Source organism: Collinsella aerofaciens ATCC 25986 (genome assembly GCF_964237925.1).
Lineage (GTDB): Bacteria > Actinomycetota > Coriobacteriia > Coriobacteriales > Coriobacteriaceae > Collinsella > Collinsella aerofaciens_BJ.
In genome coordinates this window covers 173,015-230,685 of the sequence record NZ_CAXSKI010000001.1, presented here as the reverse complement: position 1 = coordinate 230,685, position 57,671 = coordinate 173,015, and the positions used below count along the sequence as shown (strand labels likewise).

At 60.1% G+C, this 57,671-nt stretch carries 45 protein-coding genes and 1 tRNA gene (1 of these 46 cut by a window edge); 27 read left to right on the top strand and 19 right to left on the bottom strand.

Annotation, left to right across the window (positions count from 1 at the left end; all coding sequences use genetic code 11):
* A protein-coding gene (locus tag ACESWY_RS00985; protein ID WP_373093235.1) for a hypothetical protein crosses the window boundary here: on the top strand, nt 1-43 show its 3' end. The gene continues 143 nt to the left of window position 1, outside the view; the window shows 43 of its 186 coding nt (coding positions 144-186); the start codon falls outside the window, past its left edge; it ends in the stop codon at nt 41-43.
* A gap of 131 nt (nt 44-174) precedes the next feature.
* On the opposite strand, the gene ACESWY_RS00980 is transcribed toward ACESWY_RS00985, so the two are convergent.
* The 3 genes from ACESWY_RS00980 to ACESWY_RS00970 all read right to left on the bottom strand — a co-directional run bounded on the left by ACESWY_RS00980 (nt 175) and on the right by ACESWY_RS00970 (nt 3,647).
* On the bottom strand, nt 175-1,677 hold the full coding sequence (locus ACESWY_RS00980; protein ID WP_373093236.1) for a hypothetical protein: 1,503 nt from the start codon (nt 1,675-1,677) through the stop codon (nt 175-177).
* 236 nt (nt 1,678-1,913) lie between these two features.
* Complete coding sequence (locus ACESWY_RS00975) at nt 1,914-2,921, bottom strand: DUF5692 family protein (RefSeq protein WP_373093237.1); 1,008 nt, start codon at nt 2,919-2,921, stop codon at nt 1,914-1,916.
* Nucleotides 2,922-2,984: 63 nt separating this feature from the next.
* Nucleotides 2,985-3,647, bottom strand: coding sequence for a TetR/AcrR family transcriptional regulator (locus ACESWY_RS00970; protein ID WP_373093238.1), 663 nt, complete (start codon nt 3,645-3,647; stop codon nt 2,985-2,987).
* Between the two features lie 187 nt (nt 3,648-3,834).
* Here ACESWY_RS00970 and ACESWY_RS00965 point away from each other — a divergent pair, with 187 nt between their 5' ends.
* The 7 genes from ACESWY_RS00965 to ACESWY_RS00935 all read left to right on the top strand — a co-directional run bounded on the left by ACESWY_RS00965 (nt 3,835) and on the right by ACESWY_RS00935 (nt 11,063).
* Nucleotides 3,835-6,612 carry an FAD-dependent oxidoreductase gene (locus ACESWY_RS00965; RefSeq protein ID WP_373093239.1) on the top strand — a complete coding sequence of 926 codons (2,778 nt, stop codon included), beginning with the start codon at nt 3,835-3,837 and terminating at the stop codon, nt 6,610-6,612.
* Nucleotides 6,613-6,642: 30 nt separating this feature from the next.
* Complete coding sequence (locus ACESWY_RS00960; RefSeq protein WP_196022362.1) at nt 6,643-7,071, top strand: hydrogenase maturation nickel metallochaperone HypA/HybF; 429 nt, start codon at nt 6,643-6,645, stop codon at nt 7,069-7,071.
* Nucleotides 7,072-7,446: 375 nt separating this feature from the next.
* The gene (locus ACESWY_RS00955; RefSeq protein ID WP_148332486.1) at nt 7,447-8,436 is read left to right on the top strand and encodes a PTS sugar transporter subunit IIB; all 990 of its coding nucleotides are present in this window, start codon (nt 7,447-7,449) and stop codon (nt 8,434-8,436) included.
* Nucleotides 8,437-8,454: 18 nt separating this feature from the next.
* Nucleotides 8,455-9,273 carry a PTS mannose/fructose/sorbose transporter subunit IIC gene (locus ACESWY_RS00950; RefSeq protein WP_271739911.1) on the top strand — a complete coding sequence of 273 codons (819 nt, stop codon included), beginning with the start codon at nt 8,455-8,457 and terminating at the stop codon, nt 9,271-9,273.
* Nucleotides 9,274-9,289: 16 nt separating this feature from the next.
* Complete coding sequence (locus tag ACESWY_RS00945; protein WP_343006488.1) at nt 9,290-10,210, top strand: PTS system mannose/fructose/sorbose family transporter subunit IID; 921 nt, start codon at nt 9,290-9,292, stop codon at nt 10,208-10,210.
* A 120-nt stretch (nt 10,211-10,330) separates the two neighbouring features.
* Complete coding sequence (locus ACESWY_RS00940; protein ID WP_006235193.1) at nt 10,331-10,729, top strand: DUF956 family protein; 399 nt, start codon at nt 10,331-10,333, stop codon at nt 10,727-10,729.
* Nucleotides 10,730-10,987: 258 nt separating this feature from the next.
* Nucleotides 10,988-11,063 (top strand) — tRNA-Arg (locus ACESWY_RS00935).
* A 546-nt stretch (nt 11,064-11,609) separates the two neighbouring features.
* Here the strand turns inward: ACESWY_RS00935 and ACESWY_RS00930 are convergent.
* Nucleotides 11,610-11,843 (bottom strand): helix-turn-helix domain-containing protein, encoded by a 234-nt coding sequence (locus ACESWY_RS00930; protein WP_373202133.1) that lies wholly within the window; start codon nt 11,841-11,843, stop codon nt 11,610-11,612.
* Nucleotides 11,844-11,982: 139 nt separating this feature from the next.
* Here ACESWY_RS00930 and ACESWY_RS00925 point away from each other — a divergent pair, with 139 nt between their 5' ends.
* The 8 genes from ACESWY_RS00925 (at nt 11,983) to ACESWY_RS00890 (ending at nt 20,658) form a co-directional block, all read left to right on the top strand.
* A complete protein-coding gene (locus ACESWY_RS00925) occupies nt 11,983-15,333 on the top strand; it encodes a CAP domain-containing protein (RefSeq protein WP_373093241.1) in 3,351 nt (1,116 codons plus the stop codon).
* A 47-nt stretch (nt 15,334-15,380) separates the two neighbouring features.
* The gene (locus ACESWY_RS00920; protein WP_373093242.1) at nt 15,381-15,920 is read left to right on the top strand and encodes a hypothetical protein; all 540 of its coding nucleotides are present in this window, start codon (nt 15,381-15,383) and stop codon (nt 15,918-15,920) included.
* Nucleotides 15,921-16,254: 334 nt separating this feature from the next.
* Nucleotides 16,255-16,788, top strand: coding sequence for a plasmid mobilization protein (locus tag ACESWY_RS00915; protein WP_373093243.1), 534 nt, complete (start codon nt 16,255-16,257; stop codon nt 16,786-16,788).
* Nucleotides 16,785-17,984, top strand: a complete 1,200-nt coding sequence (locus ACESWY_RS00910; RefSeq protein ID WP_373093244.1) for a relaxase/mobilization nuclease domain-containing protein — start codon at nt 16,785-16,787, stop codon at nt 17,982-17,984. Before ACESWY_RS00915 ends, ACESWY_RS00910 begins: the two co-directional genes overlap by 4 nt.
* A 187-nt stretch (nt 17,985-18,171) precedes the next feature.
* The gene (locus ACESWY_RS00905; RefSeq protein WP_308616561.1) at nt 18,172-18,297 is read left to right on the top strand and encodes a hypothetical protein; all 126 of its coding nucleotides are present in this window, start codon (nt 18,172-18,174) and stop codon (nt 18,295-18,297) included.
* Between the two features lie 263 nt (nt 18,298-18,560).
* Nucleotides 18,561-19,199 carry a hypothetical protein gene (locus ACESWY_RS00900; RefSeq protein ID WP_373093245.1) on the top strand — a complete coding sequence of 213 codons (639 nt, stop codon included), beginning with the start codon at nt 18,561-18,563 and terminating at the stop codon, nt 19,197-19,199.
* The gene (locus tag ACESWY_RS00895) at nt 19,196-19,921 is read left to right on the top strand and encodes a metallophosphoesterase family protein (RefSeq protein ID WP_373093246.1); all 726 of its coding nucleotides are present in this window, start codon (nt 19,196-19,198) and stop codon (nt 19,919-19,921) included. The genes ACESWY_RS00900 and ACESWY_RS00895 overlap by 4 nt, the downstream gene beginning before the upstream one ends.
* Nucleotides 19,921-20,658 (top strand): metallophosphoesterase family protein, encoded by a 738-nt coding sequence (locus tag ACESWY_RS00890; RefSeq protein ID WP_373093247.1) that lies wholly within the window; start codon nt 19,921-19,923, stop codon nt 20,656-20,658. Before ACESWY_RS00895 ends, ACESWY_RS00890 begins: the two co-directional genes overlap by 1 nt.
* 42 nt (nt 20,659-20,700) lie before the next feature.
* Here the strand turns inward: ACESWY_RS00890 and ACESWY_RS00885 are convergent, their stop codons facing one another.
* The 4 genes from ACESWY_RS00885 to ACESWY_RS00870 form a co-directional block, all read right to left on the bottom strand.
* Complete coding sequence (locus ACESWY_RS00885; protein WP_373093248.1) at nt 20,701-21,270, bottom strand: hypothetical protein; 570 nt, start codon at nt 21,268-21,270, stop codon at nt 20,701-20,703.
* Between the two features lie 452 nt (nt 21,271-21,722).
* Entirely contained in the window at nt 21,723-22,109 is a 387-nt protein-coding gene (locus ACESWY_RS00880; RefSeq protein WP_161145443.1) for a hypothetical protein, read from the bottom strand.
* Nucleotides 22,110-22,118: 9 nt separating this feature from the next.
* Complete coding sequence (locus ACESWY_RS00875) at nt 22,119-22,364, bottom strand: hypothetical protein (protein ID WP_117640700.1); 246 nt, start codon at nt 22,362-22,364, stop codon at nt 22,119-22,121.
* A 218-nt stretch (nt 22,365-22,582) separates the two neighbouring features.
* Complete coding sequence (locus ACESWY_RS00870) at nt 22,583-23,830, bottom strand: site-specific integrase (protein WP_373093249.1); 1,248 nt, start codon at nt 23,828-23,830, stop codon at nt 22,583-22,585.
* A 600-nt stretch (nt 23,831-24,430) separates the two neighbouring features.
* Between ACESWY_RS00870 and ACESWY_RS00865 the strand changes: the two genes are divergently transcribed.
* The 3 genes from ACESWY_RS00865 to ACESWY_RS00855 are packed head-to-tail and all read left to right on the top strand — an operon-like array spanning nt 24,431 to nt 29,285.
* Nucleotides 24,431-27,259 carry a DNA methyltransferase gene (locus tag ACESWY_RS00865; RefSeq protein ID WP_373093250.1) on the top strand — a complete coding sequence of 943 codons (2,829 nt, stop codon included), beginning with the start codon at nt 24,431-24,433 and terminating at the stop codon, nt 27,257-27,259.
* The gene (locus tag ACESWY_RS00860) at nt 27,259-29,028 is read left to right on the top strand and encodes a GmrSD restriction endonuclease domain-containing protein (protein ID WP_373093251.1); all 1,770 of its coding nucleotides are present in this window, start codon (nt 27,259-27,261) and stop codon (nt 29,026-29,028) included. Before ACESWY_RS00865 ends, ACESWY_RS00860 begins: the two co-directional genes overlap by 1 nt.
* Nucleotides 29,029-29,051: 23 nt before the next feature.
* Entirely contained in the window at nt 29,052-29,285 is a 234-nt protein-coding gene (locus tag ACESWY_RS00855) for a toll/interleukin-1 receptor domain-containing protein (protein WP_373093252.1), read from the top strand.
* A 716-nt stretch (nt 29,286-30,001) separates the two neighbouring features.
* Here the strand turns inward: ACESWY_RS00855 and pknB are convergent.
* The 7 genes from pknB to ACESWY_RS00820 all read right to left on the bottom strand — a co-directional run bounded on the left by pknB (nt 30,002) and on the right by ACESWY_RS00820 (nt 40,926).
* The gene (gene pknB, locus ACESWY_RS00850) at nt 30,002-31,963 is read right to left on the bottom strand and encodes a Stk1 family PASTA domain-containing Ser/Thr kinase (RefSeq protein ID WP_373093253.1); all 1,962 of its coding nucleotides are present in this window, start codon (nt 31,961-31,963) and stop codon (nt 30,002-30,004) included.
* A gap of 132 nt (nt 31,964-32,095) precedes the next feature.
* The gene (locus ACESWY_RS00845) at nt 32,096-34,966 is read right to left on the bottom strand and encodes an FtsW/RodA/SpoVE family cell cycle protein (protein WP_373093254.1); all 2,871 of its coding nucleotides are present in this window, start codon (nt 34,964-34,966) and stop codon (nt 32,096-32,098) included.
* Between the two features lie 16 nt (nt 34,967-34,982).
* On the bottom strand, nt 34,983-36,782 hold the full coding sequence (locus ACESWY_RS00840; RefSeq protein WP_373093255.1) for a Stp1/IreP family PP2C-type Ser/Thr phosphatase: 1,800 nt from the start codon (nt 36,780-36,782) through the stop codon (nt 34,983-34,985).
* Nucleotides 36,779-37,195: an FHA domain-containing protein gene (locus ACESWY_RS00835; RefSeq protein WP_006235180.1), complete on the bottom strand. Its 417-nt coding sequence runs from the start codon at nt 37,193-37,195 to the stop codon at nt 36,779-36,781. Before ACESWY_RS00835 ends, ACESWY_RS00840 begins: the two co-directional genes overlap by 4 nt.
* Nucleotides 37,196-37,201: 6 nt before the next feature.
* The gene (locus ACESWY_RS00830; protein ID WP_195503750.1) at nt 37,202-38,215 is read right to left on the bottom strand and encodes an FhaA domain-containing protein; all 1,014 of its coding nucleotides are present in this window, start codon (nt 38,213-38,215) and stop codon (nt 37,202-37,204) included.
* Nucleotides 38,212-40,065: a serine/threonine-protein kinase gene (locus ACESWY_RS00825; protein WP_373093256.1), complete on the bottom strand. Its 1,854-nt coding sequence runs from the start codon at nt 40,063-40,065 to the stop codon at nt 38,212-38,214. Before ACESWY_RS00825 ends, ACESWY_RS00830 begins: the two co-directional genes overlap by 4 nt.
* A gap of 144 nt (nt 40,066-40,209) precedes the next feature.
* Nucleotides 40,210-40,926 carry a hypothetical protein gene (locus tag ACESWY_RS00820; RefSeq protein ID WP_271730027.1) on the bottom strand — a complete coding sequence of 239 codons (717 nt, stop codon included), beginning with the start codon at nt 40,924-40,926 and terminating at the stop codon, nt 40,210-40,212.
* Between the two features lie 115 nt (nt 40,927-41,041).
* Here ACESWY_RS00820 and dnaX point away from each other — a divergent pair, with 115 nt between their 5' ends.
* The gene (gene dnaX / locus ACESWY_RS00815) at nt 41,042-43,531 is read left to right on the top strand and encodes a DNA polymerase III subunit gamma/tau (RefSeq protein WP_373093257.1); all 2,490 of its coding nucleotides are present in this window, start codon (nt 41,042-41,044) and stop codon (nt 43,529-43,531) included.
* Nucleotides 43,532-43,552: 21 nt separating this feature from the next.
* Here the strand turns inward: dnaX and ACESWY_RS00810 are convergent, their stop codons facing one another.
* A complete protein-coding gene (locus ACESWY_RS00810) occupies nt 43,553-44,026 on the bottom strand; it encodes a hypothetical protein (RefSeq protein ID WP_006235175.1) in 474 nt (157 codons plus the stop codon).
* A gap of 339 nt (nt 44,027-44,365) precedes the next feature.
* Here ACESWY_RS00810 and ACESWY_RS00805 point away from each other — a divergent pair, with 339 nt between their 5' ends.
* From ACESWY_RS00805 to nifJ, 6 genes are all read left to right on the top strand, one after another.
* On the top strand, nt 44,366-44,686 hold the full coding sequence (locus tag ACESWY_RS00805) for a YbaB/EbfC family nucleoid-associated protein (protein WP_006235174.1): 321 nt from the start codon (nt 44,366-44,368) through the stop codon (nt 44,684-44,686).
* 13 nt (nt 44,687-44,699) lie between these two features.
* Nucleotides 44,700-45,296, top strand: a complete 597-nt coding sequence (gene recR / locus ACESWY_RS00800; RefSeq protein WP_006235173.1) for a recombination mediator RecR — start codon at nt 44,700-44,702, stop codon at nt 45,294-45,296.
* Between the two features lie 245 nt (nt 45,297-45,541).
* Nucleotides 45,542-46,447, top strand: a complete 906-nt coding sequence (locus ACESWY_RS00795; protein ID WP_055285294.1) for a hypothetical protein — start codon at nt 45,542-45,544, stop codon at nt 46,445-46,447.
* Nucleotides 46,444-48,288, top strand: a complete 1,845-nt coding sequence (locus ACESWY_RS00790) for a serine/threonine protein kinase (protein ID WP_373093258.1) — start codon at nt 46,444-46,446, stop codon at nt 48,286-48,288. Before ACESWY_RS00795 ends, ACESWY_RS00790 begins: the two co-directional genes overlap by 4 nt.
* Nucleotides 48,289-48,291: 3 nt before the next feature.
* Complete coding sequence (locus ACESWY_RS00785; RefSeq protein ID WP_349074909.1) at nt 48,292-49,230, top strand: FHA domain-containing protein; 939 nt, start codon at nt 48,292-48,294, stop codon at nt 49,228-49,230.
* A gap of 402 nt (nt 49,231-49,632) precedes the next feature.
* Nucleotides 49,633-53,172: a pyruvate:ferredoxin (flavodoxin) oxidoreductase gene (gene nifJ / locus ACESWY_RS00780; protein WP_349074911.1), complete on the top strand. Its 3,540-nt coding sequence runs from the start codon at nt 49,633-49,635 to the stop codon at nt 53,170-53,172.
* A 370-nt stretch (nt 53,173-53,542) separates the two neighbouring features.
* On the opposite strand, the gene ACESWY_RS00775 is transcribed toward nifJ, so the two are convergent.
* From ACESWY_RS00775 to ACESWY_RS00765, 3 genes are all read right to left on the bottom strand, one after another.
* Nucleotides 53,543-54,904: an ATP-binding protein gene (locus tag ACESWY_RS00775; protein WP_368143930.1), complete on the bottom strand. Its 1,362-nt coding sequence runs from the start codon at nt 54,902-54,904 to the stop codon at nt 53,543-53,545.
* A 241-nt stretch (nt 54,905-55,145) separates the two neighbouring features.
* On the bottom strand, nt 55,146-55,670 hold the full coding sequence (locus ACESWY_RS00770; RefSeq protein ID WP_349089108.1) for a hypothetical protein: 525 nt from the start codon (nt 55,668-55,670) through the stop codon (nt 55,146-55,148).
* 2 nt (nt 55,671-55,672) lie between these two features.
* Nucleotides 55,673-56,089 carry a DUF3830 family protein gene (locus ACESWY_RS00765; RefSeq protein ID WP_154518619.1) on the bottom strand — a complete coding sequence of 139 codons (417 nt, stop codon included), beginning with the start codon at nt 56,087-56,089 and terminating at the stop codon, nt 55,673-55,675.
* A 602-nt stretch (nt 56,090-56,691) separates the two neighbouring features.
* On the opposite strand from ACESWY_RS00765, the gene arcC reads away from it, so the two are divergent.
* The gene (gene arcC, locus ACESWY_RS00760) at nt 56,692-57,654 is read left to right on the top strand and encodes a carbamate kinase (protein WP_055310076.1); all 963 of its coding nucleotides are present in this window, start codon (nt 56,692-56,694) and stop codon (nt 57,652-57,654) included.
* The last annotated feature ends 17 nt before the right edge of the window (nt 57,655-57,671 follow it).

The window sequence follows — 57,671 nt, the reverse complement described above, 5'->3', positions numbered from 1 at the left end:
CCCCGAGCGCGAGCCGATGTTCGAAGCCGATCCGTGGCGCTGAGTGCCACCCAAAAGGCCACCAATAAGTTGCGGTGAAATAGGGATTGTTTTGCGGTTTGACCAGCAAAAACAGTCCCTATTTCACCGCAACTGCGTTAGGGATGGGGTGTTGGGCGGCTGCCTTCGGGTCGGCTAGTCCTGGGCTTTGATGCTCGGCAGGAGAATCTGGGCGAGGTAGTCGGTCTCGAGTTTGGTCGCGGCGTCTGCCTTGCCGTCTTTACCGACCAGGTCGTTTTTGATCTGGCTGTATGTGTAGCGGTTGCCGGTCGTGAGTTCGACAAGCTCAATCGCCGTATCCATGGGGTAGGTCGACACGGGGTCCTGCGTGCGCCCGTTGATGGTTTGAGGAATCACGTACGGATAGACAGGGCCGCTGGCGTAGACGGTGTAGCCGTTGCCTAGGCTGACCGTGCCCAAAACCGTATCGCCATCGTCGGGCGTAAAGGTCTCGCCGTCGCGCACGGCGACAAGCGTCACGATTGGCGTATTGGCGTCATCGCCCAGATAGATACACAGCGTGCTGCCGTTTTGCCAGGTAGCAACCTTACCGTACCACTCGACGGGGATATCGAGCTGATACAGATCCGTCGCCTTATGCCGAGCATCGGCATCGCGCGCGGCCTGCGCTTCGCTCGCGTTCACGGCGTTAGCGGCGGCATCACGGCGAGCGGTTGCTGCCTGCTGAAGTATCTTGGCGGCCGCGGCAGAGCTGCAACCGCCTTTCTCGGCATATTTGGCCGCGGCATCGATCTGGTCGTCGGTCACCGTGTCTGCCGAAGGTACCTTAAGCTTAAAGGATGCCTGAGCGCTCAGGTCCTGCCCGTCGCTCTTTATGCTGACCTGCGCCTTGGTGGCCGGCACGGTGTAAATGGTACCGTCGGCTGCGATGGGGGACCCAGCGATGGAGAACGTGTAATCGCCGGGCAGCAGCTTAATGCCGCGACCGTGCTCGTCAACGTAGAGCGTTTCGCTCACGGAAGAACCGTCGGAATCCTGCCCGCTCACCTGCACGGGAATCTTGGAGCCAGTTGAGCAGTCGAGGCCCGCGGCATGCACGCCAATCTGCACCGACATCATGGTATGGGCGTTTGCGGCAAGTACGGCAGCCTGCTCTTGCTGATATCCGTTCCAGGCAGCATAGCCTGCGCCGCCGGCGACGAGCGCGACGGCCACAACGCCGGCAACCATCAGGTTGCGGCGCTTGGGCGACATCTTACGATGACGAACCTCGGCTTCGCGTGCCGAAGGAACGGACGGCAGGGGAATATCGCCCATGGCGATGGTCTCGTCCACGGCAGGCGCAGAGCCTAAGCCAGGGAGCTCGCGGGTCAGCGAATCTTCGGCCGGCAAGTTGTCGAGCAAGATGGTTTCCTCGTTCGTGTCGGATTCGGGCTGGTCGTCGGCCTCGCATTCGGAATCCTCGTGCCCCGCCCCGTCTTCGGTGGGCGCGGCGCCATCGTCTTTTGCATCCTGATCATCGGGCTGTGCCTCGATTTCCGGCTCATCCTGCACATCAACGCTCGAATCGTCAAACGCAACATCGTCAAGCGAAATCCGGTCTAGGCTCTCCAGGGCCTCGGCACACGCTTCTGCATCTTGGGCCGCATCCTCTTGGCCCATCGTCTCATCTTTCATATATCCCCCAAGCTCAATATCGGGACAACACTGTACCCAAAAACGGGACCCCATAGAGCCGCCGCATGATTTGAAACCCGATTTTATATATGCGCATGTTTTTGAATAGATGAATAGAGACGCAACGACAAAAGCCCCCGAAAAGCGAGCGAAACGCTTTCCGGGGGCTCTGCGAGACATTGGATTGAAAATCTGGCGAGCGGGCCTATGCCCAGGCGCCAACAGCGACCAACATGTTACTCGGCGTGCGCGTAATCCACCTTGGCGCGGCGAGCGGTAGCCTTCTCCCAATCGCTGGTGCCCTCAAAGACATCCTGCTTGTAGGGGTTGCGGCCGAGCTTCTTGGCACGGTAGGCGATGTAGATGATTGCGGCGACGTTGGCGATCAGCGCGGCAATCGAGACCGCGGTTGCGGCGCCGGGGTCGAGCGTGGAGTGCGTCACAAAGATGGACTCCTCCTGGAAGTACGGGAACACCTGGGCAAACATGCACCAAATGGCCAGCGTGAAGGCGCGGTTCTGGATCCAGCCGCCCTTGTTCCAGATAAAGGCGGCGACGGTGGGCGCCAGCAGCAGCGCAAAGCCGCAGAACCAGGAGTGGGTGGGCAGGCAGTTGTAGGTGTAGCAGAAGTTCCAGATATCGTAGGCGATGATGTAGACCCAGGTCATGTCGGGCCACAGCATATCGGTCTGATCCTCGGAGGCGTAGACGCTCCACCAACCGGTCATGCAGAAGATGTTGATGATGCCGGCGATGCCGTTGAACACGTTGTTCCAGCCGGCCAGCTGCGTAGCACCTTCGGAGGTGACCCAGGTGGACTGGCCCAGGACAAAGAAGTGATAGGCGCTCTCGAAGTCGGACACGACGGCGATCATGATGTTGATGGCGACGATCACAAACGGCCATGCGCGGAACCAATGCGCCTTGCCGATCTTGCCCCACTGGTACTTAATGGCAATGAAGCCCCAGCAACCGGCCAGCGCCGCGTATACCTTGGCGTAGTGGAACCAGCTGTTCTGGTACACATGGGTGGGGTTGGTGAGCGCCCACTCGGCGCCCTGTGAGACGCCGATGGCGATAGCGACGCAGTAGATGGTCATGGCCAACGGAGCCACGCCAAAGATGATTGCCGCGCCCAGCTTGGTGCGGCGGCCGACCTCGTTGAGCACGATCAGGCCAATAAAGACCATGGCCCAGCCGGCCCAGTGGATAAGGGCATCGCTACCCCAAACATCGAACAGCATGCTGCTCTCCTTTCACACGCCCGCGGCCCCTCTTCTGATCGCGGGCAGTTTGGCCAAATGTCGTCAGTTCTGGGGCATGCGCTCCGGATACTTGGCGGTATAGCCCTCGATGTGGAGTGTCGAGGCGATGATTTCCTTGACCGTCTCGTCGGGCACATCGGGGTGCGTGCGGATATACATCAACAACCCCATGATGAGGGTGTAGAACGTTTCGTAGACATGGTCGATGCGCAGCTCGTGATGGGCGACAAAATCCACCACGGTGGTGTCGCAGATGTACTGAGCCACGCGCTGAACCACGTTGTGCAGAAAGCCGCCGTAGAGCGCGCCGCTGCTTGAGGTGAGTGTACTCGGCAGCTCGTGACCGCTGGCGACCAGACGCTTAAAGAGCGGGGCGACGGTGTCGAGCGCGCCCTCGATATCGCCGACGGTGCGGTTGGCATTCCACTGCTCGAGCTCGGAGATGAAACCGTCGATCGCCTCGTCCATAACAGCGGTGACAGCGGCGTCCATGTCGGCGAAGTAGTGGTAGAAGAGCGAGCGCGTGCAGCCGGCTCGTTTGGTCACGGCCGATACCGATAGATGCGACACGCCCAGCTCAGAGCTTACGGTGCGCACGGCGGCGAGGATCTCGCGACGGCGTTCGTCGCCCGTCAAGCGCTTTGCCGCGCTATCGGATGCGGGGACGGCATCGACTACAGAGGTATCTGCTGTGTTGTTGCTCATGTTTTGCCGCCTTTCATCCTCTTTTGCCTGATCGTTCGCCTAACAGTCTTGAATATTGTTGACGGTTCGTCAATACTGTTTTTGACACAATGTCAACAATAACGGGTGAACGGCGTGGGGGCATGTCGAGCCCGTAAAAAGAGGGGCGCTGCGTGCCTGCCAGGTTGCGGCAAGAGAAGGGACGACTATGATTCTCAACGGACCGGGGATTAGCTACACCGAGCCCGATATCGGTGCGGAGTTTGTGCCGCCGCTGCCGGAGCATCCGCGCGAGGCCATCGTCAAGCTGTGCGAGCACTGCACTAACCGCCTGCTGCATCGCGACGAGCTGCTGGGCTACGAGTACTGGTCGTTTGCCGAGGCCGCGACTGACGAGCAAGCCGAAGTGCTCTGCAAGATGAAGATGCGCCGTCCCTATACGCTGCCCGAGATGGTCAAGCTCACCGGCATGCCCGAGGCCGATATCGAAAAGATGCTCGACGACATGAGCTACACGGGTCTGCTCGAGTATAACTGGGAAAACCCCGAGCGCGCCAAGCAGTGGGTCCTGCCCATGCTGGTGCCGGGTTCTGCCGAGTTCCTCAACATGCGCGTGAGCCAGCTCGATGAGCATCCGGTCTACGCCAAGTTCTTTGAACAGGCATCCAAGGGTCCGCTGTCCAAGGCCACGCCGATGGTGCCGCCCGGAGGCGCCGGCATCGGCATGCACGTCATTCCGGTCGAGAAGGCCATCGATGCCGCGAGCACCTCGGTGCCTATTGAGCATATCGAGCACTGGCTCGACAAATACGAGGGTAAGTATGCCGCCAGCACCTGCAGCTGCCGCGCAAGCCGTCGCGTGATGGGCGAGGGCTGCGCCGACGACCCGGCCGATTGGTGCATCGCCGTGGGCGATATGGCCGACTACGTGGTCGAGACCGATCGTGGCCATTACGTGACCCGCGACGAGGTCTACGACATCCTGCGCCAGGCCGAGGACAACGGCTTTGTGCACCAGATCACCAACATTGACGGCGAGAACAAGATCTTCGCCATCTGCAACTGCAACGTCAACGTGTGCTACGCCCTGCGCACCTCGCAGCTGTTCAACACGCCCAACCTGTCGCGCTCGGCCTATGTCGCCAAGGTCGAGAAGGACAAGTGCGTGGCCTGCGGTCGCTGCGTTGAGGTGTGTCCGGCCGGCGCCGCCAAGCTGGGCCAGAAGCTCTGCAGCAAAAAGGCGGGCGGACGGGTGCCCGAGTATCCGCGCCAGGAGCTGCCCGATGCCACCAAGTGGGACCACACCAAGTGGTCGCCCAACTACCGCAACGACAACCGCATCGAGACGCACGAGTCCGGCACCGCGCCCTGCAAGACGGCCTGCCCCGCGCACGTTGCCGTTCAGGGCTATCTGAAGCTCGCGGCTCAGGGCCGCTATGACGAGGCCCTAGCACTCATTAAGCGCGAGAACCCGCTGCCCGCCATCTGCGGCCGTGTGTGCAACCGCCGCTGCGAGGACGCCTGCACCCGCGGCCGTGTGGACGCCGCCGTGGCTATCGACGAGGTCAAGAAGTTCATCGCCCAGCGCGATCTTGATGCCGCGACCCGCTATGTCCCGCCCGTGGTGACGCCGACGCGCGCTGGCGGCTTCGATCAGAAGATCGCCATCATCGGTGCCGGTCCCGCCGGCCTGTCCTGCGCTTTCTACCTGGCCGAGAAGGGCTACAAGCCTGTCGTGTTCGAGAAGAACGAGCGCCCGGGCGGTATGCTCACCTACGGTATTCCCAGCTTTAAGCTGGAGAAGGACGTTATCGAGGCCGAGGTCGAGATCATTCGCCTGATGGGTGCCGAGTTCCGCTATGGCGTGGAGGTCGGCCGCGATGTGACGCTCGACGAGCTGCGCGCGCAGGGCTTTAAGGCCTTCTACGTGGCCATTGGCTGCCAGGGCGGCCGCCTTGCCGGCATTCCGGGCGAGGATGCCGAGGACGTGACCGTGGCCGTCGACTTTTTGCGCGAGGTCAACAGCGGCAAGATCGACGCGCTGCCCGGCCGCACCATCGTGGTGGGCGGCGGCAACGTGGCTATCGATGTCGCGCGCAACGCCTGCCGTTTGGGTTCCGAGCACGTCGAGATGTTCTGCCTGGAGAGCGAGGCCCAGATGCCCGCCAGCGAGGAGGAGCGTCGCGAGGCCGTTGAGGACGGCGCTCACATCAGCTGCGGCTGGGGTCCCAAGGAGGTTCACCTGGACGAGGCCGGTCGTGTGTGCGGTATCACCTTCAAGCGCTGCACGCGCGTCTTTGACGACGAGGGCCGGTTTGCGCCCGAGTACGACGAGAACGATCTGCGTCGTGTCGATGCCGACCGTGTCGTCATGTCGATTGGCCAGTCCATTGTGTGGGGCGACCTGTTGGCTGGCTCCAAGGTGGAGCTTGGCCGCGGCCAGGGTGCTCTTGCCGATCTCCAGACCTATCAGACTGCCGAGCCCGACATCTTTGTGGGCGGCGACGTCTATACCGGTCCGAGCTTTGCCATCGACGCCATCGCCGCCGGTCACGAGGCCGCCGTGTCCATCCATCGCTTTGTGCAGCCGGGCTCCACGCTCACCATCGGCCGCAACCAGCGCCGCTATACCGCGCTCGACCGCGACGATGTCGTGATCGAGAGCTACGACAACGCGAGCCGCGAGGCTGCCCACGTGGACCGCGAGCGCGAGAAGGCCGCGCCGTTTAGCGAGTACGTCGAGACCTTTACCGAAGAGCAGGTGCGCGCCGAGACCGCCCGTTGCCTGGGTTGCGGTGCCTCGATCGTCGACCCCAACAAGTGCATCGGCTGCGGCCTGTGCACCACCAAGTGCGCGTTCGACGCCATCCATCTGGATCGCGACCGCCCCGAGTGCTCCACGATGGTCAAATACGAGCAAAAGCTCCCCAGTCTGGGTAAGTACGCTTTGAAACGCGCAATCAAAATCAAGTTCGGTCGCAAGTAAGTAGTCATAACGGGAACGGCGGAGGAAAAAGTGCACGAGCTCGGAATCGTTTACCACATCATTCGCGATGTTGAGAACGTGGCGCGTGCCAATGGCGTGCGTCGCGTCTCGAGCGTGACATTGCTGCTGGGCGAGGTCTCGGGCGTCGTTCCCGACTTGCTGCTCGACGCTTGGCGCTGGGCGGCAGATAAAAAGTCCATCACCGAGGGTGCGGAGCTTATTGTGGAGCCTGTCGAGGCCGTGACGCATTGCGAGGCGTGCGGCTGCGACTACGCGACGGTCGAGCACGGCAAGACCTGCCCCCATTGCGGCAGCGGCGAGACATACCTGCTGCAGGGCCAGGAGGTCATGATCAAGCAGATCGAGACCCCCGACGAGGACCCGGCAGGCGCTGCCCCCGATGGCCCTTCTGAAGCCCCCGATGCCGTCGACGCCGCCAACCCCCTCCACATCGCCTAACTTGGTCGTTGGGGACGTTCTTAAACGACTAGTCAAACAAGAACGTCCCCAATGACTACTTGCGCTAGAACATAAGTCACGATAACAGTCAAGTCATGTCTGTTTAAACAAAATAGCGGCAGTACAAGCGCATTCGCGCTTGCCAAAATCGATATTAATGAACAGCCTGCTTGTATCTGTAAAATGCACGGCTTGATGAGCGGCGCCTTGGCGGGTAATGAGTGAAAAACCAGCAACGTAATCAACTTGTAACAAACCTAGACGTTTAAACAAATAATGCAACCTTTTGCAAATTTAGCGATAATTCCACAAACTAAACAGGTATACTTCCTTAATGTCGTGTAGGGAATACGTAGACAAAAAGGAGGTTATGTGATGGTAAGTATTGTTCTTGCTAGCCACGGGGACTTGGCAGCTGGAATCAAGCAGACGGGCTCGATGGTCTTTGGCGATCAGCCGTCTGTAGCCGTGGTCTCGCTCGAGCCGAGCATGGGCCCCGACGACTTCCGTGCCAAGGTCGAGGAAGCAGTCGCTTCCTTCGAGGACCAGGAGCAGGTGCTCTTCCTCGTTGATCTGTGGGGCGGCACGCCGTTCAACCAGATCAGCGGGCTCATCGAGGGCCACGATTCCTGGGCTATCGTCACCGGTGTCAACCTGCCTATGCTCATCGAGGCATATTCGCAGCGCTTTGATGCAAAGAACACTGCACATGCGATCGCAAAACATCTCGTGACTGAGGCTAAGGCTGGCGTGCGCGTCAAGCCCGAGTCTCTGGAGCCCGAGGAGAAGAAGCCGGCTGCGGCCGCTGCTGCTCCTGCAGGCGCCATCCCTCCGGGAACGGTCATCGGCGACGGGCACATCAAGATCGCCCACGTCCGTATCGACACCCGTCTGCTGCATGGTCAGGTGGCCACCACGTGGACCAAGCAGATCAACCCCAACCGCATCATCGTGGTTTCCGACGGCGTTGCTCACGACGAGCTCCGCAAGACCATGATCGAGCAGGCTGCCCCTCCGGGAGTCCATGCCAACGTCGTGCCCATCAAGAAGATGGCCGAGGTCGTCAAGGACACGCGCTTTGGTGACACCAAGGCCATGCTGCTCTTCGAGAACCCGCAGGATCTGCTCAAGGCCATCGAGGCCGGCGTCGACATCAAGGAAGTCAACATCGGTTCCATGGCTCACTCCAAGGGCAAGGTCGTCGTCACCAACGCCGTCGCCATGGGCGATGACGACGTCAAGACTCTCGAGGCCCTCAAGGCTAAGGGCGTCAAGTTCGAGGTCCGCAAGGTTCCTTCGGATTCCTCCGAGGATCTCGACGCCATGTTGAAGAAAGCTAAGGCCGAACTGGCCGCTCAAGCATAGTAAAGGAGGGTCCGATACATGTCTGCAATCACTATTCTGCTTGTTGCGATTGTCGCGTTGCTTGCCGGTATGGAAGGCATTCTGGATGAGTTCCAGTTCCATCAGCCGCTCGTGGCATGCACGCTTATCGGTCTCGTAACCGGTCACCTTCAGGAGGGCATCCTCCTGGGCGGTTCGCTCCAGATGATGGCCCTTGGCTGGGCTAACGTCGGCGCCGCCGTCGCGCCTGACGCCGCTCTGGCCTCGGTCGCCTCTTCGATCATCATGGTGCTCGCCCTCAACGGCGGCGCTACCGATCCGTCGAAGGCCGTTACCGCCGCTATCGCCGTCGCTGTCCCGCTGTCGGTCGCTGGTCTGTTCCTGACCATGATCTGCCGTACCCTGGCTACCGCTATCGCTCACGCCATGGACGGTTGCGCCGAGAAGGGCGACTTCGCCGGCATCGAGCGTTGGCAGTACATTGCCATCCTTATGCAGGGCCTTCGTATCGCCATCCCGGCAGTACTTCTGTGCATCATCCCGGCCGAGGCAGTTACCAACGCGCTTAACGCTATGCCCGACTGGCTGTCCGGCGGCATGGCTGTCGGCGGCGGCATGGTCGCTTCCGTCGGTTACGCCATGGTCATCAACATGATGGCCACCAAGGAGACCTGGCCGTTCTTCATCCTCGGCTTTGTCCTTGCTGCGATCCCTCAGCTCACGCTGATCGCCCTTGGCCTCATCGGTATCTCCCTTGCCCTCATCTACCTTGGCCTTAAGGATCTGGCCAAGCAGGGTGGCGGCATGGGCGGTGGCTCCGGCGACCCGCTCGGCGATATTCTGAACGATTACGAGTAGGAGGGGAGTGATACATATGGCAGAGAACAAGATTCAGCTCACCAAGGCTGACCGCAAGAAGGTTTGCTTCCGTCATCAGTTCCTTCAGGGCTCGTGGAACTACGAGCGTATGCAGAACGGCGGCTGGTGCTTCGCAATGATCCCTGCGATCAAGAAGCTCTACACCAGCAAGGATGACCAGATTGCCGCTCTTAAGCGCCACCTGGAGTTCTATAACACCCACCCCTATGTTTCCGCCCCCGTCATTGGCGTTACCCTCGCCCTCGAGGAGGAGCGCGCCAACGGTGCTCCGATCGACGACGTCGCCATCCAGGGCGTCAAGGTCGGTATGATGGGCCCGCTCGCCGGCGTCGGCGACCCTGCCTTCTGGTTCACCCTTCGCCCGATTCTGGGCGCTCTGGGCGCTTCCATGGCCCTGTCCGGCAGCATCGCCGGTCCGCTGCTGTTCTTCTTCGCGTGGAACATCATCCGTTACGCCTTCCTGTGGTACACGCAGGAGTTTGGCTACAAGGTCGGCTCCTCCATCGCCAAGGACCTCTCCGGCGGTCTGATGGGCAAGGTCACCGAGGGTGCTTCCATCCTGGGTATGTTCATCATCGGCGCCCTGGTCGAGCGCTGGGTGTCCATCTCCTTCACCCCGGTCGTCTCCAAGGTCACGCAGTCTGCTGGCGCCTTTATCGACTGGGCTAATCTGCCCTCCGGTTCTGAGGGTGTCAAGGAAGCACTGACGATGTATAACTCCATCGGTGCTAACGCCCTTGATCAGGTGAAGGTCACCACGCTTCAGGCTAACCTCGATCAGCTCATCCCCGGCCTTGCCGCCGTGTGCCTGACCCTGCTGGTCTGCAAGCTCCTCAAGAAGAAGGTCAGCCCGATCGTCATCATCCTGGCTCTCTTCGCCGTCGGCATCATCGGTCGCGTCTGCGGCTTCATGTAAGCACGCTTCGGCTTAAGACCGAGAGTTGCTAGGCAAGGGCTTTTGAGCCATTGAAACGGACCGCACCCGGTGGGTACACTGGATGCGGTCCGATTGTTTTATTTGGAGGGCGAGGCGCGCATGGCGCAATCTCAGAACAGCACGGTCGATCTGGCAACGCCGGCAACCTGCCTGATGGGGCTTACCAGTCACGGTAACGTAATGGTGGGCAATAAGGCGTTCGAGTACTATAACGAGCGCAATCCCGAGGATTATATTCAAATCCCATGGGACGAGGTCGACTATATTGCCGCCGAGGTTTTACGCGGCACCAAGAAGATCACACGTTTTGCCATCTTCACCAAGGACAACGGTCACTTTACGTTTTCGACGCGCGACGACAAAGAGACGCTTCGTGCGGTTCGTAAGTACGTCGACGAGGATAAGCTCGTGCGTTCGCCCGACTTTATCGATGTGACGGCCAAGGGCGCCAAGAGCATCCCCTCCGTTATCAAAAACCTCTTCCACAAAGGCAACTAGTCGTTGGGGAAATATCATCCCGGTTTGAGCGCCTATTCTGGGATGCAGTTTCCGGAACAGGCTCAATTGGGAAACCATATCCCGTTTCGAGCTCAAATTCCGGGTCGTAGTTTCCTAGAGAGGCCCCATCCGGAAAGCCCGTCCCAGATCTCGTCTGGATAGTGGGACACGCTTTCCGGAAGGCTGTTCCACCGTAACTTCGAAGAGTGGCTATGCGCTGCATGGCAGTGGCGCAAATCTGCTACACTAGTACAACATGCCTCCGTAGCTCAGGGGATAGAGCACCGCTCTCCTAAAGCGGGTGTCGACGGTTCGAATCCGCCCGGGGGCACCAGGAAAATCGCAGGTCAGGAGTTATTTTTGCTTCTGACCTGTTCTGGTTTTGGGGTTAAGAACCGCTTCCGTTTGTAAATCTGGTAAGTAAATATTATGACTTCCCGAGTTTTCCACTGAAAACAGGAAATCACCATTTTGGGGATAAAAGTTTTCAACAGCTGTTAGTCGGTTCCATTTTGGTGACGCGCTTCCCTCTTTTGGGTAAAAAATATCACCATTTTGATGATTCGGCAGCTTTGAATTCTCTGATAAAAAGCCTGTTCAGAAGCTTGTTTCATACCCATTTTGGTGAAACCAATATATAGAGAAATAGATTATAAAGATTATAAAGAAATAGGGACGGCGATGCCGTCCCCTTCGCTCGCAAAGCTCGCTGCGCGGCCACGTACCGTGTCCTTGCCACCGGCTACGCCGTCGATAAAGAATAGGGACAGCGATGCTGCCCCACCTTCGCTCGCGGAGCTCGCTGCGCGGCCACGTACCGTGTCCTTGCCGCCGGCTACGCCGCCGATTTATTCGCTCACTTCGTTCGCTGATTGATGGACTAATCCGATTTATCGGTGACACCAGTCATAAGTGCAGCAATTGATATGTTGAATCCATTGGCAATTTTAGAGAGGTTAGAAAGACTGACATTTCTGCGTCCGACCTCTATCGAGGCGTAGTAAGACCTGTCCATGTCAATGCGGTTCGCAAATTGCTCTTGTGAGTAACCAGACTCTGATCTGAGTTCTTTGCACCGTAGACCAAAGGATTGTTGTAGCGGCGAGATATCCATGACAAAAAGGGTCATGGATTGTTGTATTTATGCCAACGGACTATATACAACAATCCCTGTTAAGGCGCATAATTACCTCTATTGGAAAGCACTCTGATGCCCAGTCGAATAGGGCACGGAAGAGGAATGGAACAGCACAATGACCCAGGGAAAGCATTTCGCTGCCGGTGGCGATCACTTCGCCGCACTGCCAAACAAAAAGATTCACACCCCGAAGGGGATCGCGCGTCTGACCGTCACCGCGGCGACCATGGCCGCCATGACCGGATCGAGCCTCATCTCACCGTTCACGGCATTCGCCCAGACCGGTGACGGGGACACGCAGCACCCCGCCGTGATGTCGCCGATCGCCGCCCACGCCGGCGCGGCATCCGGTACCGGCGCGAAATCCGCCGCACAGACCATCGCGGACCTGCAGAAGGCAGTCGACGAGGCGAAGGCGAAGGAGGACGCCGCCAAGGCAGCCTACGATGAGGCCGCCGGTCCCTACAACGAGGCGGCTTCCGCCCGCGACCAGGCCAAGGCATCCTACGATTCGGCAGTCAGCGCCGGCACGGCAGCCGACCGAGCGGCAATGGACGAGTACGCCCGTCAGGTCGCAGAGGGCAAGGACGCCGCCGATGCCGCCGGCAAGGACCTCGAGCAGGCGAAGGCGGGTCTCGCAGACGCCAAGGCGGATGCGTCCGAGAAGGGCGAGGCGTACCAGTCCGCCCTCAAGGCGGCCCAGGATGCTAAGGACGCCCTCGATAAGGCCAAGGCAGATGCCGTAAGCGCCACCCCGGAGGCAATCAGTGCCGCCGAACAGGCCGTGCGCGACGCCCAGGCTGCCGTGGAAAGGGCACAGGCCAATCTCGCCAACGCCAACGCGACGCTTGCCGATGCCCAGTCCAAGCTGGTTGCGGCCCAGTCTGCAAAGGATTCCGCCGACGCCGTCCTCGCCGCAGCCCAGCAGAACAAGGACGCGGCGGATGCGAAGGCCGCAGCCGCCAGCGCCGCCTACGAGAAGGCGAAAGCAGACCTCGCCGCAGCGGAGGCAGGCGCGAGCGGCCCGGAGTACGATGCGGCAAAACAGAAGGTCGCGGACGCGGAGGCAGCCCTCGCTGCCGCACAAGCGACACAGTCCCAGTGCGAGTCCGAGCTCGAGCAGGCGCAGTCCGCTGCAGCAACGGCACAGACCGAACTGAGTGATGCCCAGGCGTCCCTCTCCGCGAAGCAGCAGGCCGCGACCGATGCCGAATCCGGCGTGAACGCCGCCCAGTCCGCACTCGATGCCGCGAACGCCGACCTCGAGGCCGCCAAGCAGGCGAACGTCGACGCTGTCGCCAAGCTGGATGCAGCGAAGCAGGCTGTCAAGGACGCTGAGTCCGCCAAGGCAGCCGCCGATGTAGAGCTTGCGAACGCCAAGGCCGCAAAGGATACCGCAGACGCCGCCGTAACCGCCGCCCAGCAGAAGGTCGACGAGGCACAGGCGAAACTCGATTCCGCCGACGCGCAACTCAAGCAGGGAGCCATCGGCTTCTTCCGTGCCATGGGTGCCGATTCAGCCATCGAGATCATCCAGAACTGTACACACAAGGACTACACCGAGGTCGGAAACAGCCTCGATGCGACCAGTCTCGACAACATGCTCGCGGCAATCCCGTACATGAAGTCCATCAACGAGTATCGCAAGTCCGTCGGTCTCTCCGAACTCCAGGTCACCTATAAGCTCATTGCAGCGGCGATAGCCAACGCAAACTATTCCGATGTCAAGTTTGGGCATTCCATGCAGTTCGATACGACCGAAAACCTCGCATGGAATTATGGAACCGATCCGAAACCGCAGTGGGTTGACCAAGAAAAGGCTTTCTTCGATCAGGCGGTTCAGGAGCTCTATGGCGTCACCGGTCTAACCGGTAAGGATGCCGTAGATTTCTACAAGACGCATAGCGGGATTGAATCCTATGTCAACCAGCACTTCAAGGTTGCCGGATATCCCGCAACCGTCGGTCACTACCTGCATGTCATCAGCCCCGAAATCGGCTATATGGGCATGGCAGTCTGCAGCAAGGGAACCTTGAACGGCTGGCAGACCGACAGCCTCGATACCGCAAACCTTGGTTGGGCAGGTTCAGGCTGGAACATGAACCCCATCTCCGTCGACGAGTATGAGCAGAAGCTGACCTCCTATATCAACGGCCTCAAGAACGCCAAGAGCGCACTCGACGTAGCCAAGGCCGATCTCGCATCCAAGAAGCAGGCAGCCGCCGGCGCCGCCACAACCGTCCAGCAGAAGCAGGTCGCGGTGGATTCCGCACAGGCAGGTGTCGATGCCGCAAAGCAGGGTGTTGCCGATGCCCAGCGTGCCGTCGATGCCACCAAGGCTGATGTCGCCGCAAAGCAGCAGGGCGTCACGGATGCCCAGACCGAGCTTGATGCGGCGAAATCGGACCTCGATGCCGCCAACGCGGCAGTCGATACGGCAAAGTCGACCGTCCAGCAGAAGCAGGTCGCCTTTGATGCTGCCAACGCAGCCGTAACGACCGCACAGTCTAAGTTGGATTCCGCCAAGGCGGACACCGCTGCCAAGCAGCAGGGCGTGGACGATGCGAACGCCGACCTCGCGAAGTTCTTCCAGGACGTCGCCGACGCCAAGAAGGCGCTCGATACAGCAAAGAGCGTCCATGACGCAGCGGCAGCCGATCAGGTCGAGAAGGCGACCGTCCTCGCCGCCGCCGAGCAAAAGGCGGACACCACCGCACGCGCCCTCGCGGATGCCCAGCGTGCCGTCGATGCCGCGAAGGCCGACACCGGCGTTGCCGCCGACAGGCTTACCGGCTCCCAGACTGATCTCGAGGACGCACAGTCGAACCTCGACATCCTCACCGGCCTTGCCGCGAAGCTCGCAGAGGCACAGCAGCGCGAGCAGGATGCAGTAAAGGCCGTCAATGACACCAAGGCCGCCCTCGATGCCGCGAAGGCGGATACTATCGCCGCCGAGTCCCTGGTCTCCGCCGCCGAACAGGCGAAGGCACAGGCAGACGCCAAGCTGTCGAAGCTGAACTCCATCGATGCCGGCGCGGCGATCGCTTCCGGCCATGATGTGAACGCGGATGACGCCCTCAACGCGCTTTTCGCCGCCGCCGTCGAGGCACGTGCCAAGGTCGCGCCCGCCAAGGCCATCCTGGACGAGAAGCAGGCCGCGGTGGACGGGCTCCAGCCCGGCTACGATGCGGCACTCGCCGCCTACGAGCAGGCGAAGTCCGACCGCATCGCGGCGGAGCAGAAGCTTTCCGATGAGATCGCACGACAGGAGGCAGAGGAGACCGCAAAGCAGCAGGCGGCATACACCCCGAAGCACCTCGCCGGCACGGATACCGCCCAGCCCGGCAGCCTCGCCCAGACCGGTGACCGCGCGGGACTCATCGGCGAGACGTTCGTCATCGGCGGTACCGTCCTCGTGGCGGCCGGCGTCTTCCTCGATCAAAAGAAGCGCCGCGAGCAGATGTAAAAGCGAACCGGGCGTTGGATATCGGCTGGTGTCCAACGCCCGGTTTCATGGACAGGGAGATCGGCGTGAGAACAAAGGCTATTATCGTTGCGCTTCTGGTGTGCCTTTCGGCACCTCAACTTGGATGTGCCAGCGTTGCAAAGCAAGGAAGCGGCTCTACGGAAAGGGCCGCCACAGCGGTAAAGAATAAAGACAAAAAGAAGCCGAGTGAAGAAAAGGCGGCGCAAGCCTCTGGAGCCAAGACCGAGGAGAAGAAAGAATCCGACGGCAAGGACCAGAAGTCCGATGACTCCAAGAAGGAGGATAACAAGTCTTCCGATTCCTCGAAGTCGGACAACAAGGGCGATTCCTCCCAGTCCAAGCAGAATTCCGGTAATTCTCAGAACTCTGGCAGCAATAACTCCTCTTCCAACGGCGGTAGCCAGAAGAAGTGGGTTGCCGAGCAGGGCCACTGGGAGACAGATTACAGCCAGGTCTGGGTACCGAATGTAGTGTATACGCGCCATGAACGTTGGATGTGCTCTGTATGCCATGCAACGTTTAACTCAGCAGCCGAAATGGACGCTCACGCTCACGGTCTCCGCTGACACTACGACACCGCGAAGCCTTTCGCTCGAAACGAGGCCTCTCATTTCGTGTCTACGCTACGCTCCGCCCAATCGCCGTTCCGGTGATTGCAAGATGACTGTGGGTGGCATTTTTGTGGGCCCATCCGGACCCCGAAAACACCACGCCACAGACCTTGCTTATCGCCTGCTACGGCGATAAGGTTGTTGCGAAGTTGAAACTTCGCGATGAAGAATCGCGGAGACGATTCTTCATTGGAACGACGTCAGTCGTTCCTCATCAAAGGAAAGCGAATCGCATAGCAGGTTTTGATCGGAGGCCTCTCCGATCGCTGATTCGTTTTCCGGAGGAATCATGAGTAGGCTCCGCCCGCACACCGTCAAGGCGTCTCTTTCAAATGACGAGAAGAAAGCCATCGCTGCAATCGCAAAGCGACATGAGATGAGCGAGGCGGAACTCATGCGTTTCGTTTTGTGCAATGCCGACGATCTCGATATCGATTTTGGTCTTGCGGAAATCGCTGATCAAAAATCCCGAACCGATGACATTCACGTCCGGGTCTCGCCGGAAGAAAAAAGAAAAATCGAAAGCAATGCTGATTCCCTCGATATGACTGTCAGTGCGTATGCTCGTCGCGTACTGCTCAAAGGGCATGTCGAGAAAATCGATGTCGATCGGGCGTCGATCGACAAAATCTATCACGAGCTTTTGAAGGAAGGAACAAACCTCAATCAGCTGATGTATTTTGTGAACGCCCAAGGGCTTCCCGCGTACAACGAGAAAGCTGTTTTTCGAACACTTGAGAAGGTTTATCAAGTTGGGCGTAAGCTAGACCGTTTCATCGACGAGCTCGAAAAGCGCTATTTCGTCGGTGGTGATGTGAAGTGACTGTTATCAAACAGAAAAGTGTATCGAGCGAGCGCTACGCAAAGAATGTCCGTAAATACATCAACGGAAAAGATGCGATTGTGCGTGGTGGCTGGAACATCGAATGGAGCGACCACTGGTTTTCGAAAATGGATAGAACCAGAAAGGTTTTCCATCACGACAAGCCGTCGAGAGCCGGAGCCAAAAACGTAATCCTGCTACACCAGATCCTCGCGTTTCTTCCGGAAGAATGCTCATGCAACGGAGGCAAGATGACCCCCGATGCATGTCTGGCCTACGCGGAGCAATGGCTTGCGAAGCACTATCCGCATCAACAGGTGATTCTCGCGCTGCACGAGGAGAGCGACAAAGCGGGAAAACGGTTCGCGGTCCATATGGCAATCAACCGGACAAACCTTGATACCGGCAAGCGTTGCGACATCGGCGGTCGCAAGGGAAAGTACGAACGCGCTGCATGGGTTCGTGAAATGGACGAGGCCTGGAATCTCGCTCAGCTCGAAAAGGGAAAGAAGAATTCGAAGATTCGAGATCGACAGCCGCGCGATATTGAAAAGGAGATTGTCAATCGTGGTGAGTACAGTTATAAAAACAATCTGCGTGAGCTGATCCATATTGCGATTGACGAAGGTCGCGTAAAGAATATGGAGCAATTCAAAAAGCTACTTGCCTCATGGGGCGTAGACATTTTCATCAAGAACAATCGAGTCTATGCGACAGATCTCGATATCAAAGAGGCCGGCAATCCGAAGTGCACTTTCAACCTGACCCGTCTTGACGGGCGGTTTGCGGTCAAGCAACTTGAAGCGGCCTTTAAAAATAACGTGTTGGAAGCCGAGCGAGCCCTTCCTTATGAGAGGCGTTGCGAGATTTACATTCAACGGCTTAAGAAAGCGTATTCGGCGTGGGTCGAGCAGGCAAAGGCGAGCAAGGGCGTCGCCTACAATCTCTTCCCTAAGTTCATCGCACCGAAGTGCGATGAAGATCTGCTCGAGGATCCGGCGGTTCGTGATGAGCTTCTTGCCCGGCGCGGTTACGCAAGGGAGATTCGCAACCGTTACGCCGGCGGCGTTCCCGATGCTGGCGATGACCGCGTTCGCGCCGCAGGCCGAGCCCATGGTGGCAACATCGACATCTCGCCGCAGGTCGATCGCGCGGTCGACCGAGGCGATTGCGCTCGTGGAGACACGCCTCGCTAGTTTTGGAAAGCCTATCGTCGGTGCCCTAGCGCGCTGCCATCCAGTGCTGATTCTTTCATACTCGCAATTCGGCGAGGGTGAGGAGTATGAATTGATCGGCGGGAGTCAGCCGCTCTGATAGAATCGTCCTTGCTGGCGGCAGTCCTCGTGCCGGGCAGAGCCCTCCATCCGATGGGAGGTGATGCCCATGACCGATTTCACTGAGTCCGTGAAGCTCCTAACCGCTATGGTCTCGCTCCTCACGGCCCTTGTCGGCCTTTCCAAGGCACTCAAGCAGGGTTCGAAGCCCAAAAAGAAAGGCCACCGTCGCTAAGACGATGACCTAACTTCGTTAAGCAACGGCTCTGCCCAGCTCACTACAACTTGGGCTGCCGTCGGCATTATTTTACCCTCCTGACGAGGAATTCGTCCATATTTCAAAAATCAAATCCTGTTCGCTCGTGGGCGTAAACTTTTAGTTGGGCAAATCCGGCAGATTGGAGTATGAAACATGAGGGATATGCACCTCATGTCGCTCATAAAACGTCTCCTGACCTCGAAGGAGAACGTTTTTTAGCGATAAAAGGAGACATAAATATGATCTGGTTCACCAGTGACACGCACTTCGGGCACGAGAACGTCCTGAAGTTCACGGACCGGCCGTGGGAGACGATTTGGCAGATGAACGATGCCATCGTCGACAACATCAACGGCAGGGTCGCCGTGGATGACGAGCTCTACATCCTGGGGGATTTCTCATTCAAGATGACCGCCCAGGACGCATACGGGCTGCGTAAGCGGATCGCCTGCAGGCGCATCCACCTCGTCCCGGGAAACCATGACAAGGACTGGACCCAGCCGGCGGTCGCGGGCGCGTTCACCGTGGAACCGCCGATCTGCGTGCTCAAGATCGACGGGCAGAAGATCGTCCTGTGCCATTACCCCATGGCCGACTGGCAGGGCATGAGCCATGGATCGTGGCACCTCCACGGGCACATCCACAGCAGCGGCGGCGCGTACAACGAGTTCAACCGCAAGCAGGGGCTCCTGCGCTACGACGTGGGCTGCGACGCCAACGGGCACTCCCCGGTGAGCCTCGACGGGCTGAGGGAATGGTTCGCCGGGGTCGACGAGCCGTGCAGCCGGGTGAAATGGCCCTGGTGGGTCAACGAGACCGGTGACAGGCAGGTCGAACGCGAGCTGGCGGCTTACAAGCGGAAAGAGGCGATCCGATGACGGTCTATGTGACAGGCGACATCCACGGTGGGCTCGACATGCAAAAGCTCCGCGACTGGGAGCTTGGGGATAGCCTTGGCAGCGACGACTATCTGATTATCGCCGGCGACTTTGGCTTTCCGTGGGACTTCTCTGCCGAGGAATGCGCCGATATCGCCTGGATGGAGTCGCGCCCCTACACGGTTCTCTTCGTCGACGGCAACCACGAGCGCTTCGACCACTGGGCGGAGCGCCCTATGGAGCCGTGGCACGGCGGGCTGACGCAGCGCCTGTCGGATACTTCGTCCATCCGCCGCCTCATGCGCGGGGAGGTCTTCGAGCTCGGCGGGAAGACGGTCTTCACCATGGGCGGGGCGACGAGCGTCGACAGGGCGTACCGCATCCCGTACAGCTCGTGGTGGCCGCAGGAGCTGCCGGACGAGCGCGATTTCGATGCCGCACGGGCAAGGCTCGACGAGGTCGCCTGGAAGGTCGACTGCGTCATCACCCATACCTGCTCGACGCGCATGCTCTCGCCGACGCTCTACCCGGATCCAGGCTGGGAACGCCCGGATGTGGACCGGCTGACCGGATTCCTCGACGAGCTCGAGGATCGTCTGGACTACAAGCGCTGGTATTACGGACATTTTCACCGAGACGGCAATCCGGACGAACGGCACACGGTGCTGTATGACCGGATCGTGAGGCTCGGGGACAAACTCCTGCCGTGGGGTGCGTACTGATGGCTATCTATGTGACGGGCGACGTGCACGGCAGGGCCGAGCACGGGTCCAGCCGGTTTGCCTTCAAGAATTGGCCTCTGGGCCGGACTCTGACGCGCGATGACGTGGTGATCGTGGCCGGCGACTTCGGCTTTGTCTGGGATGGATCCAACGCCGAGAAATACTGGCTTGACTGGTTCGAGTCGAAGCCGTGGACCACGTGTTTCGTGGACGGCAATCATGAGAACCACCACGCCCTGGCTGAGCTGCCGGTGCGGGAGTGGAACGGCGGGCTCGTCCATGAGGCGCGATCGCGCGTGCTGCACCTGATGCGTGGAGAGGTGTTCGACATCGGCGGGCTCACGGTCCTTGCCATGGGCGGCGCCGCGAGCAACGACAGGCAGTATCGCAGGGAGGGGAGGAGCTGGTGGCCCGAGGAGATGCCGAGCGAGGAGGAGATGGACCACTGCCGCGCCTTGCTCAACCGCGTAGGCTGGAGGGTCGATTACGTGGTGACGCATGAGGCCCCTGCTGCTCTGGCAGAGAAGCTGTGCCGCGAGCGCGGACGCGAGTATCGGGGCGACCGACTTCAGCGATTCCTTGCCGAGCTCGACGGCCGGCTCGGCTACCGAGCCTGGTTCTTCGGACATTATCACGGCGACGAATGGCGCGACGACAGACATCGCCTGATCTACCGAGACATCGTGCCGATTGAAGATACTGCGCCCGGTTCTAGGAACCTTCTGGAAGCGCTCTAGAAGATTCCTAGAAATCAGCAGCCTGACAGGAGAAGCGCGGGGCTACTCGTCCTTCATCTGGGTCATGACCTCGACCTTAGCCTCGGCCACGGCCGCCCGCTGTTCGGTTGCAGCTAGGCGGTCCTTGAGGGCGGCGACCTCGGCCATCAGGTCGCGCTGGGCCAGGAGTGCGTCGTTCAACTCGGCTTGGGCTTTCAGCGCGGCATCACGCTCGCCGCGCAGTCGCTCGATCTCATCGACCATGGCCACGGCCTCGGCATGGAGCTGGGCGACCTGCCTGTCGAGTTCCCGAGCATCGGCGAGATATCTGACGCTCGCGGCATGGAGCTCGTTGTTCTCGAGCTCGAGGCTCGCGGTATCGAGTTCGAACTTCTCCTCTATAAAGGCAATCCGCTCATTGCAGTCGGCCTCAATCTTTTCATTCCGGCCTCTCGCCTCGACGAGCTTGCGGTTGAATTCGTCGAGCTGGGCCCTGAGCAACGCGTTCTCGGTTCTGAGGTCGCCCGTCTCGCGCAGCAGCTTCTCCCGCCACGTCGCCTCGATCCGCTCAACGGCCTCATCGAGGACGGACTTCACGCCGTAGATCTCCCTGATTATCTTCTCGTCTGCCATGGTGCGGTACTCCAATCAACAACGGGCATGGCTCCGCCATGCCATATGGCTGGGAACAATGCACGGCCGCTGTTGATTTGTGTTCGCCCTGCGATCGGTGAGTTCTAAAAGGCGTCTCAAGTCATGCGTTCACGCAGGTTTTCGGTTGGAGAAATACCGCACGTTTTCATGGTAACACGTGCCTTAAAGAATGGGCGGCTATATCGATTCGTTGTAAATAGCGTCTACGACGTGTTGGTGGCAGGAGGTGAGGGCGTTAAAGATGTCGAGGATGATTATGGGAGTATTTTAGATGCAGGCATGAGAAAGGGTCGAATCGAAGTGTCTGGCCGGACGCCAATTGTCCGGGAACTGTTTCGGTTCGACCCTGCTTCATTTTACATCCGCGGCATGTTCTTGTGGGCATCCTGACGGTGACCGACTCTCACGACCTCGATAGTCGGTTTGTGGGCTTAAAGTTTCGGAGGCTCCCAAGCGTTTTCAATCGCGGCGCGGTAGATTGCGGCGTAATTAAGCATCCAGCTGCCATCACCAACTTTTTGAATATACCCCTTATCCTTCAGAGAGGTATAGGCCCGGGATATCGTGTTCTTACTCAGGCGGTAGTGATCCTCAATCCATTTGCTTTTAGCGCAGAAGCCCATGGGCCGTTTGTTTTTGGAAGGTTTTCCAAACTTCCATACAAGGCCGAGGATGAGACGCTCGGCGGCAACGGTGGTGACGCAGCACGCCCACTCGGGCACTGAAATAAAAATAGCCTTATCCATTTTTCCCGTAATCTCTCGTTGCTCAGTAGCATCATCGCTAAATATGTCGGAAATCGACGGAAGCTCGCTCATGTTTACCACCTAATCAAGGTGGGCGGTACGACCTTCAAGCTGCTTGAAAAGCTCGTAGAACGAGCTTTCAAACATGTAATTAGAGCGATGGATCTGGATGAGCTTGCCGGACTCTCGCATAAACTTGCGTGCGGTGTTTTCGCTCCAGCCAGTGAGTTCGCGGATATCGTTAACGCGGAGCAACCGATCGCACTGAGCGGCACCAGTGGGGAAAGTCGGTGTGGACGCCTGAGTGCTAATCTTTGGAGTAGCCATGATGAGCTATCCTTTCAATGAGGGCCCTCCCTGTGCTTGTAAGACGTACCAGGTTCATAAGCACTTGGGGGGCCGGTTTCTATGACTACATGCGTAGCCATCTGACAGCTTTAGCATGTATTAAAACTCATTAGATGTCAATCAAATAAAGCATTTACCTGCGGAAACGGTATTATAGTACCGTAATATTATGAAATAAACGATGAATGAAAAACATGCTATTTCTCGCTTCTCTGTATATAGGCGTTGATGAAGGCTTCGTAGCCTTTAACTGCTTTTATTTCTGATTGTTGAACGAGGCTTGTATACGTTTTGAGCGTGATATTGGGGTCCGCGTGGCCAAGAATACCTTGCACGCTTCTAACGTCCGATCCGTTCGCCAGCATAAAAGTGCTTACACAATGCCTGAGCTGATGCGGGCAGATGCCCTTATATAGTTTTCCGCCAGTCGAATTGTTCGGCTCATAGATTCCAAGATTGCAGCTAACTGCGAAATCGCGAAACCAATGGTTGAAGATGTAGTTTTTCATGTGACAGACAGTAGGGATCCCTTGCTCGACAGCAATATCGCTAATGATGGGAGTGCTGCCAGTCTGGGACAGCCCCAGAGAGGCCAGGAGCTCTTTTTGTATGGCTGACCATGATTGAAGACGTTCGGCCAAGGTTTCTCCAACGGGGATTTTGCGTTGGCTTTCTTGTGACTTGGGTGCCCTCAGTTCATGGTCGTTGGTGTACTGCCTGTCAATTTTCAAGGTTTTATTGGCAGGGTCCCAATCGCGCCATTCGAGGCCCAGCATCTCGCCTTTCCGCATACCCGTATACACTAGTACTAGTGTACCAACAGCTTCGGCGGTGAGCTCAATGTGTTGAAGATGTGTGCATAGGGTAGCTACTTGGTCGATTGTCAGTGATTCTCTTTTGTTGCGTGGTCTGCGAACATGAACGGTAGCGCAGGGGTTTCGGTCAATTATTCTCTTTGCGACTGCATTCGACAAAATCTGACGCAGTTTCGCATTGATTCGTACAAGCTCTGATGGTTTGTATTTTCCCGTACGACGAGCTTCGGCATATGTTTCTTCGATTAGATCGGGAGTTAGCCCCTCAATTGTCTGAAACGCACCGAATAGGTCTTCGATATGCCTGCAATCGTACGCTTCTCTTTCATAGCTCGTTGGCGCAAGCTCGGTGTCCCTATTTTCATGAAAGGCCCAGCAGTAGGACGCAAGCAAAGTGGGCTTTTTAGTTTTAGTGATCGTGCCAGAGGAGTTGATTTCAGCCAGCTTGGCCTGCATTGCAGCCTTAGCTTCTGTTTTAGTCTTGCAACGAACTGTATAAGTTGGGGATCGTTTGTAGCGCCCCGTCTTAGGGTCCTTGACTCCAAGGGAAAAATAATAGCGATAGGTGTTAGGTGATCTCTTGTCTTTCCAACACGTGCCTCTTCCGCTAATTAGTGGCTGTTCTGACATCTTTGCACTCCGTTTCTTTGAATAGTTTTCAACAATTCATTGAGTGCAGTTTAGCTAAAGCTGTTAGTAATATGTTTGTAAAAGCGTAGGTGCAGCTACCGGAGGCAAAAGACACAAACTGCTATGTTTATCTGCTGTTATATGATGTTCAATGATGCTTGATGAATGGTAGGGGGTAGCATTAAATCATATCTCCTAAAGCGGGTGTCGACGGTTCGAATCCGCCCGGGGGCACCAGAAGTAAATGCAGGTCAGACGGTATAAATCGTCTGACCTGCTTTCTTATATAAGGGCATCGTTAACGTCAGTTGGGTAGAATTTGGGTAGAAAATTTTTTTGTGAAGGGCTATGCCCAAAGTCCGGTTTCCAACGCTTCCCACAGCCTACGGGCTTATAAGAAGCCCTTCGGCCATGAAAAGCGTTGAAAACCTAGGGTGACGCTGCTGTGAGATGGGCGAGTTTCCAACAGCCCCCGGCGTCTTCGGGTTTCGCCTGGGACCCTGCGACACCGTGGGCCGTTGAAAACTCGCCCTTCCGCTTGGAAGAGGGCTTTTACCCCTTAAAATTGTCCGAAAGTGACAACGACGCAGGAGGTCCGGTATGCCTGCCAGCAAGAAAGAGGCAAAAGAGTTCGTCAAGCGGTGGCAGAAGCGCCTTGCCGCCATCCCCGCGGGCTCCAACAACGAGCAGCAGGACACGCAAAAGTTCTGGGTAGATCTGCTCATCAACGTCCTGGGCATCCCGTCCAACACCATAGACAGCTTCGTCGACTTCGAGCGGAAGGTGAGAGGCCGCCGCATCGACGTGTTCGTCTCCGACCACAACTTCCTGTGCGAGCAGAAGTCGTGGGGTATCGACCTCGACAAGCCCGAGCCCAGAAACGGCGGCATGGAGACGCCGCTCCAGCAGGCCATGTGGTACGCGCGGCACCTGCCGTACTCCGAGCGCCCCCGCTGGGTGATGACGTGCAACTTCGGGACCTTTCGCCTTTACGACCTCGACAACGAGCGGCCCGAGGATACCGTGCAGGAGTTCTCCCTCGAAGAGTTCCCGGACAGCCTGTATCTTCTGTCCTTCCTGACCTCCAACGAGACGAGCCGCCTGCACAAGGAGCAGCAGCTTTCCATCGAGGCTGGGGCCTACGTCTCCAGGCTCTACGATGCCCTCGCCAAGCAGTACCACCACATTGAGGAGAAGGACGAGCGGGCGCAAGAGGAGCAGCGCTCCCTCAACGTGCTTATCACCCGAATCATCTTCCTGCTCTACGCCGAGGACGCCGACCTCCTGCAATCGCACCAGGCGTTCGGCAGGTACTGCGAGGGAGACCCCGCGAAGCTCCGCCGAAAACTGGTCGATTTGTTTGAGACGATCGACACGCCCCTAGAGCAGAGGGATGAGTACATGGACGAGGACCTCGCGGCCTTCCCCTACGTGAATGGCGGTCTGTTCGCCGACTCCTCCATCATCGTCCCGCAGATGACCTCGGAGATCCTCGAGGCCATCGCTGACGCGTCCCAGGACTTTGACTGGCGCGAGATCTCGGGCGTCATCTTCGGCGGCGTGTTCGAGGGCACGCTGAACCCCGAGACGCGCCACGCCGGGGGCATGCACTACACGAGCGTCGAGAATATCGAGCGCTGCCTCAGGCCACTCTTCCTCGACGAGCTGTGGAATGAACTGCACGAGGCCGAGGGCGAGAAGACAGCTGCCAAGCGCAAGCAGGCCCTGGCGAGGCTACACGACAAGGTGGCCTCCATCACCATCGGTGACCCCGCGTGCGGCTCGGGCAACTTCCTTACCGAGGCGTACCGGCAGCTGCGCACCATCGAGAACCGAATCATCGAGGACGAGCTCAGCGAGGAGACCGGCAACGCGGGGCAGACATCCCTCGTCGTTGCGCAGGACAGCCCTGTCCGCGTGTCCCTGGACCAGCTGTACGGCATCGAGATAAACGACTTCGCCGTCTCGGTCGCTAAGACCGCCCTTTGGATCACCGAGGAGCAGATGCTCCGAAAGACGCAGGAGATATACGTCGACTATGACTTCGACTTCCTGCCGCTCAGGAGCCTCAGCAACCTCCATGAGGGCAACGCCCTCAAGACCGATTGGTCCGAGGTGTTCCCCGATGACCTCACGTACCTCGTGGGCAATCCGCCTTTCCTTGGGGCCCGCAACCAGTCCAAGGAGCAGAAGGCCGAACTCCTTGAGGTCTTCGACGGCGCGAAGAACGCGGGCAACATCGACTACTGCGGGGCCTGGTACATGAAGGCCGCGAGGTTCACGCAAGGGAAGCGCACGCGCTGCGCCCTGGTCTCGACCAACTCGATATGTCAGGGCGAGCAGGTCGCCAACCTCTGGAAACCCCTGCACGACCTGGGTATCCACATCGACTTCGCGCACAACACGTTCAGGTGGGACAACGAGGCTGCGGACAAGGCACACGTGTTCTGTGTCATCGTCGGGTTCTCCCGCGAGTCGGGGACCAAGACGCTCTTCTACCACGCGACCCCGGACAGCGACGAAGAACAGATTCCCACGGCTCGAATCAATGCGTATCTGAAAGACGCCCCTGATGTATTCATCTACAGCCGCAGCAAGCCTATTTGTGATGTTCCCGAAATGGGCATCGGAAATAAACCTATTGATGGGGGATTCTACCTGTTTACCGATGAGGAGAAAGACGATTTCCTGAAGAAAGAGCCAAAGGCCGAAGGCTTCTTCCATCCATGGCTTGGATCAAAAGAGTTCATTCATGGCTATCATCGCTGGTGCCTGTGGCTTGGGGAGGCAACCTTCTCAGATTTAAAGCAGCTTCCTGAGTGCAGAAAGAGAGTAGAACAGGTTCGTGAATACAGGCTTGCAAGTAAAAGCGCTGGAACCCGAAAAATAGCAGATAAGCCAACGAGATTTCACGTTGAGAACATGCCCGAGGGAAGTTCCATCATCATCCCAGAGGTGTCTTCAAGCAGACGGAAACGTGTTCCAATGGGCTTTGTTGGTCCAGAGATATTTTGCAGCAACAAGGTTAGATTGATACCCAATGCTTCTCTCTATCACTATGGCATTCTGCAATCTCAATTCCATAATGCATGGGTTAGGATCGTAACCGGAAGATTGAAGGACGATTACCAGTATTCGGCCAATATTGATTACAACAACTTCGTCTGGCCCGAGCCCACGGAATCCCAACGCGAGGAAGTCGAGCGTTGCGCCCAAGCCGTGCTCGACGCCCGGGATGCCCAAGAAGGTGCGACGCTCGCGGACATGTACGATCCCAAGAACGAGACGTTCTTCCCCGAGCTGATGACAGCGCACAAGGCGCTCGACGACGCCGTCGAAGCCGCCTATGGCGTCGACTTCGGCGGGGACGAGGAGAAGATAGTCGCCCATCTTTTCAACCTGTACGCCAAGAAGGTCGGTGAACTATAGTGCCCAACTCTATCTACAATCCCATATCGCTGGAGGTCGGTAACATCCTGAAGGATGTTCAGACGGGCAAGATTGGCCTGCCTGATCTGCAACGGCCTTTCGTGTGGGGCAATGAAAAGGTTCGCGATCTGCTTGATTCCATGCTTCGCGGATACCCTATCGGCTATGTGATGCTGTGGGACTCTCCGAGCGATGATGCGGGCAAGAAGTCTGCCATAGGCTCGAACCAAAAGGTGTATGCCGTCCCCAAGTCCCTTGTCATCGACGGACAGCAGAGGCTCACTGCCCTCTTGAGCTCTCTGTACGGCGTACCCGTGCGAGACAAGAACTTCAGGGAGCGAACGGTGAAGATCGCCTACGACCCCGTCGCACGCTCATTCAAGAATGCCGATGCCTCGACCGAGAAGGATTCGCGCTATGTGCCCGACGTATCCGAGGCCTTCGCGGCGAACCACGACAACAAGCTGAGCGCCTATCGCAGGGCGTTCATCAAGCGCCTTAACGAGGCGAATGCCAAAAAGGGAGAACCCGAACTCGACGATGGCGGCGAGGACGCCGTCGAGAGCGGGCTCAACGCATTACTCGGGCTTGAGCGCTATCTTCTGCCGACGCTGGAGATTTCCGAATCGGCTGACGAGGAGACCGTATCGGACATCTTCGTGCGTGTGAACTCGCAAGGGCAGGCGCTTAAGCAGGATGACTTCATCATGACCCTGCTTTCGGTCTACGAACCTGCCATGAGGGAGCGCATAGAGGAGTTCTGCGCCATGAGCCATGCGCCCGCAAAGGGCACCTCGTACAACCCGCTCATGACCGTCTCGCCGACGCATATCATTCGCGCCACGGTGGGCGTGGGGTTCAAGAGGGGTCGCCTGCGTTATGCCTACCAGATTCTTCGCGGGCGAGATCTCAAGACAAAGGAAACGACGCCCGAGACGCGGGCCGAGAACTTTGCCACGTTCGGTCGCGCCCTCGATCTCGTGCTCGACTTGAACAACTGGCATGCCTTCATCAACACGCTGGCGGAGGCGGGCTATGTCTGTTCCGACCAGGTGGGGTCGGGCAATGCGCTCATGTTCTGTTATGCGTTTTACCTTATCGGGCGCTACGAGTTCGGTATGGAGCCGTTGGCTGTGCGCAGGCTCGTGCGGCGCTGGTATTTCGCCGCAGCCATAACGGGGCTCTATGTGGGGTCCTTCGAATCCGAGTTCGAGCAGCAGCTTAACGACGTCTCGCGCCTTGAGACCGCCGATGAGTTCCGGGCGTACTTCGACCGTAGGCTCGCCGCCATCATGACGGACGATTATTTCTCCATCACGCTGCCCAGCTCCCTCGACGCAAACGAGGCGGCGGGCCCGACCTGGTGGGGCTTCGTCGCGGCTCAGGTCGTGCTCGGTGCCAAGGTGCTGTTCAGCACGGCTCCTCTTTCTCAGCTGCTGCATACCGGTTCGTCGGGCTCCAAGAAGGCCCTGGACAAGCACCATCTGTTCCCAGATAACTACCTGAAGGCCAAGGGCTACCTTTCGCAGCGCAGCAACCGAGGCAACTTCACCCTCGTTGACTACCAGAACAACATCTACATCTCGGACGACGCGCCGAGCGAGTACGTCAGGAAGTACCGTGAAGCCCTGGGCGAGGACGAATACCGCCGCAACTGCGAGGAGCACGCCCTGCCCCTCGGATTCGAAGAGCTTGATTACGAGGACTTCCTCGGTCAGCGCAGGAGGCTAATGGGTGAGCTCGTGAAGAGGGCATATGAGCGACTGTAGATTACGGACCAGTCTTTGGGGTCATGTTGACTAAGGTTTTCATATCCTACGCATGGGAAAGCGAAAAACACCGCGAATGGATAAAGGCGCTGGCCAACCGCCTTCTGTCGGACGGGATCGATGCAGTCCTGGACCAATATGATCTCGAACTGGGTGACAGGTTGCCTCAGTTCATGGAGCAGTCGGTCAGGTCGTCGGACTATGTTCTTGTCGTCTGCGCCCCAGCATATAAGCAGAAGGCAGCGCCGAGCGCGTGAAGAGGTCTCCCGGGCAGCCCATAGGAAGAACGTTGAGAACGTCGCCAGGACGATTGATTTCTAGCTCGGCCGCTTGCGCGAGGGCGTAGCAATCGGCCTCGCGGCCGATGGGTCCCGTTTATGGGCGGCCCTTGCGACGCGCGGCACCGCTCTCGCTGCGGCTCTCCGTAACCCTCCCATGGGTCGCATTTCGTCTAGCTCCGCTCGCGCCACCCCTCCCGTCGCCCGCATCATCAGGGCTGCATCGGTTAGAATCGTGTGTGCGATGCATCCCGTGCGCGGGCGGCCGAAGACTTGATCGGAGGTCCCCAATTGCTGAAATTCCTTAACGCGCTCGCCGCCCTTGCGACGGTCGGCACGTTCATCATTACGTTTCTTGATTCGTATGAGGTTCGGTTTAAGGTCCGTAGGCGCACGCGCGGTGCGGACGGTTCTCGGCGTTTGCGCCGCAAGCGCAAATAAAAACGGCCGGGGTTGCAGCCCGGCCGTTTAACACGTTAGAAAACTAGGCCGCCCGCGCTCCTTAACACTTACGCGGGATGCGTCGTTTTCTAGACACATTCTACCCGTCCGGCTGCGGGTCCGTCCACATTTTCCAAATCAAATCACCAGATGTCTACTGAGACACGCAAAGCGCCCGCTTGCTGGGGGAGCAAGCGGGCGCCTGTGAGCGAATATGTTTGCGGCGAAAGCCGCGATGAGCGGTGGGGTGGCGACTAGTTGTTCGTACCGGAATCGTCGCCCGTGCTCGTGCCCGAGCCCGAGCCCGAACCAGAAAGTGCGACCGTCAGCGTAATCGTGCTGTCGGTGGACTGCTTTCCAGTGGGGGAGACGCCCGTAACGGTGGCATCCTCGTTACCGCTTACGGGATTGCCGTTCTGGTCACAGAAGCCAATGTTATAGAAACCGGCGTTGTTGAGCGCGGTAACGGCGGCGGAAATGCTCTTGCCGTACAGGTTGCCCGGGACGGTGGCCTTGCCGGACTTCTTGGCGATGACGACGGTAATCGTGGCGCCGGGCTTCTGCTTGCCGCTGGGGTTCCAGCTGATCACGGTGCCCTCGGTAACCGAGTCGTTCTCCTGGTAGCTCACGTCGACACCAAAGCCTGCCATATCGAGGGCGTTGCGTGCCTGGGCCTCGGTCATGTCGGTCAGATCGGGGACGGAGGTGGTGTCAGGACCGCTGGAGACCTTATACGAGATGGTCGTGCCCTTCTCGACTTCCTTGCCGGCATCAGTGCCCTGCTCAAAGACCTGGCCTTCGTCGGCCTCGTTGGCCTCCTCGGTTGCGTTGCCCTTCAGGCCCACGCTTGCCAGCGCGGCCTCGGCCTGGTCCTTGGTCAGGCCGACGAGCTGCGGAACCTCAACTTTCTCGGAGGGCTTGGGGCCCTTGGAGATCACCAGGTTCACCTTGGAGCCCTTGGGCTTCTTAGTGTTGCCGTTGGGGGTCTGCTCGGCAACCTTGCCCTCGTCGACATCGTCGTTATAGCTCTGGTCGACAGTTCCGACCTCAAGGCCGGCCTCCTTGATCAGCTCGATAGCGGTCTGCTGGTCCTTGTTAAGCACATCGGGCACCGTAACCTGCTCGCCCCCAAAGAGCCCGGTGGCGAAGGCCACCACAACGCCAACCACGGCGATTGCGGCGACTACGGCGGCGATAATCTTGTTCTTGTTGGACTTGGGCTGATCGACCTCGTAGGAACCGGTGGAACCCGAGACGGCGCTGCGGGGGTTGGTCTGTCCGCTTACGCCCGATACGGGGCGAACCATAGCGCGCGTGGAGTCAGACAGCTCACGGGTCTTGGTAGCGCCCAGCTCACCGGGGGCGCCGATGATGCGCGTGGGCTCCGAGACGTTGACGGCACGGCCCGACAGGTAGCTGTTGAGCACCTGACGCAGCTCGTCGGCGGTCTGGAAGCGGTTTGCCGGGTCCTTCTCCATGCACTTGAGGATGATGCGCTCAAGGTCGGCGTCGACACCGGAGTTGATCTGGCTCGGCGGAATAGGCAACTCGTTGACCTGCTTGAGTGCGACCGAGATGGCGTCGTCACCGTCAAAGGGAACGCGGCCGGTGGCGCATTCATACATCACGACGCCCAGCGAGTAGATATCCGAGGTGGGGCCGAGGTCCTGACCACGGGTTTGCTCGGGGCTGACGTAGTGGGCGGTTCCCAGCACGTTGTTGTCTTGCGTGAGGTGGCTGTTCTTGGCGCGCGCGATGCCAAAGTCCATCACCTTGATGTTGCCGTCGGGCAGCACCATGATGTTCTGCGGCTTAATGTCGCGGTGGATGATCTCGTGCTTGTGGGCGACCGAAAGCGCGGAGCTGATCTGCGAGCCGATCTGGGCGACCTTCTTGGGGTCGAGGGCGCCGTGGCTCTTGATGCCGCTCTTAAGGTCGGTGCCGCGCAAGTACTCCATGACGATGTAATAGGTGTCGCCGTCCTTGCCCCAATCGTAGACGCCCACGATATAGGGGGAGGAGAGACCGGCTGCTGCCTGGGCCTCCTGCTTAAAGCGTGCGGCGAAGGTTGCGTCGCCAGCATACTGCGGCAGCATGATCTTGACGGCTACCGTGCGGTCGAGGACCTGGTCCTGTGCACGGTAGACGGTCGCCATGCCGCCTGTTCCCACCTTATCCTTGAGGAGGTATCTTCCCCCGAGGACCCTCTGTTCCATTCCTGCTCCTAACATAACTATTCGCTCAACGATGTGTGTAGTACCTACGATGTGGCCGCTGGGGCCGTGTGGCGCGTTGCCGCTAACTCTTCGGCCGCGGCGCGCCTCGGGTGTCCGATTCGATCATGGGCATCACGCTCCCTGTGCGGCAAGCGCCGCGGTCAGGACGATACCGGCGATCTTGGCCGCCTCGACGTCGTGTTGGTCGTAATCCTCCAAGGCCACCGAGATGGCGACCGTGGGTGAATCGTAGGGTGCAAAGCCGATAAACATCGAGTTGACGTTGGTGCCGCCGGTCTCGGCCGAGCCGGTCTTGCCGGCAACCTTGACGCCCGGAATCTGGGCATCGGTGCCGGTGCCGGACTGGACGACGGCGAGCATGGCCTGCTTGACCTGGTCGGCCGTGGCGGAGCTGACGGCCTGGCCCAGCGAGCGGGACTGCGTGGTCTTGACCACGGTTCCGTCCGGTGCGAGCACCTGGGAAACAAAGAACGGGTCCATGACCACACCGCTGTTGGCGATGGCCGCGGCGATCACGGCATTTTGCATGACCGTGGTCTGCGGGCCGGGTGTGTGGTCCATGCCGACGGGCTGGCCGGCACCTGCCCAGGCGGTCTCCCACTCGGTCATGAGCGACGGATCGGCCATGATGGAGGCCGTGGAGGTCAGGTCCTGGCCGAGCTTCTGGCCGTAGCCAAAGGCGTTGGCAAACTGCACGAGCGTGTTTGCGCCCACTTCGTTGGCCACCTGGCCAAAGACGACGTTGGAGGAGACGGCAAAGGCCTGCTGCAGGCTGATGGTGCCGTAGCTCTCGTTGGCGTCGTTGGTGACCGGCGCGTTGCCGATGTCCATGGAGCCGGGTGCCTGATAGGTGCTCGTGAGGCTGGCGGTTCCGGTCTCGAGTGCGGCGGAAAGCGTGACGACCTTAAAGGTGGAACCCGGGGTGTACAGCGCGTCCATGGCGCGGTCGTACATGGAGCCGTCCTCGCCGCCGCCCGTCTGCAGCAGGGCATCGATGTTGGTGTTGTCGTAGGTGGGCGAGCTGGCACATGCAAGCACCGCGCCGGTACGCGGGTCGATGACCACTACAGCGCCCTTAAAGCCCTTGAGCGCCTGCTCGGCCGCCGTCTGGATGCGCGAGTCGATGGTGAGCTTGGCGGTGTTGCCCGGCTGGGTCTGGCCCGCGAGCGACGCGATGGCGTTGTTCCAGCTGGAGTAATCCTTAGAGCCGGTGAGTGTGTCGTTCATGACACTCTCGATGGCGGTGGTGCCATACTGCTGGCTCACGTAGCCAACCACGTGCGCTGCCAGGTTACCGTTGGGGTAGGAGCGTACGTAGGTGCCGTCCTCCTGCTGCAGCGACTCGGCCAGCGTCACGCCGTCGGACGTGATGATGGAACCGCGCTGGATGTACTTGGAGCGGGCGATGGTGTGGTTGTTGGTCGGCATGTCCTGATAGTCCTTGGCCTTGATGACCTGGACATAGGTGAGGTTGCCGATAAGGATGGCGAACAGCGCCGTAAAGGCGAGCACCGCACGGGTTAGACGGTTGGCGAGCGCCACGCGGCCGAGCACACCGGATTCAGGTGTGTCGAGCAGGCGACGACGCATGCGTGAGCCGACGGAATGGCTGCCACTGCCGTAGGAAGACGAGGTGGCAAAGCGCGTGCCCGTCGGGGCGGCGGCAGATGCGACCTGATCATCGGTGATGGCGGCCATGGTGCCGGTGCCGGTAAGCTCGGCCTCGCGTCCGGTCGCCTCGTCACCGGCGCGCAGCAGGAGCGCGACGATGATAAAGCTCGCCAGCAGAGAGGAGCCGCCCTGGCTCATAAAGGGCAGGGTGACGCCGGTCAGCGGGATCAGGCGGGTTACGCCGCCAACGATCAAGAAGGCCTGGAAGCTGATGGCGGCCGTAAGGCCTGTGGCACTAAAGGCGGCGAGATCGGATTTAGCGCGGGCAGCCGTGGTGAGGCCACGCACGGCAAAGAGCATAAACAGGATGAGCACGGCGCCGCCGCCCAAAAGGCCCATCTCCTCGCCGATAGCCGAGAAGATAAAGTCGGACTCGACGACAGGGATGTTGTTGGCCATGCCGTTGCCGATGCCAACACCGACCAGACCGCCATCGGCAAGCGAGAAGAGCGACTGGACGATCTGGTAGCCCTGGCCCTGGGCGTCCTTAAACGGATCGAGCCAAACCTGGAAACGCACCTGAACGTGAGACAGGAACTTGTAGGCGCCCACGGCTCCGACGGCTAAGAGCGCAAGGCCGATAACGACATACGAAAAGCGCCCCGTGGCAACGTAGAGCATCAGCAAGAAGATGGTGTAGAACAGCACGGCCGAACCCAAGTCGCGTTCGAAGACGACGACGAGCAGACACACACCCCACACGGCAAACAGCGGCAGCAGTAGTCGCAGGCGAGGGATCTTAAAGCCCAGGATCTTGCGGTTGGAGATGGAGAGCAGCTCGCGGTTCTCGGCCAGGTACCCAGCTAGGAACAGCACGATAAAGACCTTGGCGAACTCGCCGGGCTGGATGGTAAAGCCCGCGATGCGAATCCACAGCTTGGAGCCCGAGATCGTGGTGCCGATAAAGATAGGCAGCATCAGCAGGATGATGCCGATAATGCCAAAGGTGTACTTGTAGCGCATGACCACGTCGAGGTTTTTGACCAGTGCAAGCGTTCCCACCATGAGCGCCACCGAGACAAACAGGATGATGAGCTGTGAGATGGCGAGAGCGGGGGCGAGACGCGTCACGAACGTGATGCCGATGCCCGAAAGTATAAATACGATGGGCAGGATGGCGGGGTCGGCACCGGGCGCCAAGATGCGCACGGCAATGTGGGCCGCGGCAAAGGCGGCAAAGAGGCCGATCGGTACGGCGAGTGTCTCAAAGGAGATGGCAGCGCCCGCGGTGAGGACGTACATCGCATACAGCAGGATGACGGGGAACGCCGAGGCGATGAGCAAGAGCAGCTCGGTGTTGCGGCGACTCATAAGCGGCACTCCCTTTCTAATTCTTATCGGAGGCTTCGGCCTCGGCGGACTGTTCGGCGGTTTTCTCGGAATCTGATTCGGAGGTCGATCCCTGATTGGTGTTGTCGCGAATCGTTTGCGCGTCGATCACCTGGCGGGTCTGCTCCTCGTCGATCTGGTGGCGGTACTTGGATATCGTGTCCTGCGCATCGTCGACACTTGTTTGCGGAATGCCCGCCTTGAGGCGGTTTTGCGTGTCTTCGGGCAGGTCGGACAGCTTGATGCTGGTTTCGCTTTCGAGCCAGTGGAGCTTGAGTCCGAGTGGCTTGCCGGGCAGGCCGCGCCAGACGGCGACATTGCCCTGGTAGGTACCCAGGTAGTACGAGCCGGTGACACCCGTGTAGGCCCAGATGCCAGCTGCCAGCACAAAGACGAGGGCCAGGATGGCGGCGATAGTAACGTTGCGGCGACGCACGCGTTGCGCCTCGCGCATGACGCCATCGTCAACCAGGTCAACGACTACTACGGTCACGTTGTCGTGGCCGCCGGCGGCAAGCGCCGCGTCCACAAGGTTGTCGACGCAGATTTGCGCGGTTGAGGACTGCGTGGCGATGTTCTCGATATCGCTATCGGGAATCATGCTCGAAAGGCCGTCGGAGCACAGGATCAGACGGTCGCCTTCCTCGATATGCAGAGTAAAGTGGTCGGCATACATAGCGGGGTCCGAGCCCAGCGCGCGGGTGATGACCGAACGGTTGGGGTGGACGCGAGCCTCGTCTGCCGTGATCTCGCCGGCGTCCACGAGCTCCTCCACGTAGGAGTGGTCGCGGGTCACGCGGATGAGCGTGCCCTCGTGGAGCAGGTAGGCGCGAGAGTCACCCACGTGGGCGATGGCAAGCGTGTCGTTTTCGATATAGGCGCAAGTGGCTGTGCAGCCCATGCCGGGCTTGCCCAGGCCATTCAAGGCAGCCTCGATTACGGCGGCGTTGGCGGCCTCGACGGCTGCCGCCAGGCGTGCGGCGTCGGCAGACTGAGGAGCTGTCTTGGCAATGGTCTCGACAGCGATAGAAGAGGCTACCTCGCCGGCGGCGTGACCGCCCATGCCGTCGCATACGCAAAAGAGCGGCGACTGCACCAGGTAGGAATCCTCATTGTGCGGGCGCACGCAGCCAACGTCAGAGCGGGCGCCCCACATGAGTTGCGTGGTGGTGCCGGCATCATAGGTCGAGTCGGTCTCGATGCGTTCCTCGGTCAGGGGCTCAAAGCTCATGGTCGACCCGGGGTCTTTGAGCTTGGCCTCAACGGCGGCAACGTCGATCTCTGCTGTGTCACCGGGAGAGACGGTGTCGGTCTCGGCGTTTGATTCAGAATCGCCGGTGTCCGGGGAGCCGGGCTCCTCGGACACGCGGGCGGTCGACTCGTCGTCTTGCGGGCTGACGTCTATAGGCTCGGGCGCCGGCGTAGACGCGGGCGTAACCTCGGATGCCGGGGCTATGGGAAACGCCGGCGCGGCGGGCTCGGGTGCTGCAAACACCGCAGCGCTCTCGTTGATTGCCGCGGCGACGGGCTCTGCAAAGTGAGCCGGCGCCGGGGTTGCTTCGGGCGCTGTGGGCTGTTCCGCAGCATGTGCACCGATGGGCGCCGCTACGGCATCCTCTTCGTCCTCGTTATCGGCGAGATCCGAAATATCATGCGTTACATGCGAAAGAGGCAGGGAGAACACGGTGTCCTCGGGTTCCACGGGTGCGGAGCCCGCCGGAGCGGCGTGGGCCGGCACGGCTGCGGCGGCAGCCGGTGCCTCGGTCATAGTTGCGGACTTGTTCTCCTCGTCGATCATCGACGGTTCACCTTCATGACCACATCGCCAATCTGGACTTCGTCGCCCTCACGCAGCGTCGCGGGCTCCACGAGCTGGCGGCCGTTGACGAGCGTGCCGTTAAGCGAGTTGAGGTCCTCGATGATGAGCGCCGGGCCCTGCAGCGAAAAGCGCGCATGCGAGGCCGAGACAAACGGCTCGTTGATGCAGATGTCCGAAGACGGCGAGCGGCCGACGATGACGGGGCCGAGCATGTCTACGTGGATGCCGCGGATACCGCGCGGACCCTTGTCCACATCAATCGTCCAGATAGCCGAGTCGCGGCGCTGCCCGCGCACAAGTCCCACGCCGGTCTTCATGACGGCGAACAGGAAGATATAGAGCAGGGCGACCAGGACGATGCGGCCTGCAAAAAGGACGATATCGATGTTCATAAGCGACTATCCCCTAAATTCAAAGGTACTCAGGCCAAACGTCAGCAGATCGCCGTTGCGCAGCGGGCAGCGCGTAATGCGGCGGTTGTTGACGAGCGTGCCGTTGGTGGAATTGAGGTCCTCGATCGACCAATCCGAGCCCGTAAAGGTGAGCTGGGCGTGGCGGCGCGACACGTTGGGGTCGCGCAGGGCAATGTCGGAAACTGAGCGCTCGCGACCGATGGTCACCTGTGCGGAGGTGATGCTATGGCTCTCGCCGCTCACGACGTCGACGAGCTGGGCGAGCGGGCGCTGCGGGGCGCGAGTGCTCGCCATGTTGGAGGCGATGCCGGCTGCGGCGCCTAGGCCCACGGCGGCACCGGTCGCGGCGGCTCCGCCCATGCCGGCAAGCGAGTCGCGCGAGACGGTCTGCGGCACCGGGATGGGTGCGGCGGCGGGGTCGGGGACGCTAGGCGCGAAGGGGTCTGCCACGGCAAGCGGGTCGGGAGCGGCGGCGCGAGGCGTCGGCTGCTGCTGGGGCATGGCGGCGGGGCGCTGCTGCTGCGGGGCAGCAAACTGCTGCTGGCCGGCGCGCGGGGCGCTGGCGGCACGGCTTGCCGCGGAGTTGTTCTGGCCCAGGCCGTTTTGATAGGCGCGCTCTTCTTCGTACAGGCGGCCGAGCGTGGGGGCATCGACGTTCTCGGCAAAGACCGAGAACTTGCCGGCGCGCAGCTGCGGATCGATCATAAAGCGCACGAGGGGCTCGCCGACAAAGACATAGCGGCGCTTTTCGGCCTGCGCCTTCACAAACTCGCGGACCTCGCGCGAAAGCTCGGGGTAGAACGGGGCGAGCATGGGATCGTCGTCGGCGGCGATAAGGATGGTATAGAGTGCCGGCGCCGTGTTGACGCCGTTAATCACCAGAGTCTGATCCTCCATGTCGCGAGCGGCCTGCTTAGCAAGCTTCTTAAAGGAGAACGGGGCACGGGTGGCACCGAAGATGCCGGCCACGTGGTCCTCGAAGATGTTCAGGAAGTTCACGAAAGATCACTCTCCGTATAGGTTCTTTGGTATCCGAGCAAATATAGGCATATCCCAACGATTATAGAGGATAGGATTCCCGCAACCGCCGCCTTGGCGATGACCGCGGCTGCAAGGCTGGCAATTTCCATATGGTGTGCAAGACAGAGCGACGCCGCGGTGCCTATTCCGCAGCCGGCGATGGCAGCGATTGCAGCCAGGTTCGAGCCCTGCTCGGCACGCCTGGCATGGGCGTTGAGCAGCAGAGATGTCAGTGCAGCTGTCGCCGCGACAAGCACAACGGCAGCCCAGAAGAGCATGTCTCCCAGCGCCGCGGCAACATTGCCGAGCCCCAGCACGCCTCCGGCGGAAAGCGCAACCGTAGCCAGGCGGCCAAAAAGCGCGCCCATCCCCGTGGCGGCCGCGGCGCTTGCCGGGTCGAGCCAAAAGGCAGCGATGCCGGCGGCGACCCCGGCGGCAAGGAGGGCGTCGCCCGTTAGACAGCCAAGTGCCACCGCGCAGGTGAGCGCGGCGCTCGCGGCGGCCTCGGTGCGGCCCCAGGCGATCCACCAACCGGACATGGTGGCGGCAAAGAGCACCGCGACGGGTAGCATCGACAGGATGCCCTGCGTCTGCATGGTGGCGTTGGCCATAAGTACCAAAAAGCCCACGGCCGAGATGGCCGAGCCAATTTGCGGGGCCAGGCCGGCGGCCGCCCCAATTGCGATGGCCGCGGCAATAAGTCCGGGAAGCGCCGCGACGCCAGCCGTCTGCATGATCAAAAAGCTAAAGGCACCGCACGTTAGCGCCGAGATGGCGCGCATGGTGTAATCGCGCGCGTGGCTCCAGCGCGTGCCGGCCCAGCCGAGTGCGGGGTCGACCTCGATGGTGTCGTCCTCATAGGGTAACGATTCGATATCGTCTGCCGCGCGCTCGTCATCCGACAGCTCGCCCACCATCTGCTCCAGGCTGCGACGGCCCTCGCGCACGCTGCCCAAGCCGGCGAGCAGCTGGTCGCAAAATGCCTCGATGCTGTTGGGGCGGTCTTGCGGCATGGGGGAGAGGGCGCTCATGAGCGCAGCCTCGGCTCCCGGGGGAAAGTGCGGGATGAGCTCGCTGGGGTAGGTGGCACCGCCGATGATACGGCCGAGCGAGTCGCCGGGCGTGGCGGCCATAAAGGGGGCGCTGCCGCACAGGCCCTCGTAGATCACGCAGGCGAGGGCAAAGACATCGGCGCGCTCGTCGACTGTGCCGGTCTCGATATCGAGCTGCTCGGGTGGCATGTAGCCGATGGTGCCGCCGCGCGAGCCGCCAAAGCCGCCGGCAGACGACAGTCGCGCCATGCCAAAGTCGGTGAGCTTTACGTTGCCCGAGTGGTCGATGAGCACGTTGGCGGGCTTAATATCCAGGTGGAGCACGCCGTTGCTATGGGCGAAGGTGAGCGCCTGGCCCAGCGCGTCGGCAATTGCCGCGGCCTCGTCAAAGGTGAGCGAATGGCCGTCCACGCGATGCAAAAAGTCGGCGAGCGACATGCCGTCGACATATTCCATGACGAGGTAGGCATAGGCGGTATCGTGCGTAAAGTCGATAACCTGCACGATATTGGGATGTTGAAGCATGGCGGCGGTGTGTGCCTCGCGCAGGACATCCATGATGTCGCTGGCGGGCATGCCGGCGCCGTTGATAAGGGGGATGCGCTTAATGGCGACGCGGCGGCGCAGGTGCGTGTCGCGGCAGATCTCGATGGAGCCAAAACCGCCGGTCGCAAGTGTCTCGAGCGGCTGGTACCGCTTGAGCAGCTCGCGAGAGCTGGTGCCCTCCAAAGGAACGTCCGGCGAGAACCGGGCGGTATGTTGCGGGAAAAGCGGCATGGCCAACCCTCGTGCGTTTAAAGTTCGTTTGCGAGCGGCGGGCGCGGGGCCGAGCCATTCGCGGTGGCATAGATGCTGCTAGTGTAGCACGCTCGGGCGGATGGCGAGGATAACGGGATGCGAGGCTGCCTGTCTGTCTTGGCCTTAGCGCTTCTTCTTGTTCTTCTTCTGCTTGCGCTGCTTGCCCTTGGTCTCCTGGGGCTTGTCGCCCTGCTTGGCCTCGGCGGCGGCCTTTTCAGCCTTCATCTTCTTGCGTTTGGTCTCGATGCGGAGTTTTTTGTTGATGCGCGCCTTAAGGAAGGTGCCAAACTGCTCGGCATCGCCGCGGACAAAGGTGTCCTTAGGGATCGTCACGCCCTGGTCGGCGAACATGGCCACAAAGATGCGCTCGCCGTCGAGCACGTGGTCGAGCTTCTCAAACGGGAAAAACTGCGACTTGCCGCTCTTGCCCCAAACCATCAGGCCGTCCTCGTTGGCGGCGACGCGGCGATAGCGGCCACCCATGGACTCGTCGGCCTCGACGGAATCGATAAAGTCGCGGGCGAGGGTGTGGTGCAGGTTTTTGCTCCACCAGGCCAAAAAGGCGCCGAACACGATCAACACGACGCCAAACTTGATCCAGTTGCCGCCGGCCACCAGCATGCCGATGCCGATGAGCGCGGCAATTGCCGCGGCGACATACAGCGAGCCGCGACGCCTGGGCGAGGCGACCAGGCGGGCGAAGTCGGTGACCAGGTCGTTTTCGTACTGGTACTCGTTGAGGTACAGGATGCCGTCATCGGCTGCGGCCTGCTCCTCGAGCGCGACCTCGACCTGGTCGGCTGCTTCGGAGGGAACGAGGTTGCTCTCTGCGTCTGCCATGCTCTTTGGACTCCTATCGCGGCGGGCTCGCCGTACGGGTTATTATGAATGCAGTATGCCGTGCGACCGCATGGCCGTCGCGGCAACAAGACTCAGTATACCCGGGGGAGCACCCATGGAATCGTTGTACCGAAAGTATCGCCCGCTCACCTTCGACTCCGTGGTGGGCCAGCAGCATATCGTCTCGACGCTCGAGCACGCCATCACCGAGGGACGCCTGTCCCACGCGTACCTGTTCTGCGGACCGCGCGGCACGGGCAAGACCACCATGGCGCGCATTCTGGCCAAGGCGCTGCTGTGCCGTAATGCCGAGGCAGCGCGCGCCGAGGGTGCAAGCGGCTGCATGCCCGACGGTACTTGCGAGGAGTGCGAGCTCATTGCCGAGGGCAACCACCCGGATGTCTACGAGCTCGATGCCGCAAGCCGCACGGGCGTGGACAATGTGCGCGAGGAGATCATCAACTCCGTCAACTTTGCCCCGGTGCGCGGCAAGTACAAGATCTATATCATCGACGAGGTCCACATGCTCACGACGGCGGCGTTCAACGCGCTGCTCAAGACGCTTGAAGAGCCGCCGGCACACGTGATCTTTGTGCTGTGCACCACCGACCCGCAAAAGATTCTGGAGACCATCCTCTCACGCTGCCAGCGTTTCGATTTCCATCGCATCGGCAACGAGGATATCGAGCATCGCCTGGCATACGTGTGCGAGCAGGAGGGCTTCGATTACGACGACGAGGCGCTGGCTATCGTGGCGCGCCATGCAAAGGGCGGCATGCGCGACGCGTTGTCCACGCTGGAGCAGCTGAGCGTCTTTGGCAACGGTTCTGTGCATGCGGACGACGCCCGCTCGCTTTTAGGCGAGGTTTCGGACCAGATTCTGGGCGAGTTTTCCCGCGCCATTGCCGATCGCGATGTTGCCGAGCTGTATGGGCTTATTCGCGCGCAGGTCGAGGAAGGTAACGATCTGCTGGAGCTGACGCGCGACCTGGTGGCGCACGCGCGCGACGTGTATGTTGCCTGCGTTACCGGTGCCCGTGCCGAGTTGTTTGAGGGCGGCTCCGAGCAGGCCGAGGCGCTTGCTGCCGAGGCCGCTGCCTTTGGCGAGCATCCTGCCGACCGCCTGGCTCGTGTGCTGACAGTGCTCGACGATGCCGCACTGGAGATGAGGGGCGCGAGCGACGTGCGCCTGGTGCTCGAGATTGCCTGCACGCGTCTGGCGCGTCCCGAGGCTGATTTAACGATTGAGGCATTGGCCGAGCGCGTGGCACGCCTGGAGGCCATGGTTGCCAACGCCGCCGTGCCGGCGAGCGTGGCTGCTGCTCAGGCCGCCGCGCCTGCAGCATCCGTACCCGCTGCTGCCCAACAGCCGACGCTCATTTCGGGCGCCCGCGCTGCCGCCCCGGCGGCATCCGCTGCCCCCGCTGCTACGTCCGCGCGCCAGGGCGGTATGCCTTGGGACCGTGGTGCTGCTGTTCCGGCTGCCCAGCCTTCGCCCCGTTCTGCGTCCGTGTCAGCTTCCAAGCCTGCAGCGCCTGCACCTCAGCCTGCGCCGGCTCCGACGCCTCAGCCCGTTGCGGCCCCCGCGCCTGCCATAGCTCCGGCACCTAAGCCCCAGTCCAACAATGCCGCCCAGGTTGCCGTCGCCGGTGCTGCCGAGACGCCCGCGGTCGAGGATGCCGGAGAGCTGCAGCGCAAATGGGCCGAGGTTGTCGAGCGTGTCAAGGCACGTCAGGCTTCCTACGCAGGGCTTTTGCTCAACGCCCGCGCCACGGCCGACGACGGCTCCAAGCTCACGGTCTCGTTCCCCGCGGGTTCGACTTTTGCCATTAAGATGCTCGGTCGCGCCGATACGCAGTCGGTGGTCCTGCCGACGGTCTGCGCGGTCTTCGGTCGTCGTACCGTCGACTATGTCCTGGATGGGGGTGGCACGCCGGCTCCTCAACATGAGGAGCATTCTCCATCTGCACGGGCTGCGGCATCTGCGGACCCGCAACCCGTGTCCTCGGCGGCCCCTGTATCCTCGAGCGCCAGCGCGCCGCAGCAGCAAACGGCACCGGTAGCGGCATCGACCCCGTCGGCGCCTAAGCCCGCGGCGCCCAAACCGGCTGCTCCGACACCCGCGCCCAAGCCCGTCTCGCCCGCGCCCAAGTCGTCTGACCTGGGCAAAGCCCCCTGGCTACGCTCCGACAACCCCGCCGGTGCTCCTGCCACGGGTAAGCTCCCGACCGAGCCCGCACCCCGTGCGCCCGAGCGCTCGGCTGCCCCCAAGGCTCAGCCTGTCGCGCAGTCCGCGCCGTGGGAATCCGAGCAGGTACCCTACGACGACGCCATGGTCGGCGGCTTTGCTGCCGATGCTGGCGGGGACGATCTTCCTCCGTTCGACGTGCCGGGTGCGACGCCCGCGACCAAGGACGCTGCTGTGGCACCCGCAGCCTCTGCAAACGACGACGTCCCCGCCGCTCCCTGGGAATCCAATCCCGGTGCTGGCAGCCCCTTCGGCCATCAGGGCGCAGCCCCGAGCATCCCGCAGACCGAGGACGAGGCCAAGGCCCTCATCCGCAGCGTCTTTGGCCAGGCCACCATCTTCAAGCCGGTGGAGTAGCTGCGCAGGCGGGTATACTGCTCAAGAAGAGGACCCCTTGTCCGGGCGCATCTGTATTTCGGACATGTGTAGTGTGGTGCCGCGTATGTCGCATTTGAGCAGACAGGTGCGTGACGGTCGGCCTAGGATGCTGAGGTCGATACGATACGTCGCATGGCTGTCCGTGTACTCGACTTGCTCGGCGTTAATGGTTGCTCCGATTGCCAAATAAACGCCTAGCTCGGCATCGACAATCTTGAAGTCCTTTATCTTGACCTTGAACTCTTGATAGAGGGACGGGCTGTTGTAGTAGACGGTTCGGGTTCCGTCGGTGCACTCATCGGTCGTCTCCCATTTGACGACGGGCTGGTCCGAGCTGGCTATCAGCAGTTCTGCTCCAAAAGCTATGGCATGGGTGATGACAACCAGCAATGCCCAGCCGACAAAGAGATAGAGAACCACATATGCAACGGGGTGTTTTGAGCGGATGTTTTGGAGCGCGTTGGGGGCATTCATGGGGCACCTCCAAATTACTATCTATGGCAATCAAATTATACCCTGCCGCCATGTGCGCCGCCTCGAGCAGCGGTTCGGCATTTAGCTATTTAGTGGCGCACATGAAATGCCGGATTCGGCTCTACTAGATTGAGTGTGCGATATTATGCAACCTTGCATAATTCGACCTTGCATAATCTTTGAGTGCGGTTTGTATTGGAGGACATGTATATCGACTGAGGTAACACGTCCGCCCCGCTCTCTCGCCGCGCGCCGTGGTACGATTTTTGAGTTTGAAAGTCCCGCCGTGCTCCGGCTGCCCTTGCAGCTCGGCGTGCGGCCGCACGTAAAGGAGCCATCATGGCCGGTATGAACATGCAGCAGATGATGAAGCAGGCTCGCAAGATGCAGGAGCAGCTTGCCGCCGCGCAGGAGAACCTCAAGTCCCAGACCGTCGACGCCTCTGCCGGCGGCGGCATGGTCAAGGTGACCGTTAACGGCGAGATGGAGCTCGTCAACCTCACCATCGATCCCGATGCGCTCGATCCCGAGGACGTCGATATGCTGCAGGATATGATCATGGCTGCCGTCAACGAGGCCGTCCGCGGCGTCAACGAGCTCGCCAACAAGCAGATGGGCGCCATCACCGGCGGCCTCAACATCCCGGGCATGCCGTTCTAAGACACGCATATATATGAGTGCCAACCACAGTCTGCAAAAACTGCTCGATGAGCTGGGCCGTCTGCCGGGCATTGGTCCCAAGTCGGCCCAGCGCATCGCCTATTACCTGTTGGAGGCCGACGCCGAGGAGGCGCGCCGCCTGGCCGAGGCCATCCTGGAGGTCAAGCAGGAGGTCCACTTTTGCAGCCGCTGCTTTAACTACGCCACGGCCGACGAGTGCTCCATCTGCCAGGACCCGATGCGCGATACCACTCGCATTTGCGTGGTGGGCGAGCCGCGCGATGTCCAGGCGATCGAGCGCACGGGCAGCTACCACGGCCTCTACCACGTATTGGGCGGCGTGATCAGTCCCATGGACAAGATTGGCCCCGAGCAGCTGCACATTCGAGAGCTGCTGGCACGCTTGGGCCACGAGGACATCCACGAGGTCATCATCGCCACCAACCCCAATATTGAGGGCGAGACCACGGCGAGCTATCTGGCCCGTACCATCAAGCCGTTGGGCGTCGAGGTGTCGCGTCTGGCAAGCGGCCTTCCCGTGGGCGGCGACTTGGAGTATGCCGACGAGCTTACGCTTGGCCGCGCCATCGAGGCCCGCCGCGCGATTTAGGTGGCGAGCCTGCTCCTGCCGTATGTTTTCCTCGCGACGCACGGGGTAGTCATAATTTCCCCGTGCGACTGTGAGTTTGTTGTGCAACAAAGATGCTTCGTATCCGCTTATCGCATGGATGCTTCCGCTCGCATCCTTAATTTGTCCATTCGTTGCGCAACCTTTTTGGTTCGCTGATACACTCAAATATGGATTCGAATGAATGCGCCGCTCCCGAGCGGCGTGTTTTTGTTGGAGGAGAACGCATGCGGCCCGGTGGCACTCAGACAAAGCGCGGCGCCGCGGTGCGCATACGACGCCGACTGGGCTTGGCGCCGCGGGCGTACGCACTGCTATCGTGCTCGCTGGTGCTGGTCATAGCTGGCGTTTCTGCCTATGGCATGACCGTGCCGTCCATGATGCAGGCGCATGCCGCACGCGAACCGCGCGTGGGGCATGAGGTCAAAAGCGATCTGGGCACCACGACTGGATATGCTTGGGCAAGTGTGGTCGGGCATATTGTGTTTGGCACCGACGATGCGGACGGCGCCGAGGCCCCGGACAACGAAGTCACGCTTGCCAATGGCAAAACCATCGTGCTCACCAACACCAAGATCATCGATCGATTGTCCAACAATAGCGTGGCGGCAACGGTGAATAAGGTCGAGCAGCAAAAGGAGCAGGACGCCCAGCAGTCCGGAAAGCCCGGTAGCTCGGATACTTCTGGCTCCGGCTCGGATTCATCGAGTTCGGGCGGCGGCTCTGGGTCGGGTTCCTCTACCGGAGGGCCTGGAAACGGCGGCTCGACGGGCGGCAACACTGACAACGATGCAAACTCCGGCGGCCTTTCCGCTGCTGAGGAAGAGAGCATTCACAGTTGGCTTGTGACCAAGTACAACATGCTCGACGGCTATGTTTCTCGTGCCAATGACGTGGTCTCGACCTATAACTCTACGGGAGATCCCAGGCCGTGCGACAGCCTGGTCGGGGAGATGTTTGTCATTCGAGCCGAGTTCGGTCGTCAGACATTCTCGCCCCGGTCAAGGTGGTATCAGCAGTATGCCAATCTGTGGGGCTGTTACACCAACCTATGTCAATGGGTCGGCCATTACGGCGATGATGACGTCGCGCTCGGTAACTTCAACAATAACGTGGCGGCGCTTGCCCTATGATGACCGATCTTGCATCCACCACACCACAATCGCTCGGTCGCGATCCCATGGTCGGCCTGCGCCTGGCGCGTGTCGACGGGTTTGAGCCGGCCATTGCGCTCGGTCAGGACGAACTGCCTGCCTATCTGCGTCGTTTTACGATACTGTTTGCCGACGATGCCACCATGCGCCGTGGCGGTATCGGCCGCGTGACGCGTGCTGTCAACGCCCAAGGCGAGGACGTAGCACTCAAACAGCTCATCTTGCCGACGCGCGATGAGTTTGACGACGATGCCGCCCATGAGTCGCTGGTCGCCAAGTTCAAAGCGGCATTTCGCGAGGAATATGAATGCCATCGCGCCCTTTCGGGCCTTAAGGGCTTTCCCCGCCTCTATGGCTGGGGCGAGGTTGACGGTGTGCCTGCAATTGTCATGGAATGGGTCGAGGGCGAGACGCTCGCCCGCTTGCGCTCGCGACTCGCCGTGGACGATGCCGGACGCCTATCGCCGCTTGTGGCGGCGCGCTTGGGGCGCGACCTGTTCGACCTGCTCTGCCGCATGAGCCTGGTGGGGGAGGGCTTTGTCCATCGCGATATCTCGCCCGCTAATATTATGGTGCGTACGGCGCGTTTACCGCTTGACCGGCAGCTTGCCGAGGGCACCTTTGACCTGTGCCTGATCGACTTTGGCTCGTCGCTGGCGCTCGAGCCTGCGTCGGCCGTGGCCGGTACCGGCGGCAAGGCATCCTTTACCGAGCGCTATGCCACGCTGCGTCGCGCGACGGTGGCCTACGCTCCGCCCGAGATGCTCACCGACGATATTCCCGACCTGCGCGCTTTGCGTATGTCGCCGGCGATCGACGTCTATGCCGCGGCAAGCACGGTTTACGAGCTCATTGCCGGCGTCGCGCCATACGAAGCCGCGCCGAGCACTTCGGGCACCTCGGGTTCGCGCAAAAAGACGCGCGACATCGCGAGCCCCTACCGTCTCAAGATGGACACGCGGCCCGGCTATCCCATTGGTGCCCATGCGCCCGGTTGTGATTTGACTCAGCTGCTTCGTCGTGAGCCCGATGTGGCGCTCGCCGCGGCCGAGCAGGCCCAGCAGCTAGGGCTTGAGCCGGATTCCGAAGAGCTACGCGATGCGCTGGCGTTTGTCGATGCCCAGCTGTTCGACGTGGTGATGGCCTGTCTGTCCAGCCATCAAAAAGATCGTCCCGAGCCGGCGGCGGTCGAGGCGGCGCTCTCGGCGTTTTGTGACCACTATGCGCAAAATGTCGGTCGTTCGCTCCGCGGCGAGCCGCTCACGCCGTGCCCCATGGATGCGTCCGGCCGCGCGGTTCGTCGCACGGCGATGATCGGTGCGGCGGTCGTTTGCAGCGTGGTTTGGGCTGTGGTCGTGGTTTCGGCCGCGCTGCTGGCGTCGGACGCCCGCGTGACGGCGACTTTGGGGTCGCTCGTGTGGTCTGGGTCGCTACCGGGTATTATTGCCGCACTGGCGTTGGCACTGCCAGGCATAGCCGGCGTTGTCACGGGGGCATTTGCGCGCAATCGGCGCTCGGGGTTCCTGCAGGGTGTGCTTGCGCTTTCTGCCTGCGAGGTTCCGGTGTTGGTTGTGGCTGCATGTAGCGTATTTTCCCAACGCGCCGTGATGGGCGGCCTTGTTGCCGCTCTGGTTGCAACCTATACGCTTACGTGGTTTTTGCTTGCGATGGGCTTTGCCTTTGAACTTCCCGTTTCGGCACCGCGACGCACAAAAGCCCAGATGGCGACTCCGCTTGCCGGTGGAGCCGCAGCTGCCCGTACTTTTGGCGGACCTGTCGAAGTATCGTCCGATTCTATTTCTACGACCAAGGAGGCCTAGGTCATGGCATCTCAAGTTGAGCTCACCCCATGCGGGGCCATGTTTGACATCTTTAAGCGCACGGCGCATCTGAGCCATATCGAGCTGTGCGGCTTGGTGCTTTCGTCCCGTCCGCTCGCCGACGGCCGCAGCCCGCAGAGCCGAGCCGCCGATCGCTCTTGGGTTTCCCGCTTTATCGTTCGCGCGCCGGTCGGCACGCTTCAGCAGCGCTACTTTGCCGAATACGGTACCTCGGCTGCGCGTATTATGTCGCAACTGGCCCTGCGCCAGCGCAATCCCATGGACTCCACGGCTGTGATCAATATGGTGTGCGGTCCTGCAGGTGAACCGATGGTACGCGCGCTCGAAGAGTGCCACCAGGACACGAATCTCTATCGCAACGCGCTCGATCGCCTGTCCCAGGCGGCGGAACTCATGCCCGCCGAGCGCGCCGAGGCCGTGCTGGTGCTGTTTGTCGCCGTCGGTTGTTCGGCGGATGTGCGGTCCTCGGTGAACTATGCCATCGACTACGCGCACGCGACCTGTGGCGGAGGCACATCCACGCCTCGTTCGCTTGGCATGTCGATGACCGCGGGCGAACGCGAACCCGCCCCGGCACACCCCTTGGGCTTGCTGCGCATACAAAACAGTTTTGTCGTGAGCGCCCCGCGCTGGATTCAGCCGAGTGAGCAGGGTGTTGAGATTGGCGCGCTGGCCACTGGTGAGGGCGATATTACCGACGTCGGCGACGATGTCTCGGCCCGCCATGCCCATATCTGGTGCGATGCTCAAAATATCTGGCACGTCGAGGACTTGTCGTCCACCAACGGAACCGTGGTGGTAAACGGGGCCACGCGCGTCTGCATTCAGGTCGAGCCCGGTCGTTCCGCCCAACTTAATCCCGGCGACGAGCTCAAACTCGGCGAATCCACTACCTACGCCATCCTCTTCGGTGCCCTCTAGCCAGTCCCGCCAAATGGTCCCTCCGTCCCCAAGGGATCATTTTGCTCCCGGCAGTCACCCGAGGTAAACCTTTACCGCCCGCCTATATTTGCCGAAATTACACTTGACGGCGGGGTACAATAAACCCGCATGCGGATTTCCGTTGCGGGCGCTTCCCATCGCCGGGGCGTGCCCGGGAGCATCCGGCATGCGGCCTTTGCGGCGCTCGGTCATGTGCAAGACGGGCGGTCGGGTCTGTGGGGCGCATCAGTTGCCCCTCGCCTCGGCATGTCTTCTCTCCACGCCACGTACCTGCTGCTGAGCCTGCCTGCCAGATGATTGGAAGCAACAGCGTAAATCCCATCACTCCAATATCCCGGCAATCGCCGGGGCCTGTATACCTATATGAGAGGAGAGGGGTATATGGCGCGTAAGTTTAAGTCTATGGACGGCAACGAGGCAGCCGCATATGTTTCGTATGCGTACACCGAGGTAGCGGGAATCTATCCCATTACGCCGTCCAGCCCGATGGCCGACCATGTTGACCAGTGGGCGGCCCAGGGTCGCAAGAACATCTTCGGCACCCCGGTCAAGGTCGTCGAGATGGAGTCCGAGGCAGGTGCGGCCGGTACCGTTCACGGTTCGCTGGGCGCCGGTGCTCTGACCACCACCTACACGGCTTCTCAGGGTCTGCTCCTGATGATCCCGAACATGTACAAGATCGCGGGCGAGCAGCTCCCGGGCGTCTTCCACGTCTCCGCGCGTTGTGTCGCTTCCCACGCCCTGAACATTTTTGGCGATCACTCCGACGTCATGGCCTGTCGTCAGACCGGCTTCGCCATGCTCGCCGAGGGCAACGTCCAGGAGGTCATGGACCTCTCGCCGGTGGCTCACCTCGCCGCCATCGAGGGAAAGACCCCGTTCCTTAACTTCTTCGACGGCTTCCGCACCAGCCACGAGATCCAGAAGGTCGCCATGTGGGACTACAAGGATCTGGCCGAGATGTGCGACATGGACGCCGTCCAGGCTTTCCGCGACCACGCGCTCAACCCTGAGCACCCGCGCACCCGCGGTAGCCACGAGAACGGCGATATCTTCTTCCAGAACCGTGAGGCCTGCAACAAGGTCTACGACGAGCTTCCCGCCGTCGTCGAGGGCTACATGAAGAAGATCAACGAGAAGCTCGGCACCGATTACGGCCTGTTCAACTACTACGGCGCTCCCGATGCCGATCGCGTCGTCGTGTGCATGGGCTCCTTCTGCGACGTGCTCGAGGAAGTCATCGACTACCTCAACGCTCACGGCGAGAAGGTCGGCCTGGTCAAGGTTCGTCTGTTCCGTCCGTTCTCCATCAAGCACTTCGTCGACGTTCTCCCCGAGACCGTCCAGAAGATCGCCGTCATGGACCGTACCAAGGAGCCGGGTTCCATCGGCGAGCCGCTCTACCAGGACGTCGTCTCCGCTCTCTACGAGGCCGGCAAGACGGGCATCAAGGTCGTCGGCGGCCGTTATGGCCTGGGCAGCAAGGACACGCCTCCCGCGTCCGCGTTCGCTGTCTTCGAGGAGCTCAAGAAGGACGAGCCCAAGCGCGAGTTCACCATCGGCATTGTCGATGACGTGACCAACCTGAGCCTGCCCGAGGCCGAGGATGCGCCCAACACCGCAGCCCCCGGCACCATCGAGTGCAAGTTCTGGGGTCTGGGTGGCGACGGTACCGTCGGCGCCAACAAGAACTCGATCAAGATCATCGGCGACCACACCGACAAGTACGTCCAGGCCTACTTCCAGTACGACTCCAAGAAGACCGGCGGCGTCACCGTCTCGCACCTGCGCTTTGGTGATTCCCCGATTCGCTCGCCGTACTACGTGACCAAGGCCGACTTTGTCGCCTGCCATAACCCCAGCTACATCGTTAAGGGCTTCAAGATGGTCCGCGACGTCAAGCCGGGCGGCACCTTCCTGGTCAACTGCCAGTGGAGCGACGAGGAGTTCGCCGAGCACATGCCCGCCGTGGCCAAGCGCTACATCGCGAACAACAACGTCAACGTTTACCTGATTGACGCTATCGACCTGGCCGCCAAGGTCGGCATGGGCAAGCGCACCAACACGGTACTCCAGTCCGCCTTCTTCGCGCTGGCCAAGGTCCTGCCCGCCGAGGACGCCCTGCAGTACATGAAGGACGCGGCTACCAAGTCCTACATGAAGAAGGGCCAGGCCATCGTCGACGCCAACCACAAGGCCATCGATGCCGGCGCTACCGCTTTCCGTAAGTTCGAGGTTCCGGCCGACTGGGCTACCGCCGAGGATGCCGCTCCCGTCGAGCTCTCCGAGGAGACCAAGTCCGCTATCGCCCAGCAGGTCAAGAACCTGCTCGAGCCCATCGATCGCATGGACGGCGACAGCCTGCCTGTTTCCGCCTTCGTCGATTGCGCCGACGGCCAGTTTGAGCTGGGCGCCTCCGCATACGAGAAGCGCGGCGTCGCCGTGGTCGTTCCCCACTGGGATGAGACCAAGTGCATCCAGTGCAATCAGTGCGCCTACGTGTGCCCGCATGCCACCATCCGTCCGTTCGCGATGACCGAGGACGAGGCTGCCGCCGCGCCCGAGGCTACCCGCACGCTCGACGCCATGGGCCCCAAGGCCAAGGGCATGAAGTTCACCATGGCCGTGTCCCCGCTCGACTGCATGGGTTGCACCAACTGCGTCAAGGTTTGCCCCAAGGGCGCCCTCGAGATGGTTCCCACCGAGCAGGAGATGGACCAGCAGCCCGTTTGGGACTACATGGTCGAGAACGTCTCCGAGAAGAAGGAGCTCATCGCGGCCAACGTCAAGGGTAGCCAGTTTAAGCAGCCCTACCTGGAGTTCTCGGGTTCCTGCGCCGGCTGCGCCGAGACCGCCTATGCACGTCTGGTGACCCAGGTCGCTGGCGACCGCATGTTCATTTCCAACGCCACCGGCTGCTCCTCCATTTGGGGCAACCCCGCTGCCACCGCTCCTTACTGCAAGGACAAGGACGGTCACGGCCCGGCGTGGAACAACTCCCTGTTCGAGGACAATGCCGAGCACGGTCTGGGCATGGCCGTTGGCTATGAGGCCGTTCAGCACAAGCTGATCGCCGCTACCCAGGACATCATCGCTGCTGATGGTCCGTCCGATGAGCTCAAGGCCGCCGGCCAGGCTTGGATTGACTCCGTCAACGACGCCGAGGCCTCCAAGACCGCTGCCGCTGCTTACGTTGCCGAGCTCGAGAAGTGCGGCTGCGACGCTTCCAAGGCGATCCTCGCCGACAAGGCTTACCTCACCAAGAAGTCCTTCTGGATCTTTGGCGGCGACGGCTGGGCCTACGACATCGGCTTCGGCGGCCTGGACCACGTCCTGGCTTCCGGCCACAACGTCAACGTCTTCGTCTTCGACACCGAGGTCTACTCCAACACCGGCGGTCAGGCCTCCAAGGCCTCGAACCTGGGCCAGGTCGCTCAGTTCGCCGCTGCCGGTAAGGTGACCAAGAAGAAGTCCCTGGCCGAGATCGCCATGAGCTACGGCTACGTCTACGTGGCGCAGGTCGCCATGGGCGCCAACCCGGCTCAGACCCTCAAGGCCATTCACGAGGCCGAGGCCTACGACGGCCCGTCTCTCATCATCGGCTACAGCCCCTGCGAGATGCACTCCATCAAGAAGGGTGGCATGCAGAACTGCCAGGCCGAGATGAAGAAGGCTGTCGAGTGCGGTTACTGGAACCTCTTCCGCTTCAACCCCGAGGCTGCTGCCGGCAAGAAGTTCTCGCTCGATTCCAAGGAGCCCGCGGGCGGTTATCAGGAGTTCCTGATGAACGAGGCCCGTTACGCTTCGCTGACGCGTTCCTTCCCCGAGCGCGCCGAGGAGCTCTTCAAGGAGAATGAGCAGGCCGCCATGGACCGCTATCAGCACCTGCTGAAGCTCAAGACGGTGTACAACGAGGCCTAGGTCTCTCACCGCAGGATCTGAGGGCTGACCTTCGCGGACGTCCTCGGACATGAAAGAACCCCCGCTGCGCACTACGTGCGGCGGGGGTTCTTTCGTCCTGCGGAGTGTCCGCGAAGGTCAGCCCTCAGATCCTGCTACGACTACGTCCTTGGATTGTGTGGCTGAATGAAGGACGTGGTTGGTGGGGCCTTTTGTCCCGGTCGCTGTTTCGCGGCTTTGCCGCGAAAGGCGCGTTGCTTTGGGGATGGATGGGGGGCGGGGTTGTTGCGGCTTCTTATCCCTTTGCTTTTTCGCGGCTTTGCCGCGAAACGCGCAGCACCTTGGGAAATGCATTGATGCGTGGACGGGGCTGGATTGAGGATTCAAATGGCTAGAGAGATATGGGCGCGAACGAGAAATCGTTATTGGGGTCATCCTTTTCCATAAACTCATCGAGACAAAACGTCATGTAGATTGGAACGTACAGAACCTTGCCCTCTTTGCTGAGGTTCTCGTGGCTCAGTACAACGGCCTCGGGAATTTTGTACTCGCCCACACTCATCAGACGATCGAGAGCCGCATGCGCTCGAACCTTCTTGCCCGATTTGACCTCGATTGGGACAACATGCCCGTGGGCGCCTTCGATCACAAAGTCAACTTCACCGACCTCACGCGTTTGGTAGTACCATGCATCCGCCCCGAGGGCAACGAGTTCCTGCGCGACCACGTTCTCATAGAGACCACCAAGGTTGGGAGTTTTCATATCAAGATAGACAGAGCGTGCAGTGCTGCCGGGGTATCGCGATGCGAGCATGCCTGTATCAGACTCGTATAGTTTGAAGGCTGTCGTTTTCTCCGTCCTCTTGAGAGGACTCCGTGGCTCCGTCACCCTGGCGACCATCAATCCAACACCTGCGTTAACAAGCCACAGGAAATCCTGCTCATATTTTTTAAGGCGAGCTCCCTCACCCAGAGACGAAACAACAAAGCGATGAGACTCCGCCTCAAGCTGAACGGGAATTTGCTCAAAAATCGACCGAACGTTAAACGCTCGAGTCGATGCATATTTTGAGATATCGCTTTTGTACTGATCGACCAGCTGAGTTTGAAGCTCACGTGTGCTCACGAGCGAATAACCCGAATCAATATAGTTCTGAACGACCTCCGGCATACCGCCGCAAACGATATAAGCTCTATAGTTCTTGAGCATCGCCTCATGAATATAGTTTTCGACAGGATGTTTCTCGACAAGGCAGCTGCGAATGCCTGCAAGCACATTCTCGCTGACGCTGTTTGCCCAACAAAACTCTTCAAAATCCATCGGGCGCATAACAATGTGCTCTACATACCCCACCGGAAAAGAAGAGATCCCCTTAAACTCAGTCCCAAGCATAGACCCCGAGAAGACATAGCTAAAGCGCCCATCCTCGACCAACGCCTTCATGAGTGTAACGATCTGCGGATACTCCTGAATCTCATCGACAAAGACAAGCGTATCGCCCTCAACAAGCGGCGCATCCGCAAGAAGGGCTACGCGGTTGATAAAGTCAACGGAGTTCTTTGCGCCAACAAGTGCATTCCTTGCTTCGACATCGAGTAGTAAATTGACCTCAAAATACGACGCGTAGTTGCTTTTTCCAAACGCGCGAATCGCATAGCTCTTGCCAATCTGACGCGCACCAGTAACGAGTAATGCCTTATTGGAGTTATTCTTCCAGCTCAAAAGCCTATCAGTGACCTTACGGCGTAGCATTAAACCCCCAAATGACAAAAATTAACAGATAGAATCGCCTAAAATCATACAAAAATTGGCAGATAATATTGTCGTAAATATACAAAAATTGGGAGATAGCAAAGGTTCGAATAGGCCTCAAAGCCGCTGAAACAGTGCTCTACTTTGCGAAGGGGCTGGGGACGCTGTTGGGTGCGTCTCCAGCCCTCTGATTCTTACTTTGGATCCCGATGGTGGGGTGTTGTCGGTGCTGCTTGCTTGGTTACCTTGTCTCGCCGGACTCCGTGCGTAGGCGGTAGCCGTGGACGAGGTCGCTGATGGCCGGCCAGGGAATCTGGCGATCAACCCAAAATTGGAGCTGGACCAGATAGCGCTCGGTGGCGCGGGTGAGGGCTGCAAACTGTTCGTGAGTCTCTACCTGGGCGTAGAGGTCGCGGCTGTGGGCGAGGATTGCCGTGGTGTCATCCATTTTGCCGGTGACGTCGAAGGCGCCCGAGAACCAGTCGCACAGGCGTGCGGCACTGTTTTTGATCGTTGCGAGGTCGGCGGTGCCGTCGTTGGCGTTTTCGTTGGCCTGGGCTCGCAGGAGGGAGAGGGCGTCGGCGGCGTTCATGCAGTAACCGACGGTGAAGTTCCAGACGGCGAATTCGCGGCCGGTGTCGAGTTTGCGGCGGCGCATGTAGTCGATGTCACGCGGTTCCTCGAGCATCATTTGATCGGCGAGGGCCTCAAGTGCAGTGGTGTACTCGGCAAGGTCGAGCGTGAGCAGATTGTTGATATCCATCATCTTTAGGCCTCCGTTTCGATCTCGACGATTTCGTTTTTAATGTACATGCCCTGGTTGTCCCAGACATTGCGGCAGGCGGCGGCAAAACGCTCGCGGTCGGCTTCGCAGATGCGGGCGAACATGTTGCAGGTGCCAAAGGGCTCGCACACGTCAAAGAAGATGCAGATTGACGACCATCCGCCATACCAGCTCACGGCGCCCGCTGGCTCGTGAAAGACGGGGTTCTCGATGTGCTCGTAATTGGCGATGGGGCCCGAGACAGGATAGGTTACCTCGGCATCGCAGATCTTGGCCGAAAAGATACGTGACTCGACTGGACAGGATGATTCGAACAGCTTGCATGCCTCGGGAGCCTTGTCCCAGAGCATGTCGGCGAGAAACGTCTCGCCATTCAGCGTGATCTTGAGCATTTTTGTCATAGTAAGGACCTCCTCAATCCGTCGCTCAAGGGGTTCGCTGGCGGATAAGGAGAAGACAGCAGCGGGGTCGCCGAACCCAAACTTCACGACAAATCTCTGTCGCCCCAGCCCGCGCTGTTCTTCGCTAAAGTACCATGCAGCAATTGCGCGCGCAATATCAGTTTTTGATTTTCTGGAAGCGGCAACCGACGAGACGGCTCGCCGGCTGCCGGCCGACGCGCGGTATGGGCGCTCGTCTATTCCTTAAGTTGGATGAAAAACGCCATGTTATTGCAGGGCTGCATACTCGTCCAATAAGTGCATAGAATCTCGTATAGTGCGAGTAAGATTTTGCGCTGTCTGTTTTATGTTTAGCAAAGATATAGTTTGCATAATCTGGTCTAATCCCTGCTCTATTAAAATAAAGTTGCACGTAAATGACGTAGATATGCTTGAGCTGGGTTTCTTTACGCTGAGCGGGTAAAAGCGACCGTTCACCGTTCAACTATTTTCAAAATGAATAAAATGAGCGATAAAGAGAATATAAACCTTAATAAACTCGCGTATCGCACGGGCGCGGGTTATTAATGGGTTGTAGGCCTTTTACAGAAAGGATTCCAGCAATGTCTAAGCCTCTTGGCAAGCCCGATCGTATCGTCGTCGCCCTTGGCGGCAACGCCCTCGGCAACAACCCCGTTGAGCAGATCGAGGCCGTGAGCAACACCGCTCACGCTCTCCTCGGCCTGATCGAGCAGGGCAACGAGATCATCATCACCCACGGCAACGGCCCGCAGGTTGGCATGATCCAGAACGCCTTCGCCGCTGCCCACGACGCCATCGGCACCCCCGAGATGCCGCTGCCCGAGTGCGGCGCCATGTCCCAAGGCTACATCGGCTATCACCTGCAGCAGGGCATTGGCCGCGAGATGCACAAGCGCTATAAGCGTTGGCACGCCGCAACCGTCGTCACCCAGATCGAGTGCGACCCGGACGATCCCGCGTTCAAGAACCCGACCAAGCCGATCGGCCCCTTCTACACCGAGGAGCAGGCCAAGGAGTTCATGGCCGAGGATCCTTCCAAGGTCTTCGTCGAGGATTCCGGCCGCGGCTGGCGTCGCGTCGTCGCTTCCCCCGATCCCAAGAAGATCGTCGAGGCTGACTCCATCCTCAACCTGCTCGACAACGAGTTCATCGTCATCGCCTGCGGTGGCGGCGGCATCCCCGTCGTCCGCGACTACGAGAACAAGGGCTGCTACAAGGGCGTTCCCGCCGTCATCGACAAGGACCTGGGCGGCGAGCTGCTGGCCGAGGACTGCGACGCCGACGTTCTGTTCCTGCTGACCGCCGTTGAGCATGTCGCCATCAACTTTGGCAAGCCCAACCAGGAGGAGCTCGAGGACATCACCGCCGACGAGGCCGAGCGCCTGGCCGACGAGGGCCAGTTCGGCAAGGGTTCCATGGAGCCCAAGGTCCGCGCCGCCATCAAGTTCGCCCGTTCCCGCAAGGGCCGCACCTGCATCATCGGTGCCCTGGACAAGGCCGCCGAGACCATGGCCGGCCTCTCCGGTACCCGCATCCACGAGTAGCCTCTACTCCATTGCCT

Coding starts and splice junctions, on each gene's coding strand:
- ACESWY_RS00805 (WP_006235174.1), top strand. CDS start 44,366: ATGGCCGGTATGAACATGCAGCAGATGATGAAGCAGGCTCGCAAGATG.
- ACESWY_RS00825 (WP_373093256.1), bottom strand. CDS start 40,065: ATGCCGCTTTTCCCGCAACATACCGCCCGGTTCTCGCCGGACGTTCCT.
- ACESWY_RS00840 (WP_373093255.1), bottom strand. CDS start 36,782: ATGATCGACGAGGAGAACAAGTCCGCAACTATGACCGAGGCACCGGCT.
- ACESWY_RS00845 (WP_373093254.1), bottom strand. CDS start 34,966: ATGAGTCGCCGCAACACCGAGCTGCTCTTGCTCATCGCCTCGGCGTTC.
- ACESWY_RS00820 (WP_271730027.1), bottom strand. CDS start 40,926: ATGGCAGACGCAGAGAGCAACCTCGTTCCCTCCGAAGCAGCCGACCAG.
- ACESWY_RS00855 (WP_373093252.1), top strand. CDS start 29,052: ATGTTGACTAAGGTTTTCATATCCTACGCATGGGAAAGCGAAAAACAC.
- ACESWY_RS00765 (WP_154518619.1), bottom strand. CDS start 56,089: ATGACAAAAATGCTCAAGATCACGCTGAATGGCGAGACGTTTCTCGCC.
- ACESWY_RS00975 (WP_373093237.1), bottom strand. CDS start 2,921: ATGCTGTTCGATGTTTGGGGTAGCGATGCCCTTATCCACTGGGCCGGC.
- ACESWY_RS00835 (WP_006235180.1), bottom strand. CDS start 37,195: ATGAACATCGATATCGTCCTTTTTGCAGGCCGCATCGTCCTGGTCGCC.
- dnaX (WP_373093257.1), top strand. CDS start 41,042: ATGGAATCGTTGTACCGAAAGTATCGCCCGCTCACCTTCGACTCCGTG.
- ACESWY_RS00955 (WP_148332486.1), top strand. CDS start 7,447: ATGGTAAGTATTGTTCTTGCTAGCCACGGGGACTTGGCAGCTGGAATC.
- ACESWY_RS00865 (WP_373093250.1), top strand. CDS start 24,431: ATGCCTGCCAGCAAGAAAGAGGCAAAAGAGTTCGTCAAGCGGTGGCAG.
- ACESWY_RS00885 (WP_373093248.1), bottom strand. CDS start 21,270: ATGGCAGACGAGAAGATAATCAGGGAGATCTACGGCGTGAAGTCCGTC.
- ACESWY_RS00900 (WP_373093245.1), top strand. CDS start 18,561: ATGATCTGGTTCACCAGTGACACGCACTTCGGGCACGAGAACGTCCTG.
- ACESWY_RS00915 (WP_373093243.1), top strand. CDS start 16,255: ATGAGTAGGCTCCGCCCGCACACCGTCAAGGCGTCTCTTTCAAATGAC.
- nifJ (WP_349074911.1), top strand. CDS start 49,633: ATGGCGCGTAAGTTTAAGTCTATGGACGGCAACGAGGCAGCCGCATAT.
- ACESWY_RS00795 (WP_055285294.1), top strand. CDS start 45,542: ATGCGGCCCGGTGGCACTCAGACAAAGCGCGGCGCCGCGGTGCGCATA.
- ACESWY_RS00905 (WP_308616561.1), top strand. CDS start 18,172: ATGACCGATTTCACTGAGTCCGTGAAGCTCCTAACCGCTATGGTCTCG.
- ACESWY_RS00880 (WP_161145443.1), bottom strand. CDS start 22,109: ATGAGCGAGCTTCCGTCGATTTCCGACATATTTAGCGATGATGCTACT.
- ACESWY_RS00950 (WP_271739911.1), top strand. CDS start 8,455: ATGTCTGCAATCACTATTCTGCTTGTTGCGATTGTCGCGTTGCTTGCC.
- pknB (WP_373093253.1), bottom strand. CDS start 31,963: ATGGAACAGAGGGTCCTCGGGGGAAGATACCTCCTCAAGGATAAGGTG.
- ACESWY_RS00785 (WP_349074909.1), top strand. CDS start 48,292: ATGGCATCTCAAGTTGAGCTCACCCCATGCGGGGCCATGTTTGACATC.
- ACESWY_RS00790 (WP_373093258.1), top strand. CDS start 46,444: ATGATGACCGATCTTGCATCCACCACACCACAATCGCTCGGTCGCGAT.
- ACESWY_RS00940 (WP_006235193.1), top strand. CDS start 10,331: ATGGCGCAATCTCAGAACAGCACGGTCGATCTGGCAACGCCGGCAACC.
- ACESWY_RS00775 (WP_368143930.1), bottom strand. CDS start 54,904: ATGCTACGCCGTAAGGTCACTGATAGGCTTTTGAGCTGGAAGAATAAC.
- arcC (WP_055310076.1), top strand. CDS start 56,692: ATGTCTAAGCCTCTTGGCAAGCCCGATCGTATCGTCGTCGCCCTTGGC.
- ACESWY_RS00810 (WP_006235175.1), bottom strand. CDS start 44,026: ATGAATGCCCCCAACGCGCTCCAAAACATCCGCTCAAAACACCCCGTT.
- ACESWY_RS00925 (WP_373093241.1), top strand. CDS start 11,983: ATGACCCAGGGAAAGCATTTCGCTGCCGGTGGCGATCACTTCGCCGCA.
- ACESWY_RS00945 (WP_343006488.1), top strand. CDS start 9,290: ATGGCAGAGAACAAGATTCAGCTCACCAAGGCTGACCGCAAGAAGGTT.
- ACESWY_RS00980 (WP_373093236.1), bottom strand. CDS start 1,677: ATGAAAGATGAGACGATGGGCCAAGAGGATGCGGCCCAAGATGCAGAA.
- ACESWY_RS00930 (WP_373202133.1), bottom strand. CDS start 11,843: ATGGATATCTCGCCGCTACAACAATCCTTTGGTCTACGGTGCAAAGAA.
- ACESWY_RS00870 (WP_373093249.1), bottom strand. CDS start 23,830: ATGTCAGAACAGCCACTAATTAGCGGAAGAGGCACGTGTTGGAAAGAC.
- ACESWY_RS00920 (WP_373093242.1), top strand. CDS start 15,381: ATGGACAGGGAGATCGGCGTGAGAACAAAGGCTATTATCGTTGCGCTT.
- ACESWY_RS00895 (WP_373093246.1), top strand. CDS start 19,196: ATGACGGTCTATGTGACAGGCGACATCCACGGTGGGCTCGACATGCAA.
- ACESWY_RS00770 (WP_349089108.1), bottom strand. CDS start 55,670: ATGATGGATATCAACAATCTGCTCACGCTCGACCTTGCCGAGTACACC.
- ACESWY_RS00890 (WP_373093247.1), top strand. CDS start 19,921: ATGGCTATCTATGTGACGGGCGACGTGCACGGCAGGGCCGAGCACGGG.
- ACESWY_RS00875 (WP_117640700.1), bottom strand. CDS start 22,364: ATGGCTACTCCAAAGATTAGCACTCAGGCGTCCACACCGACTTTCCCC.
- ACESWY_RS00965 (WP_373093239.1), top strand. CDS start 3,835: ATGATTCTCAACGGACCGGGGATTAGCTACACCGAGCCCGATATCGGT.
- ACESWY_RS00970 (WP_373093238.1), bottom strand. CDS start 3,647: ATGAGCAACAACACAGCAGATACCTCTGTAGTCGATGCCGTCCCCGCA.
- recR (WP_006235173.1), top strand. CDS start 44,700: ATGAGTGCCAACCACAGTCTGCAAAAACTGCTCGATGAGCTGGGCCGT.